This is a genomic window from Sphingobacterium sp. UBA7631, assembly GCF_002483935.1.
Lineage (GTDB): Bacteria > Bacteroidota > Bacteroidia > Sphingobacteriales > Sphingobacteriaceae > Sphingobacterium > Sphingobacterium multivorum.
The window spans coordinates 1-57,671 of the sequence record NZ_DLIX01000003.1 but is presented as its reverse complement, the minus strand read 5'-3'; the positions used below and the strand labels follow the sequence as shown (position 1 = coordinate 57,671).

General features: G+C 39.8%; 35 protein-coding genes (1 of these 35 running past the window's edge). 21 read left to right on the top strand and 14 right to left on the bottom strand.

Annotated features, from left to right (window positions below):
- Both B3P16_RS03475 and B3P16_RS03470 read right to left on the bottom strand, forming a co-directional pair.
- Window positions 1–1,448: the 5' portion of a GH92 family glycosyl hydrolase gene (locus B3P16_RS03475; RefSeq protein ID WP_286841453.1), read on the bottom strand. 901 nt of this gene lie to the left of the window's left edge; the window shows 1,448 of its 2,349 coding nt (coding positions 1–1,448); it begins with the start codon at window positions 1,446–1,448; its stop codon lies off the left edge, out of view.
- Between the two features lie 146 nt (window positions 1,449–1,594).
- On the bottom strand, window positions 1,595–2,581 hold the full coding sequence (locus tag B3P16_RS03470; RefSeq protein WP_286770569.1) for a LacI family DNA-binding transcriptional regulator: 987 nt from the start codon (window positions 2,579–2,581) through the stop codon (window positions 1,595–1,597).
- A gap of 407 nt (window positions 2,582–2,988) precedes the next feature.
- Between B3P16_RS03470 and B3P16_RS03465 the strand changes: the two genes are divergently transcribed.
- From B3P16_RS03465 to B3P16_RS03390, 16 genes are all read left to right on the top strand, one after another.
- Window positions 2,989–4,416, top strand: coding sequence for an arylsulfatase (locus B3P16_RS03465; protein WP_286841450.1), 1,428 nt, complete (start codon window positions 2,989–2,991; stop codon window positions 4,414–4,416).
- Between the two features lie 160 nt (window positions 4,417–4,576).
- The gene (locus B3P16_RS03460) at window positions 4,577–5,152 is read left to right on the top strand and encodes an RNA polymerase sigma factor (RefSeq protein WP_286754736.1); all 576 of its coding nucleotides are present in this window, start codon (window positions 4,577–4,579) and stop codon (window positions 5,150–5,152) included.
- Window positions 5,153–5,303: 151 nt separating this feature from the next.
- Window positions 5,304–6,431 (top strand): FecR family protein, encoded by a 1,128-nt coding sequence (locus tag B3P16_RS03455; protein WP_286754735.1) that lies wholly within the window; start codon window positions 5,304–5,306, stop codon window positions 6,429–6,431.
- Between the two features lie 304 nt (window positions 6,432–6,735).
- Window positions 6,736–10,194 (top strand): TonB-dependent receptor, encoded by a 3,459-nt coding sequence (locus B3P16_RS03450; protein WP_286841447.1) that lies wholly within the window; start codon window positions 6,736–6,738, stop codon window positions 10,192–10,194.
- Between the two features lie 12 nt (window positions 10,195–10,206).
- Window positions 10,207–12,123, top strand: a complete 1,917-nt coding sequence (locus B3P16_RS03445; protein WP_286841445.1) for a RagB/SusD family nutrient uptake outer membrane protein — start codon at window positions 10,207–10,209, stop codon at window positions 12,121–12,123.
- 22 nt (window positions 12,124–12,145) lie between these two features.
- Window positions 12,146–13,453, top strand: coding sequence for a DUF5000 domain-containing lipoprotein (locus tag B3P16_RS03440; protein ID WP_286754732.1), 1,308 nt, complete (start codon window positions 12,146–12,148; stop codon window positions 13,451–13,453).
- Window positions 13,454–13,459: 6 nt separating this feature from the next.
- Entirely contained in the window at window positions 13,460–14,185 is a 726-nt protein-coding gene (locus tag B3P16_RS03435) for a DUF4998 domain-containing protein (protein WP_286841443.1), read from the top strand.
- Window positions 14,186–14,382: 197 nt separating this feature from the next.
- Entirely contained in the window at window positions 14,383–14,940 is a 558-nt protein-coding gene (locus B3P16_RS03430; RefSeq protein WP_286841441.1) for an RNA polymerase sigma factor, read from the top strand.
- A gap of 208 nt (window positions 14,941–15,148) precedes the next feature.
- A complete protein-coding gene (locus B3P16_RS03425; protein WP_286841439.1) occupies window positions 15,149–16,270 on the top strand; it encodes a FecR family protein in 1,122 nt (373 codons plus the stop codon).
- Window positions 16,271–16,304: 34 nt separating this feature from the next.
- On the top strand, window positions 16,305–19,763 hold the full coding sequence (locus B3P16_RS03420; RefSeq protein WP_286841437.1) for a SusC/RagA family TonB-linked outer membrane protein: 3,459 nt from the start codon (window positions 16,305–16,307) through the stop codon (window positions 19,761–19,763).
- 10 nt (window positions 19,764–19,773) lie between these two features.
- On the top strand, window positions 19,774–21,204 hold the full coding sequence (locus B3P16_RS03415; protein WP_286841435.1) for a RagB/SusD family nutrient uptake outer membrane protein: 1,431 nt from the start codon (window positions 19,774–19,776) through the stop codon (window positions 21,202–21,204).
- Window positions 21,205–21,214: 10 nt separating this feature from the next.
- Window positions 21,215–21,982, top strand: a complete 768-nt coding sequence (locus tag B3P16_RS03410; protein ID WP_286754726.1) for a DUF4843 domain-containing protein — start codon at window positions 21,215–21,217, stop codon at window positions 21,980–21,982.
- Between the two features lie 23 nt (window positions 21,983–22,005).
- Window positions 22,006–23,529 (top strand): PKD-like family lipoprotein, encoded by a 1,524-nt coding sequence (locus B3P16_RS03405; RefSeq protein ID WP_286841433.1) that lies wholly within the window; start codon window positions 22,006–22,008, stop codon window positions 23,527–23,529.
- Window positions 23,530–23,703: 174 nt separating this feature from the next.
- Window positions 23,704–25,221, top strand: a complete 1,518-nt coding sequence (locus tag B3P16_RS03400; protein WP_286841431.1) for a retropepsin-like aspartic protease — start codon at window positions 23,704–23,706, stop codon at window positions 25,219–25,221.
- A 45-nt stretch (window positions 25,222–25,266) separates the two neighbouring features.
- Window positions 25,267–26,493: a thioredoxin family protein gene (locus B3P16_RS03395; RefSeq protein ID WP_286841429.1), complete on the top strand. Its 1,227-nt coding sequence runs from the start codon at window positions 25,267–25,269 to the stop codon at window positions 26,491–26,493.
- Window positions 26,494–26,505: 12 nt separating this feature from the next.
- Complete coding sequence (locus tag B3P16_RS03390) at window positions 26,506–27,849, top strand: TlpA family protein disulfide reductase (protein WP_286770556.1); 1,344 nt, start codon at window positions 26,506–26,508, stop codon at window positions 27,847–27,849.
- A gap of 117 nt (window positions 27,850–27,966) precedes the next feature.
- Here the strand turns inward: B3P16_RS03390 and B3P16_RS03385 are convergent, their stop codons facing one another.
- The 9 genes from B3P16_RS03385 to B3P16_RS03345 form a co-directional block, all read right to left on the bottom strand.
- Window positions 27,967–30,444, bottom strand: coding sequence for a phosphocholine-specific phospholipase C (locus B3P16_RS03385; protein WP_286841427.1), 2,478 nt, complete (start codon window positions 30,442–30,444; stop codon window positions 27,967–27,969).
- A gap of 140 nt (window positions 30,445–30,584) precedes the next feature.
- The gene (locus tag B3P16_RS03380; protein WP_286754720.1) at window positions 30,585–32,108 is read right to left on the bottom strand and encodes a SusD/RagB family nutrient-binding outer membrane lipoprotein; all 1,524 of its coding nucleotides are present in this window, start codon (window positions 32,106–32,108) and stop codon (window positions 30,585–30,587) included.
- 23 nt (window positions 32,109–32,131) lie between these two features.
- Complete coding sequence (locus B3P16_RS03375) at window positions 32,132–35,470, bottom strand: SusC/RagA family TonB-linked outer membrane protein (RefSeq protein ID WP_286841426.1); 3,339 nt, start codon at window positions 35,468–35,470, stop codon at window positions 32,132–32,134.
- Window positions 35,471–35,473: 3 nt separating this feature from the next.
- Window positions 35,474–36,430, bottom strand: a complete 957-nt coding sequence (locus tag B3P16_RS03370) for a FecR family protein (protein ID WP_112374011.1) — start codon at window positions 36,428–36,430, stop codon at window positions 35,474–35,476.
- A gap of 56 nt (window positions 36,431–36,486) precedes the next feature.
- Entirely contained in the window at window positions 36,487–37,041 is a 555-nt protein-coding gene (locus tag B3P16_RS03365; RefSeq protein WP_112374012.1) for an RNA polymerase sigma factor, read from the bottom strand.
- A gap of 299 nt (window positions 37,042–37,340) precedes the next feature.
- Window positions 37,341–38,924 (bottom strand): DUF3843 family protein, encoded by a 1,584-nt coding sequence (locus B3P16_RS03360; RefSeq protein WP_286841424.1) that lies wholly within the window; start codon window positions 38,922–38,924, stop codon window positions 37,341–37,343.
- A 271-nt stretch (window positions 38,925–39,195) separates the two neighbouring features.
- Window positions 39,196–39,996 (bottom strand): tyrosine-protein phosphatase, encoded by an 801-nt coding sequence (locus B3P16_RS03355; protein WP_286841422.1) that lies wholly within the window; start codon window positions 39,994–39,996, stop codon window positions 39,196–39,198.
- A 175-nt stretch (window positions 39,997–40,171) separates the two neighbouring features.
- Window positions 40,172–42,148, bottom strand: a complete 1,977-nt coding sequence (locus B3P16_RS03350) for a hypothetical protein (RefSeq protein WP_286841420.1) — start codon at window positions 42,146–42,148, stop codon at window positions 40,172–40,174.
- 90 nt (window positions 42,149–42,238) lie between these two features.
- Complete coding sequence (locus tag B3P16_RS03345; protein WP_286841418.1) at window positions 42,239–42,943, bottom strand: hypothetical protein; 705 nt, start codon at window positions 42,941–42,943, stop codon at window positions 42,239–42,241.
- A 490-nt stretch (window positions 42,944–43,433) separates the two neighbouring features.
- On the opposite strand from B3P16_RS03345, the gene B3P16_RS03340 reads away from it, so the two are divergent.
- Both B3P16_RS03340 and B3P16_RS03335 read left to right on the top strand, forming a co-directional pair.
- On the top strand, window positions 43,434–45,038 hold the full coding sequence (locus B3P16_RS03340; RefSeq protein ID WP_286841417.1) for a DNA/RNA non-specific endonuclease: 1,605 nt from the start codon (window positions 43,434–43,436) through the stop codon (window positions 45,036–45,038).
- A 64-nt stretch (window positions 45,039–45,102) separates the two neighbouring features.
- Window positions 45,103–45,762, top strand: a complete 660-nt coding sequence (locus B3P16_RS03335; RefSeq protein ID WP_286709596.1) for an HAD family hydrolase — start codon at window positions 45,103–45,105, stop codon at window positions 45,760–45,762.
- Window positions 45,763–45,894: 132 nt separating this feature from the next.
- Here the strand turns inward: B3P16_RS03335 and B3P16_RS03330 are convergent, their stop codons facing one another.
- Entirely contained in the window at window positions 45,895–47,403 is a 1,509-nt protein-coding gene (locus B3P16_RS03330) for an alpha-L-fucosidase (RefSeq protein ID WP_286841415.1), read from the bottom strand.
- Window positions 47,404–47,585: 182 nt separating this feature from the next.
- A complete protein-coding gene (locus B3P16_RS03325; protein ID WP_286754711.1) occupies window positions 47,586–49,193 on the bottom strand; it encodes a beta-N-acetylhexosaminidase in 1,608 nt (535 codons plus the stop codon).
- A gap of 477 nt (window positions 49,194–49,670) precedes the next feature.
- Between B3P16_RS03325 and B3P16_RS03320 the strand changes: the two genes are divergently transcribed.
- Window positions 49,671–51,905 carry a glycoside hydrolase family 2 protein gene (locus tag B3P16_RS03320; RefSeq protein ID WP_286841413.1) on the top strand — a complete coding sequence of 745 codons (2,235 nt, stop codon included), beginning with the start codon at window positions 49,671–49,673 and terminating at the stop codon, window positions 51,903–51,905.
- Window positions 51,906–52,161: 256 nt separating this feature from the next.
- Window positions 52,162–52,440 (top strand): DUF4342 domain-containing protein, encoded by a 279-nt coding sequence (locus tag B3P16_RS03315; protein WP_286754709.1) that lies wholly within the window; start codon window positions 52,162–52,164, stop codon window positions 52,438–52,440.
- A 65-nt stretch (window positions 52,441–52,505) separates the two neighbouring features.
- Here B3P16_RS03315 and B3P16_RS03310 read toward each other — a convergent pair whose 3' ends face one another.
- Window positions 52,506–54,515 (bottom strand): beta-N-acetylhexosaminidase, encoded by a 2,010-nt coding sequence (locus B3P16_RS03310; RefSeq protein ID WP_286841412.1) that lies wholly within the window; start codon window positions 54,513–54,515, stop codon window positions 52,506–52,508.
- Window positions 54,516–54,765: 250 nt separating this feature from the next.
- On the opposite strand from B3P16_RS03310, the gene B3P16_RS03305 reads away from it, so the two are divergent.
- Complete coding sequence (locus B3P16_RS03305; RefSeq protein ID WP_286841411.1) at window positions 54,766–56,892, top strand: ATP-binding response regulator; 2,127 nt, start codon at window positions 54,766–54,768, stop codon at window positions 56,890–56,892.
- The last annotated feature ends 779 nt before the right edge of the window (window positions 56,893–57,671 follow it).

Here is a 57,671-nt window from a genome sequence, read left to right as displayed (position 1 = left end):
TAGGCATATTCTAAAGTACGTGCTGCATTTTCATTGATTTTAACATCATATGGCACGTACCCCAAACTATTGTAATAGTCAACGCCCTTCCTTCCAACAGCACTCATTGGTCCTTCGTTATTAGCACCGTGTTGTAAAGCTTCGTATAACTTATTGATATCATAACCGCGTAATCCCTTCATATAAGCATCCGAAACCACCGAAGCGGAATTATTGCCCACCATAATATCGGCATATCCAGGACTACTCCATTCAGGTAGGAAACCTCCTTCCAAATAGGCATTGAGAAGACCTTCCTGCATTTCCTTATTAATGGAAGGGTACATAAAGTTTAAGAATGGATACAACGCTCTGAAAGTATCCCAAAAACCTGTTCCTCCAAATAAATAACCAGGAAGTGTTTTTCCATTATATGGACTGTAATGTACAGCCTTTCCTTGCGCATCAATTTCATATAACTTGTTTGGGAAAAATAAGGTCCGATACATCGTCGAATAAAATGTACGCAACTGATCGATATCATCGCCTTCTACTTTAATTTTTCCTAACGTAGAGTTCCAGATCTGACGTCCATCTTCTTTTACTTGATCGAAAGACTTATTACCTAACTCATTTAAGTTTAATAAGGCTTGTTCGGCACTAATAAAGGAAGATGCTACGCTCACCTGTACTGGTTTCGATTTGTCTTTTACCTTAAACCCTACGATTGCACCAGTGTGATCACCTTTGATCTGAAGTTGCCCATCCTTCTTCTCTTTGCCTTCCCAAGTAGCGACACTTGCAAAAGGTTGATCAAAAACCAAAACAAAATAATTCTTGAAATTAGCAGGCAGTGGGCCCCGTGCATATTTAGAAGAATAGCCAATGATCATATTTTTTTCTGGAATAATCTGAACTTCAGATCCCTTTTCATAAGCATCCAAAACAATATACGCATCGTCTGTTTTATTAAACGAGATCCTAAACATTGCCGCGCGTTCTGTTGGTGTCATCTCTGCAGTCACATCGTGATCTGCTAGATAAACCGAATAATAATAAGGTTTTACAATCTCCGCTTTGTGCGAAAACCAGCTCGCACGCTCCTCTTGATCAAATACGGGCTTTCCAGTCACAGGCATGATTGAAAAAACACCGTAATCATTCATCCAGGGTGATGGCTGGTGAGTCTGTTTTAAACCACGAATCTTATCAGCGGTATATTGATACTGCCATCCGTCGCCATTTTTCCCCGTTTGAGGTGTCCACATATTCATTCCCCAAGGTCGCGCTATTGAGGGATAGGTATTACCATTGGACAATTCAAATTTGGATTCCGTACCCATTAATGGATTAACAAGATCGACAGCTTCCATTTGCTGCCCTCTAAATTTCTGAGCCAAAACCGGTTTTGCGCAAAACAAACCAAAAGACAATAACGAACCCAGAAAAACACTTATAGATTTTTTCATTATTTAGGATATATAAAAATATTTCTACTAAAACGTATTAGTAAAGATATAAAAAAGAATATTAAATCAAAACAAACACCTGGCATTGAGAAGCAGGTCTTATTATTTTTACAATCAATTTCTACACATCCTTTTATTGCCCCATTTTAGCGCCGGATCAATTTTGTTGAGATGATATATTCTTTTGGTGTGGATATCCCTTGATCTATTTCCTTTAACAAAACTTTCACACAAGTCTTAGCCAGAGGTTCCAATGGTTGTTGTATACAGGAGATTTTAGGGTTTAAAAGATCAAACAACTCATGGTCATCAAAAGAAAACATCGGAAAATCATAGTTATTTTCATCCGCTGACCGCAAGGCCTTCAAGCCGAGAATACAAAGGTAATTTGTCGTAAAAAAGAGACCATCTAATCCAACCTGCTTAGCTGCCCAATTTTTCAACGTACGTGAACCTTTCTGCTTCAGATGCTGATAAGGTAATTGCAGTATGCGAGGCTCCATTCCGTATGTGTCACAAAAATCTAAATAGGCACGTTTGCGCGCCAACATTTGTGGTTGATCCGAATCGATGGTTACCAATCCAAAATTTCTACAACCAATAGATTTCAAATGGTCACATGCATTCTTCCCACTAACTTCATTGTCAATATGCACATAATGGGTTTCCACTGCTGGAGAATTTCTATCAAAAACGACCAATGGAACTTTATGTTCCAATATTTTGCGTTGGTATTCTTCCAAATCTACTGTCGGAGCCAAAATAATACCCTCTACTTTCTTTTCCAACATCGAATCAATGATATCGCGTGCATTTTGTGAATCGCCAAGCGTACTACTGTAGAGGACGTGATAATTTTTCTTTCGGAACAATTCCTCTACATATAAAGCAAATGGACCAAAAAAAGAATCTCCAATATTCTCTACAATTAGACCGATGGTATTTGACCGCCCCGTAGCTAAACTCTTAGCGAGAGCATTGGGCTTATAGCCTACTTTTTCAACGTATGCAAGTACACGGTTTTCCAATTCCTTGCTAATGCGTGCTCGCTCGGCTTTGTGATTAATGACTAATGAAACAGTTGATTTAGACACATTGAGTTCTTGTGCTATTTCTTTAATTGATTTGGCCATAAGAGCATTTTCATAAAATTAGGGTGAAATTAGAAAATAAATATGAACATATCGGAGATTACAATTGATAGCACACAATAAATTATTACACAATCGTATGCGTAGACAGTAAAAAGTAACATATTATCAAATTAAGGCTCTTTCATTACCGCTATTATATCTCAACCAATGCGAACTAGTACGATCAAAAGCTATTTTTGAGTAAATTTAACCCTCATTCTTTTTTGGAATAATTAGAATAATATACTTCTCAAAAATAGAAGTACTAAAAAAAGCATACGAAGCATAACCAATAAAACTAAATTAGGACCACCTGACTGTTTTAGTGGATTAAATTGGACTACTATATAAACTAGTGGACAGTCTTAGCGAAGAAAAAATTAATTTGAAGAAATAACCTAATGCAAATGAAAACATCTTTTATCTTGTCTTTTCTTTTGACTCTAGCCTCTCTTGCCATAGCTCAAAAGAAGGACCAAAGACCGAATATTGTACTTATTATGGCAGATGATCTTGGTTATGGAGACCTTGGTGTATACGGTCAGCAAAAAATTGAAACGAAACATATCGATTCATTGGCTGCCAAAGGAATGAAATTTGACAACTTCTACGCTGGGACATCTGTGTGCGCTCCGTCGCGATCATCTTTAATGACAGGACAGCACACTGGCCACACCTATGTACGCGGGAACAAAGAAATTGAACCCGAAGGACAACAACCGCTAGCAGACTCTGTACAAACTTTCGCTATGCTTCTACAACAGGCAGGATATACAACCGGTGCATTTGGAAAATGGGGCCTTGGAATGGTCAATACAACAGGGGCGCCCGATCAAAAAGGATTCGATGAATTTTATGGCTATAACTGTCAACGTCAATCCCATCGTTACTACCCAACTCACCTCTGGCATAATAAGGAAAGGATAGAACTCCATGGCAATGGTTTAATGGCCAAAAGGCAGTATGCACCAGCATTAATCCAAGAAAAGACCCTGGAATTTATCGATGAAAATAAGGAGAAACCTTTTTTCCTTTATGTACCTACCGTTCTTCCACACGCCGAATTATCAGGTCCGGATGACAAATATTACCAATTATATGCAGACCGGTTTGATGAAAAACCGCATAAAGGAAATGACTATGGACCACAAGCAACTGTTCCCGGTTACACTTCGGTTGAAAAACCACATGCGATGTATGCGAGTATGGTAAGCCGTATGGATGCTTATGTCGGTCAAATTGTTGATCGGTTACGTGAAAACAAGCTATTGGACAATACAATTATCATTTTTACGAGCGACAACGGATCGCACAAGGAAGGCGGAGCTGACCCCAATTTTTTCAATAGCTCCGGTGGGTTGCGTGGCAACAAACGCGACCTCTATGAAGGTGGCATCAAGACCCCTTTCATTGTGTACTGGCATGGTAAAGTTGCCGAAGGGAAAACTTCAAACTACCTAGGCGCCTTTTGGGATATTATGCCTACGATGGTTGAGCTTGCCGGAGCAAACAAACCGCATTATACAGACGGTATTTCATTTGTGCCAACGCTACTAGGTAAAAACAAGCAACAAAAACAGCACCAATACCTGTACTGGGAATTTCATGAAGATGGGGGACGTCAAGCCTTGCGTCAGGGAGACTGGAAACTTATCTTACAAAAAGTTAAAAGTAGCCAATCTACAGCCGAACTATATAACCTCCAACGAGATCCCAAAGAACAACACAATGTTGCCCAGGAAAATCCAAAGAAAGTAAAAGAATTACGCCAGCTGATTGAAAAAGCGCATGTCGAAAGTGGTATTTTCCCATTGACAAGTATAACTCAGCCATAAAAAATAAAACAACGATTTGGGGGGTAGCTAACTGAGTTTTATTCCCCCAAAAAGCTATTAAAGTCCTTGAGAATATAGGAAGAACGTTAAAAAATAGAGATTATCTTTCCTGTAACAAGAAATCGTATTTTTTTCACTAAGTTTACTGCCCGAGTACCCCATGAAAAATCAAAAATCATATCAATATCACGAACTCCTCCCTCTTATACGCAAAGGGGACCAACGGGCATTTGTTGTATTATATGATCTATTCACACCCGATTTAATTGCTTTTATTGCAAAAAAAGTTGCTAGCAGTGAAGCCGCTGAAGATATACTGCACGACCTTTTCATGTCAGTATGGAAAAATCGGGAAATGATTGAACAAATAGAATCTCTCCCAGCCTATCTATTTAGCTCCTGTAGATACCTCATTCTTGCTCATTATCGTAAGAATTTAAAATTAAAGGTATCATCCCTCGAGTTTGACGAGCTCGAACTAGAAGATGAAACCGTTGCAATAGAAGACAAACTCTATTACCGCTATATCATCGATATTGTCGCTAAAGAAGTCGAAAACCTTCCCGAAAAGTGCAGAGAAGTATTTAAATTGAGCCGTGATTTCTACATGAGCAATAAAGCTATTGCTCTGCAGCTTAATATCAGTGAGTCTACAGTCGAAAAACACATTAATAAAGCACTCAAACATCTTCGCGCAGCAACAAGCCATTTATTTCACTTTACACTGTTTTTTTAGTCAATACCCGTAACTTTTTAACAGGTATATTATAGATATTTCAACCATTTGAAAAAAAAACACTTTTTTTTCATTTTCGACTAGAGGTTCCCCCTTATTTCACACACTTGTATAATAACTGACCATTCCAATGGAACCTGTTATGAATCAAATGAACGAAATATACAAGCTGATTTCCGTCTTCTTGAACAGGAAGGATACTGTTCAAGAGCGAAAAGAACTACTTGACTGGTTTGAAAAACAATCAGAAGATGGCATTTCTGAGACCGAATTTGAAGCTATTCAACATAATGCGAGAAAGAGCCTTATCAAGGATATACAAAATCCGAAAAGAAAAATTATACAGCTTCGTACAGCCAGATATATAGCTGTCGCTGCCAGCGTCCTACTGATCGGTTTTTCGATCTTACGATTCTGGCCAAAGCCCGAGATCTTAGCGACCACAGCGCAACTGGCATCAATACCGCCCGGCAAAGAAAGAGCAATCATTATCTTAGGAAATGGCAAACGAATAGATCTCGAACATCTTTCGCTCAATCAAAGTATACAAACAGGCGATGTTATTATAAAAAAGGATGGAAATGGTCAAATCAGCTATCATGATGTTAAAACAGGACAATTAAGTATACAGAAAAATAGCATGTATACGCCAAAAGGAGCCACCTATGACCTAACCTTATCAGATGGCACATTGGTGACACTAAACGCTGATTCGAAAATCTCTTATCCAACCTCCTTTGACAATAGAGACAGAGAAGTTGAATTACAGGGTGAGGCCTATTTTCATGTGCAGAAAACAACCAATAGAAGCAAATTTATTGTTAAAACACGTGGTCAGAAAATTGAAGTTCTTGGAACTCGCTTCAATGTCAATGCATATCCCGAAACAGATAGAACACAAACGACCCTAGAGGAAGGATCTGTGATGGTCTCAGCGCAAGATGTACCGCAATCCAATATTTACCTAAAACCAAATGAGCAGGCTACTTTGCAACATGGCACCCTAAATTCCCGCCACGTAGATATTGAAGAAGTACTAAGTTGGAAAAAAGGTCAGTTTTATTTTAATGGTAATAACACGGAAGAGGTAATGCAACAAATTGCCCGCTGGTATAATATTGACATTATATACAAACGAAGTAAAAGCAAAGAACAATACACGGGTACAATCCCCCGCAATCTAAGTTTAAATAAATTGATTGAACTGCTCAATTATGCAGATCTCAATACAAAAGCTTTGATGGGTGACAATAGCCGAATTAAATTAATCATTACATAACCAATTGTTAAAATTATGATAAGCACAAAACTGCCGCCATAAATCCTTACTGCTAATACCAATAAAAAAACGGACCCTGTTGGCGCAGAATCCGTAGTAGTAATTGGTATTTAAGCATCGTATAACATCTCAATTATTAACACATTAAAACCAAACGAATTTAATGAAATTTTCAATAACTCCGTTCATGAAGAAGGAGAGGGATTTTCATGAAGGATTGTTGGGCGTTAACATGGCGCCTAATAAAAGCCTTAAAAGTGAAAAACAAAAACCTTTTTTTGCGCGACCATTACCTAGATCTCTTATGAGGGTCAACTTAATCACTTTACTGATCGGCCTAGGACTATCCCAAGTGGATGCTCATACCTATGCACAGCAAATTACGCTTAAAAAGCATAATACAAGTCTTCAAGTTATTTTAAAAGATCTTGAGAAACAAAGTGGATATACTTTCTTCTATAAAAAGAATGAAATATCTGCCAATAAAGACATCTCTATCGATGTAAAAAACCAGCCATTTTCACAGGTTTTAAACATTCTATTGGGGAATGCAGATTTTACTTACGATTTCTTTGACAAAACAATTGTCATTAAGAAAAAAAATGAACCCCAACGAGATGCCCTTAACAAGATTATTAGCAAACCAATAATCAATAAAAGTTTAGATCTTCAGCAAGAAACTCAAGTAACAGGTTCTGTCAGTGACACCTTAGGCAGAAAACTTACCGGGGTAAGCGTAAGTATCAAGGGAAAATCAGGTCTTGGTACTGCTACAGATGTCAATGGAGCTTTTGTACTAAAAGTACCCACTAATGCAACCCTGATTTTCACAATGGTTGGATATGATCCACAGGAAGTTGCTGTTAACGGAAAATCAAAATTTGATATCATATTAAAAGAATCTGCATCAAGTTCTATTGACGAAGTCGTTGTTACAGCATTTGGTCAACGCTCCAAGAAGAGCGACCTTATTGGTTCCGTTTCATCACTTAGCCCTAAAGAACTACGTGCACCAGTAAGCAACCTTACAGCAGCATTACAAGGCAAAGTTGCTGGCGTCGTTTCATTCCAACGTAGTGGAGAGCCGGGGGGCGACAATGCCGATTTTTTCATCAGGGGTGTAGGTACTTTTGGAACAAATAATAAACCATTGATTCTTGTCGATAATATGGAGGTCACAGCGGATGATTTGGCACGTATCCCCGTTGATGACATCGAAAATTTTTCGATCTTACGTGATGCCACCGCATCAGCCGTATATGGCTCCCGTGGCGCAAACGGAGTTGTTTTAGTGACAACAAAGATAGGACGTGACGGACCCGCAACGATCAGTTTTAGAGCCGAACAACGCATATCGACACCTACCCATACGCTGAAATTTGCTGATCCCGTCACTTGGATGAAAATGTACAATGAGGCTGTTACAACACGTGACCCCTTGGGAGTAGAACCCTATGGGCAATACAAAATTGAACGCACCGCTGCTGGAGATGATCCGATTACTTACCCAGCAGTAGATTGGCTCAATGCGCTTACGAAGAAGACCACAACAACCCAAAACTACAACTTAAGTGTATCTGGCGGTGGACAAATTGCAACGTATAATGTGAGTGGAAATTTTACCAATGACAATGGTCTACTTAAAATGGATGCTTTGAACAACTTTAACAATAACGTTAATTTCAAGGTTATGAACCTGCGGAGCAATATTGGTATCAACTTGACCAAATCAACATTCGCTATGGTTCGCACCGTGGCCAATCTGCAAAATTACAGTGGTCCACCGACAAATGGAGCAGAGGCATACAATCTTGCACTTCGTGCAAATCCTGTTTTATTTCTTCCTGTATATCAAGCTGGCCCTAGTCAGTCCTATATTCAGCATCCACTCTTTGGAAATGCCGACAAGGGACAGTATGCCAACCCTTACGCACAAATTATGCGCGGATACTCGGAAAGAAAGCGAAGTGATATTCAGGTGCAATTGGAATTAAAACAAGATTTTTCAACAATTCTTTTGGAAGGTCTAAATTATAGAGGACTCTTCAATCTAAGCAGAAATTCTTATTTTGCCCAATCGCGCCAGTACAACCCGTTTTATTATGAGCCAATAGGAACTGATCCAAAAAACAACTCTTTGCTCTTTCGCGAAATCAATCCAGAAACAGGAACAGAATATCTCGACTTTGTTCCTGGCGAAAGAACCCAATCCGCTGTTTTCTACATGGAGAACCAGCTCTCCTATCAACGGACCTTTAATGAGAAGCATAATGTATTTGGTATGTTGATCAACACCATTCGAGATAATGTCAAAACACCCGTCGACAATAACATTTCCCTAATCAATACGCTTCCCAACAGAAATGTGTCCCTGTCAGGCAGCTTCACCTATGGCTATGATAATCGTTATCATGCCCAATTTGCTTTTGGGTACAATGGCTCGGAGAAGTTTTCAGACAAATTTCGTTGGGGATTCTTCCCTTCTTTCGGTTTAGCATGGAATGTCTCCAATGAGCAGTTTTTCGAACCAATTAAGGAGGTTGTCAGTAATTTAAAATTCCGCTTTACGCGTGGTATTCTCGGGAATGACCAGATACTTGATACCAGATTCTTCTATCTTTCCGATGTTAACCTGAATAGCACAGACTATGGTTATTCTTTTGGCTTACCCGCCGAATCAGGACGTAGAACAGTCAACGGTATTGTGGTCAACCGGTATGCCAACCCTGACATTAGATGGGAAATCTCCAAACAAACCAATTTAGGAATTGATTTAAGCTTATTTAAAGGCGCATTGACATTTACAGGTGATTTTTATCAGCAACAACGCGACAATATCGTTCAAGCCCGTTCATTATCCTCAATCAATGGTCTAACCGCTTCTGTTTTTGCCAATGTCGGAAAATATAAGAGTAAGGGATTTGACGGAGAATTGGTTTACAATAAGTCTGTTAACAGTGATTTATGGTTCCAAGGTAGAGGAACATTCACTTTTGCAACAGGAGAATATGCATTCTTCGAAGAGCCAGCGTATAAAAACGAGTACCGTCAACGTCAAGGAACTTCCGTCAGCAATCAGTTTGGCTATATAGCTGAGCGATTGTTTATCGATGACAATGAAGTTTATAATAGTCCCGCCCAAGAATTCGGATCAACAGTCCGTGGTGGAGATATCAAATACTTGGACGTTAATCGAGACGGCTTAATCAATGACGACGACCGCATGCCAATAGGCTATCCTACGACTCCAGAAATCAATTATGGCTTTGGTTTAAGCACAGGCTATAAAGGTTTCGACTGCTCATTCTTTTTTAGCGGAGTTGGAAGAACATCGTTATTTATTAATCCAACGACGAATAATACAAGCAGTCCATTGAGTCGAGGAATTGCTCCATTCGGTGTTGAAACATCACCCAACGCTGTCTTCCAGGAATGGGCAAATAACTATTGGTCCGAAGACAATAAAAACATCTATGCAGCATGGCCTCGTTTAAGCGTCATGCCAATGGCCAATAATACAGTTCAAAGTACTTTTTGGATGCGTAATGGCAGTCTACTTCGTTTAAAACAAGTCGAATTAGGTTACACATTCAACAAAAAACTAACGCAACGATACAAATTCAAAAACCTGCGTATTTATGCCAGTGCAACAAATCTATTGCGATTTAGCTCTTTCAAATTATGGGATCCTGAAATGGGTGGTAACGCGCTCAACTATCCACTACAAAGAGTATTTAACATTGGTATCAATGCTAATTTATAAGAAACTATGAAAATGAGATTTAAGAAAAGTATAATCGTGTTAGGGTTGTTAGTGGGTCTTTCGACCTCCTGTAATAAGTTTCTGGATGTTGTTCCAGATAATGCACCTGTACTCGACCAAGCATTCGCAATGCGTACAATGGCCGAACGTTATTTAGTGACCTGTTATAGTCAATTACCGCAAAGCTTTTCAATGACCAATAACCCTGGCTGGCTTTCGGGCGACGAATTCTGGCTAAACTCCGAATCAACCTATTCAGGGTATTTCAATTGGAGAATTGCTTTGGGCAACCAAAATGGTGACAACCCCTTGTTAAATGCTTGGGACGGGAACAATGGAGCAACAAATCTTTGGGTGGGTATCACAAACTGCAATACATTTCTCGACAATATTATGTCGGTACCGGATATGACAGACGAAGAAAAACAGATGTGGATCTCAGAAGTCAAATTTTTGAAAGCCTACTATCATTTTCTCTTAATGAAACAGTACGGCCCTGTACCTATCAGAGACAAGAATATCCCTATCTATGACAGCCCAGGATCATCCCAGCTGCCTCGAAATAGCGTCGATGAATGCTTCAACTATATTATCAGTATGATTGATGAATCCATCCCTAATTTAATGGATGACGTTACTGCAGTGAACAGTGAAACAGGACGCATTACAAAAATCGTCGCCAAAGCAATGAAGGCTGAGATATTGGTTTTTGCCGCCAGTCCACTTTTCAACGGAAACGTTGGTACAGAAGCTTCAATTAAAAACAACGATGGCAAGGAGCTATTCAACCACAGTTATTCGTCCGAAAAATGGCAATTGGCAGCGAGAGCCTGTAAAGAGGCCATTGATTTTGCTACCGAACATGGTAAAAAATTACATACCTGGACGCCCACGGGAGGATTCACTCCACAGGTGAGTACACAGTTTCAAATGAATATCCGGGAGGCTTATAATGAAAACACAGATAATCCAGAAGTATTATGGCTGGATACCAAATCAACCGCCAATGGAACCATTCAAGGTTATTTTATGCTTCCTCGCTACACAGCCAACGCCACGTCCGGAACTTTATTGGGCTTTATGTCTGCGACTTTAAATATTGTGGAGAAATTCTATTCCAACAATGGTGTACCTATTGAGGAAGATATTACTTATCCATATACATCAAGATTCGATTTGATTACAGTTCCCAACACAGATGCTTATAAATATGATTTGGTCGCCGGGAAACAAACAGCCCGGATGAATCTAAATCGGGAAAATAGATTTTATGGCACCTTAATGTTTGATGCCGGACGTGTCTTTATGTTGCAAGCCGGTTCGGATGCAAATGCCTACAATATTGATCTCAAATATTCGGGATCGTCGGGAAAAGTGGACCCCACACGATTCAATTGGACAGGATATGCGTCAAAAAAACACTATAATTATCGGAGTACCGTAGGTGCAAGTAACGCCTACACAGCTCGGTTATTTGGGCACCCTATCATGCGTTTAGCCAATCTCTACCTTTACTACGCAGAAGCATTAAACGAAGCAAATGGTCCCTCAGCAGAGGCTTATTCCTACATTGATGCCGTCCGAGCGCGCAGTGGTCTTAAAGGTGTTGTAGAATCATGGCAAAATTACTCTTCTGCACCAAACAAACCCACAACCAAAGATGGACTGCGTGAAATTATCAAACGTGAACGTACAAATGAGTTTGCTTTGGAAGGTGTACGTTTTTGGGATCTTCGCCGTTGGAAAGATGCGGTCAAGGAACTAAACAATCCAATTTTAGGATGGGATATCAATCAATCATCCGAAGGCTCTTACTATCGGACAACACTATTATATACACGGTCATTTATGGATCGGGATTACTTTTGGCCATTAAGCTTAAATGAAAGAAGACGTAACCCAAATCTTGTACAAAGTGCAGGATGGTAGTCTAAATTACAACTATTGCATCATGAAAAATTTAATAAATAAAATCGCTCCCATCATGCTAGCAATCCTTTTGATGACTCCATTACTATGGACAAGTTGCAAGGAAGACATTGGCATTACCGCAGCAAGGCAAGGAGAAAAACCAAATACCTTAAAGAACCTTGCCTATGAAGAAGCTCCCGGGGGAGCAAAGATCAGTTACGATTTGCCAACATCAGCAGACTTACGCTATGTCAAGGCAACATATACATTGGAAAATGGGAAAGAAATGGTCACTAAGGCCAGCATATACGATAATCAACTTGCTGTGCAAGGATATGCTGCAATCGGTGAACATGAAGTTAAACTTGTTGCTGTCGCGGTTGGTGACGTGGAATCTGATCCTGTTACTATTAAAATCAAGACAGGAAAGCCCAATTATATTATTTTAGCCGAATCGTTTAAATCTAACGATTTTTTCTATAGCACATTTGGTGGAGTGAACCTCAAATTTGAAAATAAAGATGCCGCAAATATCATTTTAAGTGTATTCAAATACGGGGAAAATCCGACCACCAAAGAGATCGGCTGGAATGTCCTGAACGAGACCTATACAAAATCCAAAGAAGGTGTTATTCGCGTTCGTGGAGAACAACCGATCGCAACCACCTACGGTATTGTGATACGCGATCAATGGGGTAACGTATCAGACACCGTTCGTCGCAATTTAACACCACAAGAAGAATATGAAATCAACAATTTATTGATCTATAACGGTATCACGGCCTATAGCGATATGAATAGAAACGGTGATTACATCAGCAATTATAATGCACAAGGTGGAAGTGCCGAAATGCAAGTATCACTATTTGACGGGATTGAAGGATCACCCTATTATATCACAAACAAGCAGTGGTGGGGTAAGGCTGCTCCGATCCCATTTCAATTCACTTTAGATGCCCGTAAAAAGGCACAAATAAGTCGGGTCAAACTCTGGGGTCGGAACGACAATTATGGGCTATTGTTTCAAGCTACACACCCAAAAGAATTCGAGCTTTATGGCAGTAATTCACCGGCACAAGATGGTTCTTGGGATTCTTGGACATTACTCGGAACATTTGAAGGCGTCCGTCCATCCGGCCTAGCCTTTGGCACTAACGCGAATAGCGAGGATCAAGACTATGCGCGTAAGGGAGAAGATTTTGAAGTCAACTGGGATAACCCGAGCGGATTCAAATATTTCCGCATAAAAGTAAACTGTACGTGGAACGGCGTTCGAGAACAACCTTTAGGTAATGCCCTCACAGTTGCGATATCGGAATTGAAATTATATGGAAAATACGTAGACTGATAAATTATGAAAAAGATATTGAATTATATGCTGATCGTATTGGGGACTGTTCTTTTAACCTACAGTTGCAAGCCATCAGACTATTATTATGGGGAATACCTAAAAAATGGGGAAATTTACTATCCGGGTCGCGTAGATTCGCTATCTATTATCCCGGGCAATCAAAGGGGAATACTGCGTTTTAAAGTAACGACAGACCCCAAAGTGAATAGTGTGAGAGTATATCTCAGGAGCAGCCTCTCACCTATGGCAGAAGTAAAAAATTACCCGATAGAAGCCAGCGAACATGGTAAAATAAAACTCATCACCTTAGATGCACTTTCGGAAGCAACATACACGGCAAACGTTTATTCATTTACCAGTCAAGGTGATAGTTCTCGATCAGTAGCCTCGAGTCAGTTTATTTACGGTCAGAGTTATATACGTACCCTTGTAAATCGTTCATTTTCAAAATTTGACAAAGCGAACGCCAGCGAGCATTTCTTGGTATTGGCACGAGAGAACAATTTGCCCAGACAGGGCACATTTTATCCAATGCAATTTACAGAGGTCACCTATCGTAACAATTCAGGAGATTCCACAACTGTTCGCATTACACCCTATGAGGATTTTGCAAGTTTAAAAAATATTGTAAGTCCGAGCACGGTCAAGTATAGGACTGTTTACAAACCTGTACAAGCTTCTATCGACTATTTTTATACTGCCTTTACAGAACAGAAATATAGCAAATAACACGAATACCAACATAATTGTAACTATCGCGACGATACGCAGTGAGGTAAATAACAGAGATTTCCTTACATGCATTTTTTGATCTCGTAGATTACAACAGAAAAGGTTAGATCAGGACTCATCTTAAGCAGTTCTCGGTCTAACCTTTTTTAACTATCTTTTTTTAGATACATTTGTGCCATAATTGGAATCTAAAAATGGATAGTACAATTGCACTTTGGCTGAAACAAATCGCAGAAGGCGACCGAACTGCATTCGATGCACTATACAATTATTTCTGGAAAACTATATACCAATACGTCTACCCCAAAACTAAAAATACCGAAGCAACGGAAGATATTCTTCATGACCTATTCTTGAGTATCTGGAAAAATCGAAGTAGATTGCAAGAAATCAATAATATCGAATCCTACCTCAAAACTGGCGCACGCTACCTCACCTTCTCCTACTTCAATAAAAATAGCGAACAGCATAGGGTGGATATCGATAAAGTAGATATCATCCTCGATGATGCGCCAATCGAAGATCGCTTACATTACCGCTATCTATTGGACCTCATTCAAGAAGAAATACAAAATCTTCCTGAACGTTGCCGAGTTATTTTCAATGAAAGCCGCATCAACCACAAATCCATCAACCAGATAGCCTTAGAATACGGCCTATCAAAAAGTACTGTTGAGAATCAAATAAACAAAGCGCTCAAACGTTTACGCCTAGTTACCAAAGACTTCCACACCTTTCTCTCATTTTTTTAATTTTTTTTCATTTTAGCGTAGGTGCTTTCAGTTTTTTCGATGACTATATCTATACAAGGCTAACCAAACGACCTGTGAAGTCATCATGATGTATTCAAGTCATACAGATAATGAATATCACTGATAACTCCATCAAAGCTGAAATAGTCGAAGACAGCATAAATCTCTTAAAGAGACTGCTTACTAATGAATAAACAGATTAAAATAGATGAAAGTACCTAATTCGCTGCAAAAACTAATCAAAAACTATCTATTGGGCTTTGAAAATAAAGCTGAATTTGACACCTTGAAAAAATGGTTTGAAGAAGCCGAGGCAAACAACATGCCTTCTGACAGCGACATGAAAGCAGGTCAGCTCCGTGTCTTCCAGCGTCTCAACAGGGATCAGGTATTATATGCGCCTCGTACATTTAGCCAAAAATATAAATATGGAGTCCGTATCGCGGCATCCATCACCATCGCGCTTGGTTTTGCCATGGGCTATTATTATTACCAGTATGCCATCTTCGACAAAATAAGCCCTAAACAATTAGCGACGATCCGCCCAGTACAGGAAAATGTACAACTTACTTTTGAGGATGGAGAAGTCGTCATACTCAATAAACAAGGGCAAGCTACCCGGGCAATTGAAGGGGTACAGGAAGTCAAAAACGGAGAACTCATCTATAACGATAACGCAGATCACATCGTCCAAAATACGCTTTTAACACCTCGAGGGCAATTATTTAAAATTGTACTTCCCGATGGAACTAAAGTATGGATGAATGCGAATAGTTCCTTGAGCTACCCTTCGAAATTCATAGGCCCAGAGCGTTTAGTTGAATTACATGGTGAAGCCTATTTTGAAGTTAGCAAAAATCCGGAACAACCATTCATTGTAAAAACAACCGATCAACAAGTCAAAGTTTTGGGTACACATTTCAATATCAATGCCTATGATAATGATCTTACGACGCAAACAACACTTGTTGAAGGTAAAGTTGAAGTACAACATCAGCAGCAGAAAATACTCTTGACCCCCAACCAGCAAGCGAATTTTAAAGGCACTGCGCTCAGTAAGAAAAATGTGGATGCCGCCGAGTATATAACCTGGCGTGAAGGTTACTTTACCTTCCATAATGCCACAGCAAATGAAATCATGCAACAGTTGGCAAGATGGTACGATCTCAACGTCCGTCTTGACGACTCCGAAATAAACGAACGATTCAGTGGAAAAATCAATAAGCAGATGAATTTGCAGGAAATCCTAACCGTCCTCCAAACTGCTGGATTGAATTTCGATATCGTACAGAATAAAAATCAACAAAAAACAATCCTACTGAAAAACTAAATTATTAATACTGAACTTATAAAACATTAACCTAATGCAAAACAACAGGAAGGCCAAACCTTCGGTCCCATGGGATAACCATGTCCAAATTCCAGCAAACTCAGCTGCCATCACCTGGCCTCGGGCTTTTGTGGAGAGCAGTAATGACAGCAAATTACCCACCGTATTTAACCGAAAAAACAAACTGCGTTTTCACATTGTTTCGGCGCTTTTGACCATCAGTCTGATGCAGCTTCACGGAACTACCAATGCGCAGCGCATCTCTATCAATTCAAATCAGTTGTCTATCAAGCAAGTTTTCCAGCAACTGGAAAAACAGTCTGGCTATAGTTTTTTCTATAAAGACGTTGTACTCGAAAAGATCAAGGATACGGGTGTTAAACTCGAAAATGGCACCCTTCAGCAAGCTTTAGATGCCATTCTTAAACCAAATGGTTTGGATTATGAGGTTGTTAATAATACGGTTGTGATTAAACCTGCGCGAAAAAAAAGCCCGAATAACAGCAACCTGAACCAAATCCGGCAACAATACATTACTGGAAAGGTACTTGATGAAAATGGAAAACCCGTTGAAGGGGCATCCATACGCCAAAAAAATGACGATAGAAAATCAGTGAAAACCAATACGGATGGAGTATTCAATCTGCCAATTACTTCATTGAATGAAATGCTTATTGTCTCCTTCATTGGTTACGAAAATCAGGAAATTAAAGCAATCTCTTCTATCAATGGAATGTTTATCAAACTTCGCAAGAAAGACAACGTGATCGAAGAAGTCGTGGTCACAGGAACAGGAATTAATAGAAATAAAGACAGCTTTACAGGTACAACCACAAAATTCTCTGGTGCTGAATTAAAAGCAGTGAGCAACAACAATATTATTCAAAGTTTGAAGACATTGGATCCTTCGTTTTTGCAAATTGAAAACAATTTGGCAGGATCAAATCCAAACGTCATGCCAGTGATTGAAGTTCGCGGCAAGAGCAGCATCCCTAGTTCCACGCTAACGGACCAATTCGGCGCTGATCCCAATCAGCCACTATTTGTATTGGATGGATTCCCAACAACAATACAGACTATTGTTGACCTTGACATGAATCGCGTCGCATCAGTAACCATACTTAAAGATGCTGCATCAACAGCATTATATGGCTCTCAGGCATCTAACGGAGTTGTTGTTATAGAAACAATTAAACCCAAACCTGGCGAATTACAGTTTACATACACCCAAGACTTTAGGTTTGAAATGCCCGATTTGTCCGCATACAATATGATGAATGCGACTGAAAAATTGGAATTTGAGCGACTCTCTGGACGTTACAACTCATCATCAGGTCCCACACAACAGGTCTATCTCGATAGCCTATATAATCAACACCTTTCATTTGTAAAGAAAGGTGTTGACAGTTACTGGTTAAGTGAACCACTACAAAATGGTTTCTCGACCAATAACTCGATCAATGCAGCTGGCGGCGACGAGACCTTTATCTACAATCTTGGCTTAAACTATCGGACAGGAAAAGGAGCCATGATTGGGTCAGGAAGAGATAGTTATAGCGGTAGTATCAACCTAACTTATCGAAAAAATAAGGTAAATATTAACAATATTACCTATATCAGAGGCAACAAGACAACCGAATCGCAATATGGCTTATTTTCTACTTGGGTAAATACAAATCCATATTATGAAAAAAATTGGGAAAACCCCTTTTTGGAAATTAGTCGAAAATCCAACTCTTCTGTCGATTTCTATATTTCCAACCCATTATATGATGCCATGCTGCCGCAATATAATAAATCCAAAAACTTAGAAGTACAAAATAACTTTAATGCCAACTATGACATTACGGGTTATCTAAGAGCGAATGCTGCGCTACAAATGACTAAGGGAACAACAGAAGGTAAAATCTATAAGTCGCCCGAGATGAGTGATTTCTTTGAAACACCAACCTTACGGAAAGGAAGATATACAGACAGTAGGAATAACAATTTTTCCTATCAAGGAAATTTTATGTTGACCTTTTATAAAACCTTTGCCCAGAAGCATCAATTAAACGCTAACTGGCGCAATACAATCGCTGAAACTAAAAATGACGCCTACACAACTGTAGCTGAAGGATTTCCCGCAGGAAACACGGGCAACCCGCGCTTTGCCTATAGTTATTTACTCGACGGAGCTCCAGTAGCATCCAGTAGCACATATCGTACGGTTAATACAACATTAAGCGCAAATTATTCTTATGATAACCGCTACCTGTTTGATGTTGTATACAGATTGGATGGCTCAACGGCTTATGGCAGTAACAAGCAATTCTCTCCTTATTATGCCGTCGGTTTAGGCTGGAATATCCACAAAGAAGCATTCGCAAAAAAAATGCCTTGGATAAACTCTTTACGACTAACAGGAAATGTGGGTATCACAGGTAATCAGAATTTTGCTAATATCAGCTCAATTTCGCTATACAATTATACGAGTACAAATTACAATCAGTTCGGTCAGGGCGTAACTCTTAATATGCTGGGCAATCCCAATCTAGAACCCCAAAAGACACAACAGATAAGTACCTCTTTAGATTTCAGCCTATTCAACAATCGTTTTACAGGTTATATCAATGCGTACAACAAGAAAACAGATCCATTAATAGTTCCCGTAGACTTACCGTCCTCAACTGGCGTATTTTCCTATCCTTATAATATCGGCAACCTGACCTATAAAGGATTAGAGACTAAGCTAACAATTTATCCGATCTATAACCTTGAAAAAGGTATCACTTGGAATATTGGCCTTACAGCAGCAAGTTACAAAAGCCAATACGGTGGATTTGGCGACATCCTGCGAACCCTTAACAAGCAGCAGGAAACATCCAAATCTTTAATCAGATATATAGATGGAAATAGCGCTGAAGCCATTTGGGCGACCCAATCCCTGGGAATTGATCCAACCACCGGAAAAGAAGTTTTCTTGACTAAAGATGGGCAATATACATTTGATTATAACGCTGCTGATGTAGCCAATGTCGGTAATACAGCACCCAAGGTGGAGGGCGTAATTTCCACGAACCTCCGGATTAAAGGATTTACATTCGGACTGGGCCTACGCTATAGATTAGGTGGTGATATCTTCAATACAGCATTATTTGACAAAGTGGAGAATATCAACTTTACCAACATTGTAAACAACCAGGACAAACGTGCCTTATACGACCGCTGGCAAAACCCAGGGGATATTGCGCAATTTAAAGCGATTTCCCAAACGGCAACGACACCGATATCATCACGATTTGTCCAATCACTCAATACGCTCAGTAGTGAAACCTTAAACATTGGCTATCTCTTTGACAAAGGTCCTTGGCTGGAGAGCATGAGGCTAAAAGCATTATCTGTCAACCTGATGGCAAATGACTTCCTATATTTCTCCACCGTCAGAAGAGAGCGTGGCATATCCTACCCTTATGCCAGAACATTTGCCTTCTCTTTCAGAGCATCATTTTAATTATTGACTTATGAAACGCACTATTAAAATACTCCTAATTCTGCTGACAACTGTCTCTTTTTTCTCCTGTAAAAAATTCCTGGATGTTCAACCGGAAGACAAGGTCTCAGAATCTCAATTATACAGTACCAAAAATGGTATCAGATCCGTGCTCAATGGAATCTATTTGGATCTCGCAGCAAACCAGTTATATGGAGATAATCTCACACTTTCTACCATCGAAATCCTTGGTCAGCGCTATAATATCAGTACTGAACATAACCAATATAAGACGTCAACTTACGCCTACAAAGATAAACCAACTGTCGACCGTATGGAAGATATCTGGTCGACCGCTTATGCGACGATCCTAAATATTAATGTCTTCTTGGAAAATCTCGACAAATACAAAGGTGTTGTTGATCAATCCACAGAAAACGTTTATAGAGGCGAAGCAATCGCCATGCGCGCATTCCTGCATTTCGATCTATTACGGCTATATGGCCCTCGCTACTCAACTGTAGATTCTACAAAACAGAGTTTGCCCTATTATAGAAACACGAAAACCGAAGTAAATCCTTTATTACCAGCCAATGATTTTATAGATAATGTAATGGCTGATTTAAATCTTGCTGAAACTTTACTGCAAAACGATCCCATCATCACGACTGGTGTAAATATTGCCCAACCAGAAGACTTAGTTGACTTTCTAAGCAATAACAGAAACTACCGCCTTAATTATTATGCCATAAAAGGTCTCAAAGCACGGGTATACCTCTATCGTGGCGACAAAGCCAATGCTTTAACCACGGCCAAAGAGGTGATCGCTATAAGCGGCAAGTTTCCTTGGACAACTTCTGCCAATGCTTTGGTTGAAAAGCAAAATCCCGATCGCGTATTTTCATCAGAAATGCTATTTGGCGTGATGAATTCCCAGCTATACAATCGCTATCTGAATTGGTTCGATCCATCTCTTAGTGACAGGCAAATATTAGCACCTACACCAAGTCGGCTAGCTACCGTATACGAAAACAATGAAAATGATTACAGGTATAATCTGAACTGGCAGATGCCATCCAATGGCTCCAAACCTTATAAAACGTTTCTTAAATATGCCGATGTCGTAGACAAAACCAGAACTTTTCGTTTCAGCATTCCTTTGCTCAAAATAAGCGAAATCTATTACATCGCTGCCGAATGCGAGCCCAATGCTGCCGACGGAATAACCTTGCTGAATATTGTGCGTTCCAACAGAGGCTTACTGCCCTTGACAACGACGGTAAACATCTCGACCGAACTTCAAAAAGAGTATCAGAAGGACCTTTTCGGAGAAGGCCAGCTTTTTTATTATTACAAACGAAGGAACGTAACCTCTGTAGCCAATGGCTCTTCGACAAGTGGTAACGTAACGATAAATTATAACGTTCCTTTGCCAGATTCTGAATCAATTTATAGACAATAAAATGCTACACATGAAAAATATATGCTACTTATTATTAGCTCTCGCAGCTATTACTTGTCTCAGTTCATGTGAGAAAGAACTTCACAAGTATGAAGGAAAGCCAACCATTTATTTTAATGAAACGGCCCGGCCCCTCGCCTATTCCTCTGAGGTCCTTAAAGATTCTACCCTGATCTCTTTCAGTCTGACCAAAGAGGCAATAGTCGACTCCCTTGTGCATATGGTCATTGCCACCATAGGAAACGTAGCAGATAACGACCGACCGTATAAAATCGTCCCAAATGCATCATCTACTGCAATTGAGGGCAAACACTACGAAATCATCAACAAGGATTTTTCGATCAAAAAGAATCAACTTCGGGATACCATATGGCTCAGATTTATGCGAACTTCTGACATGAAAGACCAAAATTTCCTGCTCAGCTTTGACCTTCTTGAAAATGAAAGCTTCTCGGTCGACATGCAGTATAAGGTGACGAACCAAACTACAGGCCAAAGACTGAATTTCATCAATTATAGATGGTTTATCAATGATATAATAAAAAAGCCAACCCGTTGGCTGGACTTCTATCTCGGAACCTTTTCGCGTAAAAAGCTCAACTTAATGGTGGAAGTACTGAATGTCGACCCCCAGTATATGGATACCAATATCTCAATTGCTGAAACATTAGCCTATGGCAAATTTATGCAGCGGTATCTGAATGAACAAAAGGCGGCTGGCAACCTTATCTTGGACGAAGACGGCCAACCAATGAGTATGGGGAGTGCTGCTCAATAGCCTACAAACTTAAAACGAAAAAAATGACATTAAATATCTCATATTCGATCATTAGCCTCTTGATGACATGTATGTTCTTGGGGGGCTGTAAAAAAGATCTTGGAAATTATAATTATGTTCAAATAAATGAATTGGATACGATTGCAGAACTACCCAACGAAGTCACTGCTCTTGTCGGTAAAGACCTCCAGTTGACGCCTAAAATCCAATTCACAGAAGACAGCAAATTTATTGAAGATAATTATCAGTACCAGTGGACTTATATCGGTTCCAACGGCCTCGGAGGCCAGACGATATTCTCATTAAGTGAAGAAAAAGATCTGAATATTAAAATAAATCTTACTGCGGGAAGCTATCAAGCCTATTTTTCAGTGACAGAAAAACAGACAGGAATAAAATATACACGTCCATTCAAACTCAAAGTCGTCAACGAAATCAACGAAGGTTGGATTATGATGAACGAAGCCAATGGAAAGGCCAGAGTTGATATGCTCGTATTAAATTCCAACAATATTTTTGACTTGTACAATGATGTTTTAGCCTATACCGGATCTGAGCTGAAATTAACCGGCAAACCTGTTATGACCTATACCTATTCGACAGGATTATTACTCGGACCAGACAAGATCAGTTATGGGCTGTATTTTGGTACAACCACCGGAACAACAAAAGTAGATCCCAACACCTTTAAATGGACAAATACCATGGGGCTATCTTATGAAATGATTGGTACAATTCCGGCCGGATTTTATGCCGACGTCATCCAACAAAGAAATGGTTCATCTTCCTATTTAATAGGTGGTGGAAACGCTTACTTTTATGATCGGGCATTGAATATATTCTACTCATCCCCGATCAATTACATCGCAGCTGAAGAAAAAAGTTTTGAGGTAGCTCCTTTTATAGGAGGAAGACATACGGATGTTTCCAATCCGGTTACATTATATGATAAAACCAATCGAAGATTTGTGCGCCATGTATCTACTGCTTCAACTTGTACCACACTTATCGACCCGGACAAGGATCTCAAGTTATTCAGTTTTAAAACAGGACTGGATATGGTATACATGCGTTGGATAGCATACAACGGTGGTGAGATCTTCGCTATCCTAAAAGAGCCTAATGGGTCAAAAAAATACCTCGCAAGGTTCAACGCTGTCAGCACGGCACAGACTTACTATAATGAAATCACCGGCACAGACATCGATAAAGCAGAATTCTTTGCATTCAATCCTGAATTTGGCTACCTGTTTTATAGTGCTGGAGGTAAAATTTATGAATACGATATGACTTATAAAACTTCCAAATTGATGGTCGATCTAGGAGATAAAAAAGTAAGCTATCTGAATTTTTATGAATTCAAGAATTCCACAAAATATACCAGTGGAAATAAACTTATGGTAGGATTTTATGACCCTAAAAAGTCAGACGGTACCGAAGGGAGCTTAAATATTTATACCGTCCCGGGGCTGAACGCAAATATTGTGCTGGATAAATCCTATACAGGTTTTGGCCGACTCAAAAATTTAACTTATCGCGAACGCTAATATTCTAACTATACGTTACTTCATACTATTCTCATCCTTAATTAATTCGAGGGAATAGTATGAATTTCAACAAGCTTCAGCCCGAAGTGGATTACGAGCTTGGTCGATAAATAAATAGTCATTGTATTATACTAAACAGATTAAACCTTCCCCTAAGCCAATGAACATCGGGGAATGAAAGCGATTATAAACGATTTTATGCAATATCTTCAGATTAAAAGGTCATTTTTGCTCGGGTTATATGTATTGGCAGGATCCTATTGTCATGCCCAAGCCAAAAACATATTCGGAGAAAAACTGTTCCAAACTTTCCAACAGAAAGACACCACATTAATTGTTGCTGAACTGGCTCCAAATTTCTCCATAGCAGGACACACCGATGCTGGCGCCAAGTTTCGGTTAAACCAGATTATCAAAAATTACCCCGTTTCAAAAATTGAGGTTATAACAGAAAAAAAGACAGCAAAGGGAACACTCTTACAATTAAACGTTACAGCTGAGACAGATAAAAAGCGAAATACTGAGGCCTTACTCGATAAATCCGGCAGGTTAGTACGGCTTTCCTTATTTGACCAACTTTATGGCATGCAACGTAAGGAAAAAGCACAATTACGGGCAACTATTCCTTTCGAAAACAAAAATGGATCCATCTATCTCCAGGTCAAAATCAATGGCTACGAAAAACCATTACGCTTACTGTTTGATACAGGTGCGGACGGCATGGCTGTAAATCAGCAATTAGCCGATGCTATTGGCCTAAAGGTTACAAGAGAGAATAATGCTTCTGTGGTTGGTGGCAATACCAAAATTCAAGTGTCAGACAATAACAGCATTCTATTAGATACCTTAAAATTAAACGGACAGGGTATTGCGATATTCCCAGAAATGGGTAAAGAAGGTGATGGTATCATTGGTAATACATTAATTCGTCAATTTATTACCCACATCGATTACGACAAAAACTTAATTTCGCTGTATGATTTTGGAGATTTTCAATATAAAGACAAAGGAACTACCGTTCCGATTACAATGCCCGCTGGAGTAATGATTCTTCCCGGCCAACTTGAAATCATACAAGGCAAAACGTATACCGGACATTTTGTTTTCGATACCGGAGCATCCTATGATCTGATCTGTTTCCGTCCCTTTGTACGCCAAAATAAGTTACTTGTCAGTGGATTTAAGCCCGAAGCTCAGGCAGCAACCGTAAGCATGGGCGTCTCTTCACCGACTTTCTCCGGAAACAGTTATCAATTTGCGATTTCACTACTACCCGCCGTAAAAGGTTTACCCATTACATTAATGGGAGGTAGTTCCGCAAACGAGCAATGGAAGCCAGGATTTGACGGATCCATAGGCGTCCGCCTCCTCAGCAGATACAATATCACAATCAATCTAGCAGATAATGAGGTCCATTTTTCGCCGAATAAGCTACATATCGCCCCGCAAGACTTTCTGGTAAAAAACTATCAATTTGGATGGGACAATGTTGGTCGACTGAAAGCTTTAGGAATAATAGGTGCCCTTGAAAACCCCGATGGCTTAAAAGCAGGAACCATAATTCAAAGGATCGACAATTACACCGAAGATCAACTTAAGAAAAAACCGATGCTGATTGAAGAAATAAGACTAAAAGCAAAGGAACAGCCCATTGTCATTACTGTTGCGGACAATAAAACACTTACAATTTAACAACTGAGAGGCCCTAAATATACAATCGCCCAAAACACAGATTAGATGAAAAAAAATATCTTTTATATGGTCACAACCTGTTGTGGTCTGCTCTTGTCATGCCTGTTGCATGCGCAGGAAAAAATAGTTCAAGGAACTTATGCCGAATGTCAAGCGCTGGCAAAAAAAGAGAACAAACTTATCCTTATTGACCTTTACTTTGTCGGATGCATGCCCTGTGCGGAAATGGATAAACAAGTATTCCCAGACCCTGCTGTGGTCAGTGAACTCAAAGCCAATTATATTCTCTACAAAACCGACGTGATGAAGGAGGTGGATGGCAAAAGGCTGGCCCGAAAATACGGTGCCCCCGGTTTCCCAACTTATGTTATTGTAAATCCAGATGGAAAAACGCTATTGACCGAATCAGGGTTCTTTGGGGTAGACCGATTTGTCCCCTTGTTGAAAGAAGCCGTTCAACGCAAAAAATCCGAATTATTTCTAGCCTTTAATAACAGTCTGGAAAATGAGTATCCAGCGGCCTATAGTGAGCGATTTATCAAGACCGGTGAGAAGCACGATTTTGCAGAATTAGAAGGCTATCTGGATCAACAAAAAGACCTTTTCGGCGAAACAGCATTTTTAGCCAATAGCGTTTCCTCATTCCCGAAATACAACGATTGGGTTTACACACACCTACCTCAACTCATCAAGATGTATGGTAGTAATCTACTTCGGAATAAAATTTCAGCAATGGCATCAAAGAAAAGCAAACAATATGGTTCTAAGCAACAGCTGGACAGCTTAGAAAGCATGCTCACGTATATTCGTCCAACTTTTAATGACAAATTATGGGATACCTTCTTACCCGCGTTTATCTCCAATTATTACACAAGCTCCAAAGATGCCAGTACCTATTTGAAATTGATCACGCAATTCAATCTTTATACGACTTGGGATCTTAGAAGCAACGCATTGGGACAAGTCATCATAGACCAAGCAAAGGAGCCTAAAATACTAAATAAAATATTATCCGAATACCAGCAACAGCAAAGTATGCAGCAACTAGATGCCATCGATAACTACCGCTTGACCTTACTTTATTACTATCTAAAAGACTTTAAAAACGCGACAAAATCTGTGCAAACACTTTTAAACGCTGATCTGTCTGACTCCAGTCATTCCACACTAAAAAAAGAAATACTTGCCTTGAAAGCTGCCATAGACAAAAAGAATCCAGACTTATTTCAAGCGAGAGATATCAAGAAAATTATTCCATTTAATATCAGTTAAACCCACACAATCATGATCAGAAAAACCATTTTATTATTGACCACATTTATTTCAACTTTTGCAGCACTGGCGCAACAACCAAGCAATGTCACCGGTACCACAGATCCTATTAAAGTAAAACGCGTAGGCCTATTCAAAGTACTTAATGGACGGCTAAAAGAAATCGCAACAGCTATTCCGGATGCTGCTGGCCGATTTGGATTCCGTTTCACACCCGAGTACGAGGGTCTATATTCGATCGGTAGCGGAACCGCACAAAATCAACAAGGATTATTTCGCTTCTATTTCAAAGGAAATGAGGACCTAAACCTAAAATTGACCTCAAGCGATTATGAACTTACGGGCAAAAACAGCCCCGAAAACGAAGCGCTTTATACATGGGATAAACAATCAAAAAGTTTCCGCGATAAGGGAACAACGCCAGGTGGAATGAGTACTTACGTCGATTTCTTTCCTGAAGTAGAACAGTTTAAAGAAAAACTCACTGGAATAAAAAAATCCATTAACACTGGAAACGCTAACTTCGACAAGTTTTTTCCCGAAATCGTAGATTACGATTTTGCCTATTATGCGATCTCTTATTTATACATGCCTCGTACAGCGCACCCAAGCAAAGAAGAAATGAGCGATTATTATACACAATTCAATGCCGATCGCTTTCTCACAACTGAGCTACTTAAATTTCCTTATGGCGATCGCTTTATGAGTAATATGCTGTACAGGAAGTTAGACTTGGCAACGAAACCGACATTTGATCAACAGGTTGCCGCGATAGGTCCAGATGTGCTTAAAGGACAATATGTGCTACAACGTCTGGAAGGAGCACGTTCTTACAGCGACTTTCAGGAAATGAATAATACCTATAGAAAATACTTTACTTTACCTGAGCAGATTGAACGTGCAAAGATTGTTGAAGCTAAGCTTGTTGAAACAAAAACTGGTGTACCTGCATTTCAGTTTAGCTATCCGAATATCAGCGGTCAAAAAATTAGCCTTGCGGACTTAAAAGGTAAAGTTGTTTTAATCGATATGTGGGCAACCTGGTGTGGTCCATGCCGTGCAGAAGAACCTCACTGGGAAAAATTGAACGAAGAATTCATAGGAAAACAGGTCGCTTTTGTAGGCGTATCCGTAGACCAAGACAAACCAAAATGGGAAGCCTACGTCAAGGAAAAAAACTTAAAAGGTATCCAACTACATGCCGGATCAGGAAATACTTTATCCGACGCTTACAAAGTCAATACCATTCCACGTTATATCCTCATCGACAAATCTGGAAACTTAATCTCTGCAGATAGTCCAAGGCCAAGCGACCCTAAATTGAAAGCTTTGCTTGAAGAATGGAGTAAAAAATAAAAACCGAATTACAACCTACCTATGCAAAAAGATCCCAGTTGAAATAAAACTGGGATCTTCCATTATAAAGACAGCACATCTATCATCTAACGTTATTAAATAATTAACGAATTACGTTCATCCCAATTGTGGATCAGTTTTCGAATGATTGCCCGTTTCCACACGTCCTGCAAACTGGCGTACAAATTTGGTATTCTCAGCATGTACCGTAATATCATACCACCCATGGATTTTATGAGATTCCACAATCCACTTCGTAGATTTCCCGGCAGCAAGTACAATGGATTTCTTCCATGTACTATAAGCATTATCCTCCGCATGTAGACGGAATGATTTTTTACCATGATTTTGAATCTCCAAAACAAGATTACCCGTTAAGTGCCCTTTCCTCCCGATTTCATAAGTTGCACGAACAGTCAATGGTTCCTCATGTCCTTTAAATCCCCGCATAAACCCATTTGGGCCATATACGGTTAGATCGTAATGCCCATCTTTAAAGTCAGCCAGATTCCAGTCAAAGCTCAGATTCTGACCAGCAACAACTGCAAAAGGCCAAAATTTAACCCCTTCTTTATAACTTGGTCCACTATAGACATTAAAAGGGCTACTGAGCGATTTATCACCAAACACCTTATTGCCCGCTTCTAATGTTAAATGAATTCGGTTGTCTTCTTTAGCAAATGACTCTTTAGCATAGAGCTCATAGGCTAACGCGCTAGAATTTTTTTGACCTTTCTCCTGTCTCGCCAGTAAAGTGGAATGCCCCTTAGACCGTAATGCTGCGGCATCCTCTTTCGACCAAACGTGAAAATTATTGGGTAGTGGTTTCGATTTCGCCTGATCAATCGCATAGATCTGCTGATTCCGATCAAGGAAAGGCAAATCAACAGCATTCGATCCCTCAGCTTTCCGAAATATCGATGTCAAGTCACCTGTAATAGCTCGACGCCAAGAGCTTATATTTTCCTCTTTTACCTGCTTACCCAACTTTTTCTCGAAAAAATGCTCCATAAATTGAATCGTCGACGTGATATCGCAGATCTCCGAATTGACCCAACCGCCTTTTGACCAAGGCGAAGCCACAATCAAAGGGACGCGGTAACCAAGCCCCACTGGGCCTTCCGTTGCATTATCTTTTTCTTCACCATCGGCAAGCTCCTGTGCTAAACTCACATATTCACCACTATAATCTAATTCCGGAGAAGTTTTTCCAGAACGGCTGTCTGCGGGGTTAGGTGCTACAAAAGGAGGAATATGATCAAAGTAACCATCATTCTCATCATAGTTCAGAATAAAAATGGTCTTCTTCCAGATTTCCGGATTTTCTGTCAAAATATTCAATAGCTCCGATACATACCAAGCGCCATACATAGGTGCACTCGGATGATCTGAAAAGCTTTGTGGTGCTACAAGCCACGACACTGCTGGCAGTTTCCCTGACTTCACATCATGTCTAAATTGGTGGAGTACATCGCCCTTAGGAACGGTAATTTTTTCACCCTCATGTGTCACAACGCTTGTCTCCCGATAGAAGGGGTCCCCCTCATTCGTTTGAAATGCACGTTCATGCAAAGCACGCTGCTCTTCGGGAAGCTGCTGAAAAGCATGCTCCGTAAGGCGTGCCAAATGTTTTTGGTAGCTATTCAGCTGTTCCTGCTTCTGCTTGAGTTTATTCTGTGTTTTCTGGACACTCTCGGAGCTATTATTAGCTAATGCTTTCTCAAGTTCTTGAATCTCCGCTGGTAATTCCGCGACACGTTTCCGCATAAAACCAAGATGGCTTTTCTTTAATTCAATATGATATTGCGCAAACCATTCTAAATTATTGTCTGTAAAATTACCCAACAAATCCTCGCCGTCTAAGCCACTTTCTATGCTGACCTCATTTTGGTAGACTTTCCAGGAGATCCCCGCTTCTTCCAGGCGTTCAGGAAAAGTCTTCCAATGTGCCCAACGGTTAAAATAGATATCGGAATTCCGCACCAATGGCTTCGCCCCTTTATGTGGCACACAGGTTCCAGTCCAGAAGAAATGCCTATTGGTTGTTGTACCTGTGATAGACGAACAGAAGTGCTGATCGCAGATCGTAAAGGCATCAGCCAATGCATAATAAAAAGGTATATCTTCACGTGTATAATAACCCATTGTTAGCGGAATCTCTTTCAGAACCTTTCCTCCTGGCCGTTTTGCTTCGATCCAATTATCGTGTTTTCCCTCATTACGGGCTGCCATCTGGTTTTCCCAGGAATGTGGTAAATTTCCGGTCCACGCAGCATTGGAGTTTTTGATATCCAGTCGAAACGGCGAATAGGTCTTACCTGCAGCCGACGACTGCAACCATACGGGATTACCGCTAGACAATTTAATCGCCCGTGGATCATTAAATCCCCTAACCCCGCGAAGGGTTCCAAAACTATGATCAAAAGAACGATTCTCTTGCATTAATAAGACAATATGTTCGGCATCTAAAAAGGTACTTCCTGTTATAGGTTCAATCGCCAATGCACGATGTATCGCATCAGGCATGGCATTTTGTAAACCAAAAACACCCGCTAACAACGAAGCCTTCTTGATAAAATCTCTTCTGCTATCCATAAATAAATTTGTTGTCTCTCTACTAAATTCAATGGTCCACAGCGAATATATTCATTCGCTGTCGTTTTTAATGTAACGTTTTTAACAAAAATCCCCGCAAACGATTGATTTCATTTGCGGGGATTGTTTTTTCGAACGGCTTATTTCAAAAGCCACATCAATTGGTTGATTTCATCTTTCCCACCATATTGACGTGCAAGCGCTTCATCCAGATTTTGTCCGTTATAGTTATACTCACTGGCTGGATAACGCCAACGAACAGGTATTTTAGTTGGATCATCGGCATTTAAACTGGATGCTGGGTTGATTTTCCATTTTGGATAACCTGTACGACGATAATCATAGTAAGGATTGATTCGTCCTTGCAAGAAGCTAGCTAAATACTTTTGCGTCATAATTGCCTCAATCTGTCCTTCTTTAGTTGTAGGGAATTGATCTCCATAGGAAGCAATAGCACTGGCGATATAGGTCCCATCCAATGGCATATTATGTGTGTACTGGCTCGTATTTGGGGTATTGTCCGCAATGAATTTCATCGCTGCTTCAATGCCTTTTTTATACCAATTGACTGAAGACTCTGTAACCCATCCTCTTGCAGCTGCTTCAGCAACCACAAAACATAGATGCGCATAGCTATATTGTTGTGTTGGTTCGCCACTTACAAGCTCGGTATAGCGGTCATTTAATTTAGAATAATCGTTTTTCTTTTTCAAGTCCGCAATATCGCCAAACGCCAAGGATGGATCAATACCAACATACGCACTAAAATCACTTACTTGTTTGCCATTGGCAATTTGCAAAGCTGATGGGTTTGCATAGAAAAATAGCCTTCTATCTTGATATTGCTTCAAACGGTCTATAATCTCCGTAGACACAACGGGATAAATAACGAAACTATTACTGATTTTATAAAAAGGATAGGTTTGGCCACTTTTATCCGAACGTACCAACTGAAAATTATCGGCATTCGCAGTGAATATAGGCTTGTTCGTTAAAATCGATTGAAACCGTCCTTTTAAATTCAAGTCTGCATCAGCTTCCTTCTTGCTCAGTTGAATCAGTACATTTAACGCAAAACTGTTGACGAGCTTTCTCCATTTTGTTATGTCTCCGCCGTACAAGGGATCGCCCGCAAATTTTGCTCCGCTTGCAAAGAGCTGGTCTGCTTTCTCCAGCTCGTTAAGTATGCCCAAAAAGACCTCTTTTTGAGTATCATATTTTGGAAAATATGTTTTGTCTGATTCCCCTTTTAAAGCTTCTTTGTAAGGCACATCGCCTACACTCATTGTCGCCTCATAAAATTTCACAGCTCTGGCAAAATACATTAACCCATTGTAGGAATTTGCCAACACATCTGTTGCAGCATACTGTCCCATGAAGTGAGCATCATTGATTGCGTTCATTGATATACCCCCTTCACCGAATCCATTATATTGATACCCCTCAACCAATTCCGTCCATGCAATCTCCTTCGTTAACAAATAGGGCTGCATAAATGATTTTTGTGTCGGCTGATTTGCCAAATTCAGAATAATACGCGTCGCTAGCATGGAAGAATTCACTTGCACAGGAGTTTCAGGATTCGTGTTTATCTCATCAAATTTTGAACAACTCGCCAATGAGATTAAACTCCCCATGGCGATATATATACACAATTTTTTCATTTTCATCTTAATTTTACTGGTTTTTAGAAAGTTACATTTAAATTAAAACCTATGTAACGCATCGATGGTGAGTTCAAATCTTCTGAACCTACATCGGGATCGGAAAAACGATATTCCTTTGTCCAAAGAAGCAAATTCTGTCCAGTAACACCGACACTGGCACGTTTCGCTTTGAATTTAGAGGCTAATTTCTCAGGCACGCGGTAATTGAGCGATAGCTCCCGCAGTTTGATAAATGTCTCATCCCAATAATTTCGTCTACCTGAATACGCCGATTTCCAATAGGTTTCATAAGAGACCACTTTGTCATTTGGCGCAAACACACGCGTGTCTTCAGCAATCTGACCATATTTGTCATAGGTAACTCCCCCAGAAACGATCTTAACACCAGGAGCAACAAAAGTTTTGTTTCCATTAACAACCTCTTCATAGCGATAAGGATTATCCGAATCCGGGTGAGCCCCTGTCTGCCATAAACGGGCGTTCATACCTGAATAAGACATTCCTTTTATTCGCCCGTCAACACTCAAAGAAAGCGAGAAGTCTTTATAACGAAATTGATTTGTCAAACCACCGAACCATTTCGGTGCAGTATAACCGTACAACTGAGCAGCATATTTTGCAGATATCGGCATACCGGAGGCATTGTTAACGATTTGCCCATCAGGAGAGAGCTCCCAATCCTTTACGGTAATATAGTCTGTTCTAGCTCCTTTTTTAACATATAATGCGTCGGCAGAATATACAGGATCAAGCTTGTGATAGAATTCCAGATTTTGAGACATATTTAAAATAATATCCCATTGAAAGTTTTCTTTTTTGATTGCAGCAGTACCCAAAGTGATTTCATGACCTTTCGTCATTTTCTCTTCTTGTGTATTGATTAACCGCGACGTAAAGCCTGATGAGCCCGAAATGGTCGCATAAGTTGTTACATTATGTAACAGACGATAATAACGGGTATAATTACCATAGAATCGATTTTTCCATAGCCCAAAATCAAAACCAAACTCCGTCAAATCACGCTGCGTAGGTGATATGGAGTAGTCCTTGATTGAATTCGGATAAGAAGCCGTTGGCAATCCATCCCAAACATTGTTGCTAATTGAAAAGGCCTGATTTATTTCATATGGAACTGGAACCGTCTTAGTTACTGCCCAAGACCCACGGACCTTGAACATATCCAACCAAGTAGGTTTATTCGCTATTAAATCACTTACGACAACACTACTTGAAACAGAAGGATAAAAATAAGAACGTTGTTCTTTGGATAAAGCCGAAGACCAATCGTTACGACCGGTCGCTTCTACAAAAACAGCATTACGCCAGGAGATAGAAAGTCGTCCATAGGTACTGTTGACCATTTCTTTTGTTTTACTTTCAATAGTCGACACTGGGTCAATTGAGTTTCGAAGCGAGTAAAATCCTGGTATCGACAAGCCATTTACTGTCGTTGCTGTAACCGCATTGTCACGTTTATAAAAAAGAGCGCCGCCCAATAATCCGTCGAAGCCAAAATCACCAACTTTCTTTTTCGCTGTAAAGATTACGTCATTGGTTGTACTAAAACCATCCTGATTTTGCATCCAATACTTTCCTTTACTGTCAAAGCCTGAATATCCGCCCCTCGTACCATAAATGCCCATGGGATTACGTTGCTCCCGTCTTTGTCCATAATAATCATACCCTGTACGTACCATAAGTTTCCCCCAATCAGAAACCTTATAATTCAAGGTCAAGGCAGCATTCATCTTATTGACCAGCTCAGGGGTAACCTTCTCATAAGCCGTTAAATAGGGATTATCATACCATGCCTTATACATCCAATTCTGCGATTGATCTTTAATCAACCAATAATCTTTATAATCCTGTAAATTATACTCAGGCCCGGTCCACACGAGAATATTGTAAATATATCCCTGATCATTATATCCTGCGCCAAAATTACTTGTTGCTGAACGACGATTATAGGCAAGGCGTGTTTCTATATCAACTTTTTCACTAATCTTAGTCTGCCCAGCGACAGACATGTTTGTCATATTCAGCTTTTGGTTTGGATACTGCCCTTTGTTATAGATATGATTTATCGATGTTCTAATACTTCCATGTTCACCCTGGTTGGTAAAACTAACGGAGTTATTGGATATAAATCCCGGCTCAAGAAAATTCTTAAAATTGTCCTTGCCACGGGAAAGCAATTCCATCTCTTCCAGTTGTTTTGTCAGTGGATTCCATTGCTTGGCTGAACGCCCAATATCCAGCTTATCCCCCCACACATAGTCATCATTATTAAACTTTCCCCCTTCACCTGACGAGTACCCATGTTGTACTTCGGGCAAAGCTAGATAACCCGAAAAAAACATGTTATTGCTATTGACTGAGATCTCCGTTCCTTTTTCCGCAAGTCCCTTTTTTGTCGTAATCATAATGGCCCCACCAGCCCCCATACTACCGTACAATGCCGTTGCGGTTGCTCCTTTCAGCACGTTCATATCTTCGATATTATCTACTGGCACATCACGTAGGGTAAGATTTTCATAGGCAACTCCATCGATCACCAAAATAGGTGTTAGTCCCCTTACTTGGATTTGAGGTGTACTGTTAAACTCCGTACTGTTCAAAACACGGACACCCGAAATACGTCCGGTCAATGTAGTTCCTACATCAACCCCCTTTACACGTGTCAGGTCATCACCTTTAATGCTTTGCGTTGCATATCCCAGTGCTTTTTGTTCTCTCTTTATACCCAGTGCCGTTACAACAACTTCACCAAGCTCTTCGGACGATTTGCCTAACTTAATGACATCAGCATTTGAAGCAGAAACTTCACTTGTCTGATAACCAATATAGGAAATCTGAAGGATCGCATCGTCAGCGGTATTTGGCAATTTGAAAACACCATTGCCATCCGTAGTAACAGCAACAGCAGTCCCTTTCACACGTACTGTGACACCAGCGATAGGCTGACCTGTTTCCTGATCGACAACCTTACCCCTAATCTCGTTGGAAACAGCGGAAATCGGCCTATCATTCTTACTTCTAACATCATTATTGGTTCTCTTCGAGACCACATAAAGCTTCTCATCAATTTTCTTGACCTCCAGATTTCCGTCCGAAATGGTCTGAATAAATTGAACAATCTGCTCCTTTTTCAATGTACTCAAATCAGCTAAGTCATTGACTTTTTGATTTGATATCGAAGCGTCATAGCCAAATTTGACATTAAATTTTTGTTCCATTCGTGTGAGGATTTTCCCAATTCCTTCACTGGTCGAAAATTGTGATGCCATGGTATGAAGTGCAAGCGACTGAAAGAGCAAAGCACTCCCCATAAGTTTTAAATAGTAATTGGTTCTTTTCATAAATTACTTTTTATGGATAATTATTTGATTAAATGCGGTATTAAGCATCGTAAGTGATTTTTCTAGATCACTTGCTGGTAGATAACCTGTATAACTTTCCGTCCGGAAAGAGTCTATCAATTCGAGGTTACTATCCGGATAAAGGTTATTGAGATCGGCGACGATCTGGGTAAGAGGAACTTGATTAAACGATAAAAGATCACTCTTCCAATTTGTTGCACTGGTCGTATCTGCTTTGGATACATCAAATTGCTTTTGTCGCTCATCATAGGCAACTTGCTGCCCAGGTTTCACAATGGAATATTCCTTCCCGCGAGATACACATACGCGGCCATGATTTAATACCAAACGACTGTGCCCCTGCGAACAGTTTAAGTTAAAGGCTGTGCCCAGCACACGAACATCAAAGTCGCCCGAACTGGCTATCACAAAAGGTTGCTCAGGATTTTTGGCGACTTCAAAAAAGGCTTCGCCTGAAAGTTTGATCCGACGTAAACTGTCTGTATCAAAATCTGACAACAATTCAATCTGTGCTCCCTGTCGCAGAGAAACATGTGTACCATCTGGCAGTACCAGCCTCTTCACAAATTTTGTCGGATTAGAATAATGGACAGTTGCGTAGGCTGCGTTCTTATGCTGCTCCCCAAACTTAAATTGAAATAAGAAAGCAAGACCGATCAACAGTAAACAGGCAGCGGCGGAAATGACAGACCAACGTCTTTTCCAAATAGGTACTACACGCGTCGTCAATGGCGTACCTGTAATCGTAAAGAAGATATCTTCAGAAGTTGTTTTGTTCAGTTCACAATCACGATCATCTAGCGCAACAACCTCCTCTACATCTGGAAGTTCATCCCTGTCACAAGAAGTCAGTAAATCAAGAAATATGGCGTTTTCCTCGGGACTAAGTTCTCCCTTAAGGAATTTTCTATATAAAGCAGCTATTTTGGAATTCATCATCTATGCCCATCTTTAAATACATATACGTACCTCGATGACCAGAAGACGATGCGGCTCTAAAAAATATTTAAAAAAATCAATAGGGCTATTGAAATCTCAAAATGATCAATAATATATTGCCGAACAAACTTGTTGCCTTTAACCAATTGATCACGGACGGTATTAACGGAAATCCCAAGCCTATCTGCAATTTCCTGATTATCCAAAAACTCTTCTTTACTCAAAAGAAAAATCTCGAGTCGCGCTTTCGGGAGTTTTGAAATGGCCTCACGATAAACGCGCTCCAAATCTTTAAACCGAATAGCTTCCTCATTCGAATTGTCTACCAATTTGGTCTGATCGATGTCTGTAGCCTGAAATTGGAATCTGACCTTTTGTTTTCGCAATTCGTCGAAAACAAGATTTCGGGCAATCGTATAGAGGTAAGACTGCGGATTTTTATTCCCATCTAATTCTGCCCATTTTTTCCAAATTCGGGAGAATGTTTCCTGGACTAAATCTGCGGCAGCTGGTTCTTCTTTCAGATGTAAATAAGCATATTTATACACTTTGTCCTTATACAACAAAAAGAAAGTTTTGAAATCCAAGGCATTATTATTTTCAATAGGCATTCTTCATCACATATAATTGATCCTACAAGTTTAGTGAGAATTTTTTAAAATATGCCCATAAATGCGTGGGATATGCGACATGTAGACCCAGATTCACAAGTGATAACAATTTAATTATAATCAATTTATATTAAATTAACACCAATTTCATGAGATATTCGATCAACAAAATAATGTCTAAAGGACCACACCATCTTATACAGCAAAGGATAGCCTGACTTAGATGCATAAAAAAGTTCCATTGCAGGTAGGCAATGGAACTTTTATGTATTCCTGTATTTCTACAGTCGATACACGAGTTATTTTAATAATGGAAATGGTCCCAAGAAGTAAGTTCCTCGTTTATAGAAACGGAGAAAGAAATCAAGGACCTCGTCGTTCACCGGAAAGAAGAACTGTTTGTCCACTTCCGCCTTGAATAGATTAACATAGTACTTCGGCAACTCACTTGGGAAAAAATCTTCGACCAAAAGATTCAAAAAGTAGCGTGCATAAGGCACCTCAATTTCACCATCTTTCTCCGCGAAGTCGTTATTCTTTAATGGGAAAAATTCCGCTATACCGCCAAAAACTTCTAAACCCGTTTTCGGATTAAAGAACACGGTGACTTTAGCATCTTCCGTAAGGTCCAAATTTGATTCTGGAAGTGGAGACTCTTCTTTACTCGGGTATTTTTGCTGATATTTCTTAAAGAAATCCGTTGCAAATTCCTTCACTTCCTTTCCTTCCATAAACGCCACTGCAGCCTTATGCTCCGACTGGAACAATTTACCCATATCTTTCAGCTGCTTTTCCGTTTTCTTCAAGCTCTTATCCTTACCATTTAAGGCTTCAATGCGATAGGTCATCTCATATTGCTCAGGTAAATCAAAATTCACTTCATCGGCATTCACAACAGTCATAATTCCCGAAAGGTTCCAGGCATCTTTCCAAGGCACAATTTCCATATAGAAAGATAGGGGTTCTGTTGGTTCAACAAATTGCTGTATAGAGTCCTTAAAGATTTTAAATGCAGTTTTTGTTCCGATATGTTTTACATGTACATAAAGCTCATCCGTTTTAACGAATTCGAAAAAGCTATTAATGCGATTACCTAATGTCTTGACAATATCATATAGCGCATGTTCTTTGCCAACCACCTCAGCTACAAACTCAGATGCCTTCAACGCAAACACATGTAGTCTATAATTATTGAAATGGTTGTCTCGAACCCGATAGATCATCTGTTGCAACTGATTTTGATCGTGCTGATATCGCCCTATTTCCGCAACTTGCATCAAATGATTAAGATTGGTGTTATATTCACCCGCTGTCAGGTAATTTGTAGCGACAAGCTTTTCAATAAAATTACGGACTTCAAAATAGTTCGCTCCTTCGTCCAAAACATATTCTAGTTTTAACTTTTCATTTTCAGGAGCAACTTCATAATGTTCTTCCAAGATCGAATAGGCCAAATCTGTAACCAATTGGATCAAACGACCACGGGGATCAATAAATAAATGTGGATTGCGTTCACTGAAAAACAACCAGGTCAATACAGCAATATCTTCACTATTAATATCCTCAGCATAATAATCCGTTAGGTCATTATCCATATGAAAAGGTAAAAGTTGATTGTATAGTTCTGTATGGATCGTTCTAAAAGCAGCAAAAATGCCTGTTTTCGCAATAACGTCTTCTAAGTAACACGTTAGATAGATACTCAATGTCTTTAAAGCATCGGTATGGATGAGATCATTTGTCTCTTGCTCCTCAAACCATAGTGTAGATAAACTATCATTGATTTCATTTGCAACGCGTAAGTAATAACTATCTATTTCGTTTGTTTTTTGATAAGTATGGTGTGCTATCCAGTCTTGAATAAAAATTCTGTTTCCTCTCATATGAAAAATGCTAAAACCAAAAGTAGCCAAATTTTCGAAATATCCATACCGGCAAAACACAAACGCGGACGAAAATAATCTACAGGAGTTAAAGCAACCACAAACTGCAAATAACACCTAGGAATCTCTTGTACAATTTAAAATATGTCCTTACTGTAAAGGAGACTAACTGGACTAAAAGCAGGCGGTATCTGCTACAAGAATAAAAATTGTCACAAAAAAAAGAGATACCTCAAAGGGTATCTCTTTCTCTAATTAATATATTTTGATGCTAGCCAGTAGCAATCACATTCTTACTATTTCCCAAATGATCTTGCAATGTCGGATTCAATATGCTACATGTTTTGAGCAAATCACGTACAGGATATTTAGCCACCACATCTTCCAAAGCAGCCAAATGACGTTCATGGTGTACATCTGACCCAACAAAATCATACATTCCAGATTTAATCATTGTCAAAGCTGCCGATTTTACCTCAACACCATAATATCGACTAATCGACAACAAGTTCAGCTGCAACATACAACCCGCATCCTTGATCTGCTTATACATGTTAAAGTTGTAATGATAGTAATTATAACGTTCTGGGTGCGCCAAGATAGGTTGATAACCAAGATTTTGTATATCCAATATCGTTTGAAATAGCGCTTTGGATTCTTGTAAATAGGACATCTCAATAAGCACATAACCACCGGGCATAACACAGAGTTCATTTGATCCGATGAGATTCACAATGCCGTCATCTATCATATGCTCAGCCGCTGCATGAATTTCTGGGATATTTGGTGTACCTTTTAGACCAGTTAATAGCTTGTCCTTAGCAGCTTCAATTGTACGAATTGAATTTGGATGCACGCCATCCATAATATGCGGTGTACAGATAAATTTCTCGAAGCCCATATGCCCAAGCCCTTTCAGCAATGTCAATGATTGTTCGATAGATTGACTTCCATCATCTATTCCAGGAAGGATATGGTTATGCATGTCCACCTCCAAGAAGGCTAATTTACCGACAACCTTTACTTTTGAATCCTGAGTTTTGTTTCCAAACAGTTTTGAAAATATCCCCATATTGTGATGTATAAATCGTTTAGTTTGTCTATTTATGCAGTGAATTAAATGTCAAAAGTACCATAAACAAGTTAAACGACCTTAATATTATTTTAACATTATAAAAATATAACCATAATATTACAAAAGAAACCAAAACAATAGTGCAACAAAATTGTTTTTGAATCCTCTTTAGTTACTTTTTATTTAATTCCGCCATAATTTGATCCAGTAAGTAACTGATCGCACCGTCGCTCGTCTGCGGCAGTCGTGTGGACATTTCAACCTCAGCACGGTTGCCTACTACACCCTTGGAAGTGATCGCTGTACTGCCATACTGATTGAGCTGCGCCACCGTTGCTTCCCATTGTCTTCCCGGTGTTACGCCCATTTCCTTTAACATAGCCGGTAGCTTTTGCAGATCAATGGCTGCAGACATCTTATTTTGCTTCATTAGTTTTGCAAAATCTTTATTTACGGGAGCATTCATCTTATTCTGACGGATATCATTTAAAGACAAGGAATCATTACTGACCAGGACCAGATCTTCTTTCAAAAGAACATACATTGGAAAATCTTTGGCTTTATGTTTTGAAAACGCATAAATACCATCATGCACCTGTCCAACTTGCTTTGAAACTGCCATTTCTAAACCTTTTTTTATCAGACGTTGATCCTTTGATGTGAACATCCAAATAAACACCGGAAGTGTTTCTTCCTTCGTCTTTTTCACTTCGGTTGCATTGTAATCATCGTCATAGGTGTAATCGATATAGTCTTTTTTGAACTTACGGAGACCGTTAACAACCACGAGGTGGTCTCCTTGCATTACCTGGGCAATGGCTTTTTCATCGAGCGCTATTTCAAGAGCCATCAGTCCCCATTCGACAAGGTCCTGTTGAGGCCCCAATAAACCGCTATAATATTTTGCCATATAGGCAGGCATCTCCCTCAAATAAGCCTCCGAATTAATATTCACATTAAAAAAACCTAGTGTTTTATCCGTTAAATATTTACTGAACTTCGAATTAGGCTTTCGCGCATACATTCTTTTGGTCATCTCAGCAAGGTCCTTATCTAAACCTACAGATCCCTTTAATTTCAGCACATTGCCCTCTTGCACTAAATCCAATACCCCGTCTTGATAACCCGTTTTGAACTTATCCAGTTTGATTCCCATATAATAATAAGGAAGAGAGGTGGTGTAAGGCATAAGACCACGGTACAGATCCTCTACACGAGGAACATACAATCGAATGAGCCCGAGATTCTTTAAAACCTTCTGCTGATCTGCAATTGACAAAGACTTATGACTCCCTGAAACCAAACGGGTAACCTCGTTCAATAACCATTTATCACGTAAGCCGTTACGAATCGAATCGTTTTTCCGATTTTGATCTTCATAGGCCGTATAAAGCGAATCGTAGTAACTTGGATCATGCATTTCTGCCGCGTCAGCCGCTGCATCCGCAGCCGCAGCAATATCAACAACTGGAGGTAATACTTCCGTCGCACCTAATACGACAGTATCTGGTTCCACAGCAACAGCAACCGGCGGCGCCAATCTTTCATCTGCATCCCAGACTACGGCAGCAGAGTCCATTGCGGCTACAGTCGTATCTGCCCAAGCATCTTCGTCATCAGCTGGACGCGCGACGTAGTCTACCTTTTTGATTCCATAACGACTAGCAATTGAATCATTGTCCAAAAAGGTGGTATTTGTCGTCGCCGAAACAAATCGAGCGATCCGATCGTTGTATACCAACATACTCCCCGCCTTGAGGCCTATGCTCGTATAGCCATTTGCAAATGTCTTGGGTTCACCCGCCTCATGAAGCAGTTTCTCAAATTGCCCCTTGTTATTCAGGGAAAATATAAATTCCGTAAAACTGATACTATCGGTTTTCCTGGTATAAAAATAGGCTGTCTGGGACAGGTCTACCCCCAAATTTTTAATATCATTGTTCGCTGAAATTCCCGATTTCTCAAAAAAACCAGTCTTTTGGAGTAACTCGTTCAGTTTATTGGCATTTGCTTTCTGCACAATGTCTTTCATATGGAAAGCTGCAATCATTTCTGCATCCTCGGGGATTTGTTTGATCAAGTCCTGCGCCTTTACAGTTGTCCCAAAAGACAAACAGGCTAATCCTAGCAGTATAAATTTTGATTTCATCGTATAAATAATTTTTCAGCTACACCGAACCTGCTCTATAGAAGCGCTTTCAGCAACTAAATGAAGTCCCGGTTTCACCAATGTTATAGGTTATTTTGTTAATGTGATTTTATTTGCCAAGCTCGATTTACCATAGACCAAATCCATAAATGGTAGTTTTAGCAAAACCCCTTTCTTATTTCCGGCAACCTTTGCAAGACTGTTTGCCTGAGATACAACCGGTTTTTCAAAACGTACAATCTGCGTATAGAATGCGTCCGCAAACTGAGTTGTATTATCGTTTCCCAGTTGATTAAATTTTGCTTTCCAGTCAGCAGAAGCCACAAATTTGCGTTCAAATACATGGCTTTGTGCGTTATAATAATAGCGGTTTGAATTCGATATCTTCGTTTTAAACCGATTTGCCAATATATCCGAAAAGGCGTTCAAGGATTCTATCTGGCTGAAATCACAGGAGATATTAACGATATAATTGGTAAAATCTGTGCTGTACTGTACATTAGAAATTCCTTTAGTTTGTTTTAGTAACTGAACAGCAGATCGAATCTCTTTCTCCATGTCCGCTTGAGAAGGTATACGGATGCCTTTAATACTTTTCATTTTCATTAAAGAAGATACCTTGGTTTTACTTTTACTCAAATTTAATGTGGCGGCAATATGTCCGGAACCGTCTGATTTTAAGTCGATCTGCTCAACAAAATCAAAGCAGCTCGATGCCGTCAATACCATGACAACAGCACAGATAATCACATAAAATCTATTCAATTTTCCTTTTACTTTAAATACTTCTTCCATTACAACCTCGTAACGATTAATAATTTGTCAAATCAATATATGTTTTGACATGAACAGCAAACATTGTGCTATTTTTTTCCTATTGACAAATTTATTAGAAATGAGAATATATTTTACTACCTGATTTCAGGGAAAAATGAAGAAAATCAACACCTTCGTATTAATTTTTTCCAAAAGGAATTAAAAGCGTTACCCTAGTACTACACATAATAGCACAACAGCAACCTAAAACAAATGATTTTTAAACAAGTATGGAACACATACTGTTAAATATTTTATCAATTACCTATATTATTGTCTTAACAACTGTTTGAGATCTTTAAATATACTACAAGTGAGATACTATAAAACCGAAATAGTGCCTAAAATATCTATCTAAAGATCAATCCAATACAAACCTTATAACCAGGATTACTAAAAAGATCGCTGTAACTTCTAGTGAACTTAACTATTTTTGCCATCACTTTATCAATATACACTAGCTATTCATATGACGAACACGACCAAAGCGATACCGGATCAAAATATATTCCGGATAGCCTACATTATAATTGCACTGCTTACTTTTAACTCCTGTCAGAAAACGGAAACTAGAATTGACCGAGCAGCGGTGCAATTTACCCCTACTATTGTTGGTCAAATCAACACACAAACGACAGAGATTTCCTGGAATAAAAATGACCAAATCGGTGTATATATGTACAAAGCCGACCAACCTTTGGCAGCAATTTCGCTTATCGACCAGGTCAAAAATTACCCCTTCACTTTTAACGGTTCGGTTTTTCAAAGTAACAGCCCGGTTTTCCTACCGAATGAAAACGTGGACTTTATCGCCTATTATCCTTACAAATCACTGGCAGACTTTCAATATCCCATCAATATAAGTGACCAGTCCAACCCGGCAGCCTTAGACCTGATGTATGCAAACAATGCCAAAAACATCGGTAAAAACAACAATACAGTACCACTTATTTTTGTACGACAACTGAGCAAAGTCAACATTAAGCTATCCATAACCAATACAGCCGCATTGGAAGCCAATCAGATTATAGTAAAAATGCCAGCTATAAGCATCCAAGGAGGATTCGATTTGACAACAGGAAAATTGACTGTTAATTCAACCGAAAAAAAGGATGTGCAAAAAAAGGTATCACTAAATACCAATAAAACCGCCCGTATAGAATTTATGCTACTTCCTGGCGAAGATATCACAGGAAAGGCCATTAAGTTTATTGCCACTAATGGCGATACCTATACCTGGACAATACCCCAAAATCGGGATTTAAAAAATCTAACAGCCGGAAGCCAATATAGCTTTGATATCAACATTGACAATGGAAAACTAAGTGGCGGGATTGGTGAATCACAAGCTTATCTGGAAATACCCAAAATGAGCAATCTCAGCAGTGATGAGGTATTTATACAACATTTTATGCCCGACGCAAACGACAGCAGAAATTATGCGATGCTATATGACAAAAAGCTAAAAATGGCATATTGGGTTGCATACCCCTTATACAACAGTGTGCTAGGGTCAGGCAACCGTACGGATGCCTGGGGTTACGATCCTGCCGTATCAACAGCATTTCAACCCAATCTATTTAAGGGATTTCAGCCAACAGGGTACGACAGAGGGCACCAATTGCCAAGTGCAGACAGAAATCTCAATATTGCTCAAAATAAAACAACATTTTATTTTACCAACATGACAGCACAGGTTTCACGACTTAACCAAGGTATTTGGGCAAACCTCGAAACGAAAGTCAGAACCTGGACTGCACAGTGTGACACGATGTATGTCGTAACTGGCGCAATACCTAAGACCAGCACTGAAAACAGCCTCGATTTTGCGCAGGACAACGATGGAAAAGATATTGCCAAACCAAAATACTATTTCAAAGCCTTGGCAATGAAAAAAGGAAACGAATATTATACCATTGGTTATAAGATTGACAATGTCATTCCACCTTCAGGAAGCACGTTCGAAAATTATAGGTTAACCGTAAGCGAACTGGAAAAAATAACTGGATTCACTTTTTTCCCCGATCTAAATGATACACAGAAAGGAAATATAAATACCTCCATTTGGAAATAATTAAACTCCATTTAATCTCACTATTCTACCATGGTTCAACCGCAATTTTTACTAGATTTATCAAATGAAACTTATCATATTTGATCTGGACGGAACACTGCTAGATACATTACAAGACCTGGGGGACAGCTGCAATGCTATTCTTGAACAGCATGGATATCCAACGCATCCACTCGTTGCTTATAAGAAATTTGTAGGCAATGGCGTACAGAAACTCATCGAAAGGGCATTGCCCGAAGAAGCACGAACGGCAGAGACGATTACAGTCTTACTTGGAGCTTTTAAAAGCTATTATGAACAAAAACCTGTATCGCATACACGGCCTTACCCGGGAATTGTATCGCTGCTTCAAGAATTGAAGTCTTTAGGTTACCTCATCTCCGTGGCGTCCAATAAATACCACGAGGCAGTCATCCCACTGATGCAACAATACTTCCCCGATATTCCATTTGACCTTGTCCTCGGCCATCGCGCTGGTCATCCAGCCAAACCCGATCCCGCAATCGTCCTAGATAGCCTTGAGACATTAGGTGTCAACAAACAAAATTGCCTGTATGTCGGTGATTCATCGGTCGATATGGATACGGCCAATAATGCCGGGGTAACAGCAATCGGTGTTACCTGGGGCTTTCGCGATGAAGACGAATTGAGACAACACGGGGCAAAATACATTATCCATACCCCAAGCGAGCTCCTCAATATTACAGCAACAACACTGATATAACAGAAAAACGGCACTTTAACCGATAGCGATTTAAGTGCCGTTTTTATTAGATCCATCCTAATGTCGTTGATTCGGTACCATTGCTATTGGCGATCCGATGAAATCAGGGAAATTTCCTATAATGTCCTGAGCCTACATTTTTGCATCCATTAGTTGCTCACGCTGTCCTTTTGGATGACCAAGCTTCATTCTTATAACAAAAGCCTTATTGGCAACAAATGCGTCTGGAAGTACAATATCATAGTACGTATTCTTATCCAGGTCTATGCCGATTTCAGCTTGCTTTAAAACCAAGGTTTGACCATTTTGAAGTAATGCTGCCGTTACCGGAACCGTTGTTGCATTCTTCGGTACAGCAATACGGACAATATTGTTGACGGGTCGATTAAAGACCGTAAGATAGAGATTGTCCTCTTTTTTTGTAAAATAACCCAATTTAGATGGCGCAAGCCCCGCATACCTAACCCCATAAACAGCTTCACCATTAACTTTGATCCAGTCACCGATCTCTTTCGCCAGTTTATCCTCTCCCGGATGCATCCGACCATTTCCGTCCGGACCAAAATTCAATACGAAATTCCCGTTCATTGATACACAGTTCATCAACATATCGATCAAATCGTCGGATGTCTTTGTATAAATACCCGACCAATCTTTCATGTAGCCCCAACCATTGGGAGGTATCGTCATGACGCAATCCCAATCACGTCCTTCCAACCATTCAAATTCTTTCGGCATTTTGCGTTCCCATCCTTGCTCATAATCCCCCAGCATATCGCCATTCGAATCGAAATGTCGTTTTCCAAATTCATCGTTTCGAAAACGGCTACCGATGATTAACCCCGGATGCTTCTCGCGGAGTTCCTTTTCCAGTTTATAGGTAAAGTCATAGGACTGAATCCAGGACTGATCCCAGGTACCATCAAACCAAAAACCTTTTATCTGGGGGTAATTTTGAAGAAGCTCCAATAATTGATTACGGGTATACTCTAAAAACTTGTTGAATTTTGCCTTTTCTTCCGGTGTAGACGGCGCCTTTCCCATATAGTTTGAATTATTCCATTCCAAGATCGAAAAATACAAAAATACATCTATACCTTCGGCTGTGTAAGCGTCTACAACCTGCTTGACAATATCTTTTTTATATGGGCTTTTCTTAATGGTATAATCTGTATATTTCGAAGGCCATAAGGCAAATCCATCATGATGTTTGGTGGTAAAAATCAGGTATTTTGCTCCCATTTCTTTAGCCTGCTTAGCCCATAGCTTTGCGTCAAATCCTTTGGGGTTAAATTGCTTATATAAATTATCATAGGTGTTTTTCCAGTCCTTCGGTGCCGTAGGTCCACTCCAGGTACGAATCCATTCGGAAGCGGCCGCACCTTTTCGAGCACTTACCCCTTCCCACTCATTTCCTGGAATAGCATAGAGACCCCAATGGATAAACTGTCCTAAACCATAGCTACGAAAACGTGCCATTGCCTCATCGGTTCGATGCGCCGGTGTTAAAGGCCCATATTTTACCTCAATTCTTTGCTCCACCTTTTTGCGTGGACCAGTCCATTGGGCAGAAACAGTTTTCCCGGCCAATAGCCCTCCAGCCAACAGCAAGGTCACCATCAATCTGTTATAGCTTATCATATTTTATCTAATTGTTTTATTACAAGGTTCTCATTTGTTCTTTTCATACGCATTCATGCAAAAGCACAAACTTTCACATCTGCATAATGCTTCTAAAAAATCTACAGTATTTATTTGATTCCAAAAGATCTGACATCATCATTGCCGATTACACCACTCCCCGTCAAAGACAAATCACTGATCTAGTTGGGATTATCAATATACTGTTTTTGCGCTTTCTTCATAACGACCGGCTCGGGATTACTGTCCTGAAATGGATCAAAGTAATAGAGCCCCTGCTCGCGATACAGCGCTAAATGCTGCTTCAACACATGTGAAAACTGATCAAAATTACGTTGCTTACCAGGTGTCCAGGCCGCTTCCGCCAATGCCGCAATTCTCGGAAAGACGAGATAATCCAATCGATTGGTATTCGTGACGGTTTCAGTCCATAGATTAGCTTGGATGCCCAATAGCTGTTTTCTTCGACCACCTAAACTGTCCAGCTGTTCGCCTGCAAAATTGTAAACATCTTGAATAGGATTAAACCCTTTGCCCCATTTCCGCCCATACCGGTGATTTTCCTGCTGCACAAAATCGAAATATAAAGGTAACCGGGGGGTAAGAATAGCCTGATATCCTTTTTCCAAAATTTTGTTGAGCTGTTCGGGTTTATCATGGCGCCACCACATCATCACAGTTTGTGCCTTGTTCAGTTTTGCGTCTACCATCTCATCCCAAACAATAATTTTCCCATTTATACGGGCAACGGAATCCGCCATACGTCGAATAAAATACGCTTCGACCTCCTTATTCGATTTCAGTCCTTCCGCCTTTTTTAACTCCTGCACCTTTAGATCATTATTCCAGGCATCGCTACCGAAAGCAACCTCATCTCCACCCAAATGAATGTAAGTCGAAGGAAAAAGTGCTTTTACCTCGCGCAACACATGGGTTAAAAATGAATATGTCGTATTATTTGCTGGGTGAAAAGTAAAATCAGGGTGTTTTTCATTACCGCCGCCAGATAAAAATGGATACGCACGATTTGCCGCTGTTGCATGTCCAGGCATATCAATCTCAGGAATGACCTCAATATTACGTTCATCCGCATAAGCAATAATCTCACTGATATCATTTTGTGTGTAATACTGTACTTCGGCATAGGGATCGAAATAATTGCCTATACCTCCTATTTGAGTCAGCCAGGGATAACGTTGTATACTAAGACGCCAGGCAGGCTCATCCGTCAAATGCCAATGAAACTTGTTCAATTTATAAAACGCCATCCAGTCCAACAATGACTTCACTTTTTCCTTCCCAAAGAAATGTCTCGACTCATCTAACATAAAACCACGCCAGGCAAATTGTGCTTTATCCTTGATGTCAACAGCCTCCAACTCACGCTGATCCCCTTTCTGGGCTGCAACGGACAACAATTGGTCTAAACTTGAAATTCCATTGACAAGTCCCGATTTATCTGAAGCGTAGATTCGAATTTGAGTAGGATCTATCTGCAGACGATAGGCTTCATGTTCAAGTGTTTTATCCCAGCTTACCCTAACTTGGGCTTCGTCAACCATGGCCGTAGCATAGGCCGAAATGCCGAAACGCCCAAGTAGGAGCTTCTTGAAATACACGATCGTGGGATCAAAATAAGGGTCGCTTACAATACCTATATTTCTACCTAAGATCAGTTTGCCCTTCCGCGCCTCCTGCTGCTGTGGATGTGGGATAATAGCAACCTGTGCTTCCACAAATTGCATCAGCAAGAATAGCAAAAGAAATGTTCCTGTTAATCTATGTTTCATTCGTTTTATAGTTTTTTTCCACTTATCAGAATCCTTCTTCTTCCATTCATCAGATTACATCTTCTCATGTAAAAGCATTTGTCTCTGAATTGGCTCTATCACTCATTTTCGAACGTGGTTTGCTTATTATTGACCCACGATAGCCAATGCACAAGGTAAAATAAGTATGAAAACCCAGCATATGAACGGTTTACATTGGTTCTGTCTACATTTTTCTTGTAATACAATGGTAAAGAATTTATTATTTATTACAGTAGTCCAAGTATAGTCAATCGTTTGCGCAAACCTCGAAAACGTTGTAGTAAACGAGCGCAATAAAGCGAATAAAGAAAAAACAATAATTAACAGCGACATTATAATCACTTTTAATTAAAAACAGGATCAAATAGCTATTCTCCCCTCGGTAGTCCAATTAGTCATTTTCATTTTGTTAGCTATATTTGAAGACATAAATACAATATCCTAAGTTAAAACCGTATGATAAAAAAGATATTTTATACCTTAATCTTTATTGGAATACTGCTATTGAACGTACAAGCACGAACCGTAGTTCCATTTAATACCAGCTGGACTTTCAAAAAGGGGCCTTTTTCTACGTCGACACTAGATTATAATCAACTATTTGAAGGGAAATGGCAGCTTGTCAATTTACCGCACACCTGGAATGCAAACGATATGCAGACCAAAGAGATTAAGTCTGGTAGCTTAGGAAAAAACGAACGCTTTTACACCGGCGACGCTTATTATCGTAAGTCATTTGTGCCCGAAGCAGCATGGAAAGGCAAACGCATTTTCATTCGATTTGAAGGAGTCAATACCAACACAGAAGTATACGTAAACAATCAGCCCCTTCCGACCAAAGAAAGCAAGAATGAAATTATTTATGACAATACACAACGCAATGGAAATTATAACTTCGTGGGCAGACATCAGGGCGGTTATTCTGCATTTGTATTCGAACTGACCAGCATGCTCCAATTTGGGAAAGAAAACGAGATTTTGGTGAAGGTAAATAATGAAGCTACCCCACAGGTCATTCCTGTCAACCATACCCTTTTCCCAATGTATGGCGGTATTTATAGACCAGTCGAACTTATTGTAACCGATGAAATCAATATTGCGGTAAATGATTTTGCAGCCAAAGGAATCTACATTACGCAAAAAAATGTCTCCAAGAAAACAGCCGACGTTGCCGTAAAAATAAAAATAGACAACAAATCCGGAAAAAAACAGCCTATTGAATTACTAACAACGGTTTTCGAAAAAGACGGATCGATTAAAGCCAAACAGAATACGCCTTATACTTTACTACCACAGGGCCGCCAGATTGTTACACAACAAATCCTGGTCAAAAGCCCGCATTTATGGCAAGGTTTAGATGATCCCTACCTCTATAAGGTCGTCACGCAAATCAAAAAGAATGGCGAGGTTATCGATGAGGTGACAGCCCCCCTTGGCCTTCGTAAATTTGAGCTACGCACAGGAGAGGGATTTTTCCTGAATGATATTAAATACCCCTTACATGGCGTTTGTCGCCATCAGGATCGCCTGGGAAAAGGATCTGCCCTGAGCAATGCAGACCACGACGAAGACCTCGCGATTATCAAAGAAATGGGCGCAACATCTATTCGACTGGCACACTATCAGCAATCCGAATATTTCTATTCAAAATGTGATAGCATCGGCTTGGTGATCTGGGCCGAAATACCTTTTGTCAATCGTGTAAGTACATTCGAAGAGAATAATGCACAACAACAATTGAAAGAACTGATCCGACAAAACTTCAATCATCCATCAATTTACATTTGGGGAATGCACAATGAGGTGTATACACCGTCAGCCTATACGATCGATCTGACAACCAAATTAAACGATCTTGCCAAATCTGAAGACCCAGATCGCTATACCGTTTCTGTCAGTGGGTACAATGTTATCAACCACGCCGTTAACAATAACGCGGATGTACAAGGCATTAATCATTACTTCGGCTGGTATAATGGCGAACTGGAAGACAAATCAGACAAAGAGGATGATGTCGCCTCCTGGGCTAAACGTATCAGTGAAGAATTCAAAGATTACCGGATTATCTTTTCGGAATATGGTGCAGAAGCCATTCCCGAAGACCAAGCGGAAGAAGTTGGTAATTTTGGCAATCAATGGAGTAATCCTTCATTCTTCCCCGAAGAGTATGCCACAAAATTTCATGAGATCCACTGGGGGGTAATCGCTAAAAATCCGATTTTCTTAGGTTCCTATGTATGGAACACCTTTGATTTCGCAACACCAATTACCGGTCTTAATGTCAATCCCAGAAATTATAAAGGTCTGGTTTCCTTTGACCGTAAATTGAAGAAAGATGGTTTTTATTGGTATAAAGCCAACTGGAGCAAAGAACCGGTGTTATATATCACGCAGCGACGTATGATCAACAGAGGTAATGAAATCACCCCTATCACCGTTTATTCGAACAGAGGAGAGCCAACATTGATCATCAATGGACAAACGATCAAAGGGGCCAAAATTGGCCAGACCAATGTACATTACATCTTCGAAAACGTGAAGCTAAAACAGGGGAAGAATACTGTCGAAGCAAAAGTAATCCAAAAAGACGGTAAGGTATTAACCGACACAATTGAATGGAACTATGACCCCACATTTAAGCAAGGACCATCGGGACCAACAAAATCGAAAACAGAGCATGTAGGTTTATAATCACATTAGCAAAATAAGAAACAAAAAAACAGGGGTAGCCAAAAAGCTACCCCTGTTTTTTGTTTAAGGATATATCTCCTGTCAGTTATAGTGATAATCATATCACTCTCCTTAATTTCAGAAAAGTATTAACCGATAAAAGCTGGTCGTTTACCGAGATTGTCTCGAGACTGGCCTAATGGGCATCGTACCCCTCTTATTTCCGCCCTATCTTTGAGTCATCAAATAAGAAATAAAAACATTAAAAATAAACATCATGGCAACTAAAACAACATTCAGCATCAACAGTAAAACAATTACTAAAGCTTTTCAAGATCTTTTTGATTCCTTCAAAAGCTCCCGTTTAAAAGTTTCATCCAAGAATGGACAAGAATACTTAAATATCTCCTTGTTATTGGCTGTAATCATCGGAATTATTTTCCCTGTAGCTTTCATTGCACTGATTATTCTTAGCCTGATTGCACCTATTGAAATTGCAATCCTTCAAGAAGTAAAGGAAGAGCATGCTAATCAAAAGATGATTGAGCTCAAATAAATAAAGCTTCTATACCTTATAAAGAGCTAGGGTTATCCAACGGTAGGATAGCCCTAGCTCTTCTCTTATTTCCTTTCTATCTTATCAAACGCTGTATTAGGGGACAAATTAAATGTAAAGTTCCCTTTTGAATCCACACCACCAGCACCTCTGACACGGGCTTTGATCTCATACTTCGATTGCGGGTTATAATTTGTTACTGTAAAATTGTAATAAAAAGGTTTGACCTTGTTGGTTCCTCTAAATTTATCCGCAAGTGCGTGATGTCCATCTTCTGCGATGACACGCCCGTCCTGCAGTAATTGTACAGCATCAATCTCCAGAAAATTCTTACCATCCACAAAGAAAAATCCAGCTTGAGCCCTTCCGTTATCGTAAATCTTCTTCGTCACATCAAAATTCAGAAAACTATACGATTCCCTGATATCATTAGGCCCCCATGCCCCCGCAATATATCCCCCGGGACGATAATAATCAATACGCATGGAATCCAATCTTGGAAGATTTGCATCCAATCGCTGGTTGAAAGCTTCGTAATCTTTCGCTGATTTGGACGACCATCCAATTTCGGCTACAGCAAGTAATCTCGGAAAATTCTGTACGTTCAGATCTTTAATATCCTGCGCCAAAGCAGTCCACATATTGCCCTGCACACCGAGAACAAGCTGCTCCTCGGCCGGACTAAGCCCCGCAGAAGGGTCAAATTCGTACACTCTTTTCAGCGAATTTATTTGAGGATAGGCCAAATCAGTCATTGTTCCATCGTTACGATCAGCCTGGGTAATATCAAAATAGAGATGAGAGGCAGGAGTGGCTACCGCTTTAAACCCCTCTTTAGTTGCCTCCTTGATCGCTTCTTCACCAAGCCAGCTCATAATTGCTGTACTTTTCGGCAAGTTTTCCGCATCTGCTAAGATATCATTCCAGCCGATCGGTTTTTTACCTTTTTGAACAATGATAGCGGAAACGCGTTGTACGAAATAACTCTGCAGGGCTTTGACATCCTTAATCTGGTGTTGCTTCATAAAATCCTGCACATGCGGCTCTTTTTCCCACAAATCATGACGAACCTCATCCCCTCCAAAATGAATATAACTACCCGGAAAGAGATTAGCGATTTCGGTGAACACATTATTCAAGAATTCATACGTAAACTCTTTTGTGGGATCCAGTGTATTGGGGGTAAATTGATTTCCCCAGTATCCCCAAGATGACACAAAAGGAAAGATGTGATTGGGATAAGAATTCTTGTTGACCCCAAGTTCAGGATAGGCTAATATGGTCGGCCATGAATGTCCGGGGACATCAATCTCGGGCACAATCGTAATATTACGCTCCCGCGCATATTGGACAACTTCCTTGATCTGCTCCTGTGTATAAAATCCACTGCGTTCTGCAGGTTGCTTTTCTGTTCGATGAAATACCGTCGCATTTTCCAGTGTCAATTTCGGATACTTCTTTATTTCAATACGCCAGCCCTGATCATCCGTCAAATGCCAATGAAAAGTATTCATTTTGTACAGGGCCATGACATCCAGATACTTTTTCACGGTTTTCACATCAAAGAATGTCCGGCTTACGTCTTTCATATAACCGCGCCAATGATAACGCGGATAATCTTTAATGCTCACTGCCGGAATATTCCAGCTTATTTCTTTGGTTGGGTTACTACCCTCGAAAGCTGTCGGTAAAAGTTGGCGCAGTGATTGCGTTGCATTGAAAAGCCCATGGGAACTTTTTGCTGTCAGAACTACACCCCGATTGGAAACCTCAAGCTGATAACCTTCATCATTTGAGATGGACAGTTTAGGGTCAAGTCTAAATTCAATGCTATTGCTCGCCTGTTTCCGCACATTCAGGGGATATTGCGTTACTCTTCTCAGCTGCTCAACAAACAAAGACACATCCTTCACATCGCAGCCTTTAAAACTTAAAGTAGTTTGTGGATTTAACTGAAACTGGCCCGCTCCTATATTGATTTCCTGAGGCTTGGGGATAATAGCAACCCCAGACTGTGCATGGAGTCCTCGCGCAAATAAAAGGGATAACGCGACCGAACAGAAGAGTGTTTTCATTAAAATTTAAGTTTTTATTTCTAAATAAAGAGGTCCTAAAAAGACCACCTATGGGTTTCACTATGCAAAATAAAAAATAAAATAGGATCCTTCCACACCAACTTTCAATCAAACGATTGTGTAAGATTTTAAAAAAGTAGCTGACTGGCTACAGCAGTCAGCGGCGGATATGATTTTTTAGTATTAAATTTGACTTCCAGACAAAACAAAATAGGCTATAGTTAACTTATTGGGGTGAAAGAACAATAACGTGAAAAACAGTAAAAAATTATTTATTATCAGGACAGTTTTAATTGCCTTCCTGATTCTTTCCTTGGTCTATATCGGTTCGATATTTACCTATCAGTATATTGAGTACCAAAAGACCGAAGCTCGTCTAAATAAAGCATATAGTTCTAAAAATCAATTGACCAATCTTTTCTACGAACTCTTCTCCTCCTATAATACTGCCGGAAATGCTTTTCGTTCCTATACCGTAGACTTCAGTTCCGAAAATTTAAAGCATTATAGCAACAGTTTAGACACGCTACGATTTTATATTGACTCCCTCTCTAAATTATCTTCCCAAAAAGGACTTACTGCTGCTACAAATACCTCTTTGGAACAGAATATTTCGCTTTCGGACGAATTTGCACAGATTAAAAAATCTGTTGACAATATGATTTTTTTGGCAAAAGACTCGCTTTCACTCTTGACTAACACAAACAGAACCATTCGACCTGGGAACAATCGGATACTTGCAGATTCTGTTGTCAATAAAATATTACGCGATACCGCACTCAATGTAAGTAAGAAGGACACCATTGTTCGAAAGAAAGAAAAACTCTTCAACAGAATTTTCAAAGCGAAGAATGACACGTTAGTTGCTGATAAGCTGCAACAAAATTTCAACGTTAATCAAATCAAGGCCATACATAGCCAGATCCAAAGTTTGATTGAACAGAACGAAACATTTCACCGGCAAGATTTCAGTAAGATTCGTCGTTCATTTGCTGAGCTTCAGCACAAGGAAAGACAATTGCTACAATCAAATTACAACTTATTTAGTACCATTAGCACGGCCTTGCTGCGGATTAAAACCCATGAAGATGAGACATTAAGGGCTGCTGAAATTCAAGATTTCAAACTTTACAGGGAAAACTCTTCCATTTTTGGCAAACAGGTCATCGCTTCTATTATTCTTATGATTATTATGGTGACACTATTGCTGTCTTACCACTATAATACACTCGTCTATGAGCGTAAGCTTACCGCCGCCCGAGACTATGCCTTACAGACATCGAAGGAGAAAGCCAGTATATTAGCTAATATAAGTCATGACGTACGGACACCGGTCAATTCGTTGGTCAGTGTTATTGATTTGCTGAAAAGCAATGCAGCGAACAATCGTGTCGATCCCGTTTTATTAGACTCCATAACACAGGATATCCATGTAATCAATGATACTGTTGAAGATATTCTGAATCTCGGCAAGCTAGAGTCTGGCACACTGGAAATTAAGGCTGAGTATTTTTCGCCAACGCAATTGCTTGCCAACCTCATTAAAATGCAAAAGGCTCAGGCAGATAAAAAAGGACTGAAACTCATTAGTTACATTGATATCGATCCCAACATCTTAATTAAAAGCGGTACATATCGTGTACGCCAGATTGTTTCCAATCTGCTGAGCAACGCGATTAAATATACAGATAAGGGTCAGATCGAAGTGAAAGCCTTTATCAGCAACGATCAGGGCTCCAAATTACATATAGTAGTTAAGGATACAGGAAAAGGTATTTCTGCCAAAGATCAAGGACATATTTTCGAACAGTATTATATGACCGATCAGAAATCCAAGCATAGTTTTGGATTGGGATTACATATTTCTAAGCTCATGGCCGAACAGCTAAACGGAACCTTAAGCGTTAGCAGTCAACAAGGCAAAGGATCAACATTTACATTAGTTGTTCCGTTTACCGAAGAAAAGAAAATTAGGAAACAAATGGCAAGCTTAGACAAACTCCCAAAAGAGCTACGCTTTGTCGTTATTGACGATAATCCGATCAATAATCTATTCGTAAAACAAGCATTGCAACATTTCGAAGATGTGAAAATCTATCAGGATTCATCCATAGCAATAGCCTACTTGAAGGAAAATAGAACGGATATTATTATCACCGATCTCAAAATGCATGGCCCTAGCGGTTGGGACATCCTCAATTCGGTTAAAGACAGTAATCTTAAACAGGGATGGAACAGCAAAGTTATCGCACTCACGTCAGACGAGTCACAAGTAACAGTGCAGATTCCCGAAGGACAGGTACACCAATTTGATGGCGTCATGACCAAACCTCTGGACAAAACTATTCTTGCTCAACTTATAGCAAGAATTTCGTAAGATAAGCAGCGTAAGTAAAAGAAATAAGGGACTGTTTAAGACAGTCCCTTATTTCTTTTACGCTATATACCTGCAATACTAAAGTAACTACGATCCTTTTGGACATCCTTACGTATAGGAACATTATATTCGATTACTTAAATAAATCAGCAAGCTTAGCAACCAATTGCTCATCTGTGTCGCCATTGCCACCACCATAGCGTCCGATAATAACGCCTTGCGGATCTATTAACACTTTTGTTGGTAACGAACTGACGCCATACCCCTGCGTTACATCTTTGTTAAGATCAAAATTTGTTCCATCGAATTTTGTCCCATGTAAAACATGCTTCCAAATGCCAATTTCATCTTGTTCAACCGCCTTGTGCCACTTTGGATGCTAACTATCATTATCCATGATAACAATAATGGCGGTCACTTGGGTTACAATGCCCCGTGACTATGGCGCTACAGCATGCCAAATGTGACCAATAATGCTCCTAGCAATATACAAAAACCTCCGATACGAAAGTTTTGGAACAGGCGATGCTCTATACCAAAAGTGAGCAATAATACTTCTAGCAAGATACAAAACTTAGATACTGGAATTCTCGAAGAGGGGAGACGCCATACCACTAGAACACAGTGATGGCTGCATGACCGCCTGCTATGGAAATGTACCATTACCACTGCGGGACAGTGACAGTTGTGAAACAGCTGCCGATTGATCGGGCTCACCGACGACGCTTTGCTTCGATAACCAATAGGCGGAGGATATACAATAGCATTGTACGGGGAAG

Bases quoted from the DNA above. Each gene is read 5' to 3' on its own strand.
- B3P16_RS03470 (WP_286770569.1), bottom strand. From the start codon at position 2,581: ATGGCCAAATCAATTAAAGAAATAGCACAAGAACTCAATGTGTCTAAA.
- B3P16_RS03465 (WP_286841450.1), top strand. From the start codon at position 2,989: ATGAAAACATCTTTTATCTTGTCTTTTCTTTTGACTCTAGCCTCTCTT.
- B3P16_RS03460 (WP_286754736.1), top strand. From the start codon at position 4,577: ATGAAAAATCAAAAATCATATCAATATCACGAACTCCTCCCTCTTATA.
- B3P16_RS03455 (WP_286754735.1), top strand. From the start codon at position 5,304: ATGAACGAAATATACAAGCTGATTTCCGTCTTCTTGAACAGGAAGGAT.
- B3P16_RS03450 (WP_286841447.1), top strand. From the start codon at position 6,736: ATGAGGGTCAACTTAATCACTTTACTGATCGGCCTAGGACTATCCCAA.
- B3P16_RS03445 (WP_286841445.1), top strand. From the start codon at position 10,207: ATGAGATTTAAGAAAAGTATAATCGTGTTAGGGTTGTTAGTGGGTCTT.
- B3P16_RS03440 (WP_286754732.1), top strand. From the start codon at position 12,146: ATGAAAAATTTAATAAATAAAATCGCTCCCATCATGCTAGCAATCCTT.
- B3P16_RS03435 (WP_286841443.1), top strand. From the start codon at position 13,460: ATGAAAAAGATATTGAATTATATGCTGATCGTATTGGGGACTGTTCTT.
- B3P16_RS03430 (WP_286841441.1), top strand. From the start codon at position 14,383: ATGGATAGTACAATTGCACTTTGGCTGAAACAAATCGCAGAAGGCGAC.
- B3P16_RS03425 (WP_286841439.1), top strand. From the start codon at position 15,149: ATGAAAGTACCTAATTCGCTGCAAAAACTAATCAAAAACTATCTATTG.
- B3P16_RS03420 (WP_286841437.1), top strand. From the start codon at position 16,305: ATGCAAAACAACAGGAAGGCCAAACCTTCGGTCCCATGGGATAACCAT.
- B3P16_RS03415 (WP_286841435.1), top strand. From the start codon at position 19,774: ATGAAACGCACTATTAAAATACTCCTAATTCTGCTGACAACTGTCTCT.
- B3P16_RS03410 (WP_286754726.1), top strand. From the start codon at position 21,215: ATGAAAAATATATGCTACTTATTATTAGCTCTCGCAGCTATTACTTGT.
- B3P16_RS03405 (WP_286841433.1), top strand. From the start codon at position 22,006: ATGACATTAAATATCTCATATTCGATCATTAGCCTCTTGATGACATGT.
- B3P16_RS03400 (WP_286841431.1), top strand. From the start codon at position 23,704: ATGAAAGCGATTATAAACGATTTTATGCAATATCTTCAGATTAAAAGG.
- B3P16_RS03395 (WP_286841429.1), top strand. From the start codon at position 25,267: ATGAAAAAAAATATCTTTTATATGGTCACAACCTGTTGTGGTCTGCTC.
- B3P16_RS03390 (WP_286770556.1), top strand. From the start codon at position 26,506: ATGATCAGAAAAACCATTTTATTATTGACCACATTTATTTCAACTTTT.
- B3P16_RS03385 (WP_286841427.1), bottom strand. From the start codon at position 30,444: ATGGATAGCAGAAGAGATTTTATCAAGAAGGCTTCGTTGTTAGCGGGT.
- B3P16_RS03380 (WP_286754720.1), bottom strand. From the start codon at position 32,108: ATGAAAAAATTGTGTATATATATCGCCATGGGGAGTTTAATCTCATTG.
- B3P16_RS03375 (WP_286841426.1), bottom strand. From the start codon at position 35,470: ATGAAAAGAACCAATTACTATTTAAAACTTATGGGGAGTGCTTTGCTC.
- B3P16_RS03370 (WP_112374011.1), bottom strand. From the start codon at position 36,430: ATGATGAATTCCAAAATAGCTGCTTTATATAGAAAATTCCTTAAGGGA.
- B3P16_RS03365 (WP_112374012.1), bottom strand. From the start codon at position 37,041: ATGCCTATTGAAAATAATAATGCCTTGGATTTCAAAACTTTCTTTTTG.
- B3P16_RS03360 (WP_286841424.1), bottom strand. From the start codon at position 38,924: ATGAGAGGAAACAGAATTTTTATTCAAGACTGGATAGCACACCATACT.
- B3P16_RS03355 (WP_286841422.1), bottom strand. From the start codon at position 39,996: ATGGGGATATTTTCAAAACTGTTTGGAAACAAAACTCAGGATTCAAAA.
- B3P16_RS03350 (WP_286841420.1), bottom strand. From the start codon at position 42,148: ATGAAATCAAAATTTATACTGCTAGGATTAGCCTGTTTGTCTTTTGGG.
- B3P16_RS03345 (WP_286841418.1), bottom strand. From the start codon at position 42,943: ATGGAAGAAGTATTTAAAGTAAAAGGAAAATTGAATAGATTTTATGTG.
- B3P16_RS03340 (WP_286841417.1), top strand. From the start codon at position 43,434: ATGACGAACACGACCAAAGCGATACCGGATCAAAATATATTCCGGATA.
- B3P16_RS03335 (WP_286709596.1), top strand. From the start codon at position 45,103: ATGAAACTTATCATATTTGATCTGGACGGAACACTGCTAGATACATTA.
- B3P16_RS03330 (WP_286841415.1), bottom strand. From the start codon at position 47,403: ATGATAAGCTATAACAGATTGATGGTGACCTTGCTGTTGGCTGGAGGG.
- B3P16_RS03325 (WP_286754711.1), bottom strand. From the start codon at position 49,193: ATGAAACATAGATTAACAGGAACATTTCTTTTGCTATTCTTGCTGATG.
- B3P16_RS03320 (WP_286841413.1), top strand. From the start codon at position 49,671: ATGATAAAAAAGATATTTTATACCTTAATCTTTATTGGAATACTGCTA.
- B3P16_RS03315 (WP_286754709.1), top strand. From the start codon at position 52,162: ATGGCAACTAAAACAACATTCAGCATCAACAGTAAAACAATTACTAAA.
- B3P16_RS03310 (WP_286841412.1), bottom strand. From the start codon at position 54,515: ATGAAAACACTCTTCTGTTCGGTCGCGTTATCCCTTTTATTTGCGCGA.